This is a genomic window from Albimonas donghaensis (assembly GCF_900106695.1).
Classification (GTDB): Bacteria; Pseudomonadota; Alphaproteobacteria; order Rhodobacterales; family Rhodobacteraceae; genus Albimonas; species Albimonas donghaensis.
Window position 1 is genome coordinate 287,497 of the sequence record NZ_FNMZ01000001.1, and the last position, 56,673, is coordinate 344,169.

Consider the following 56,673-nt stretch of genomic DNA (forward strand, 5'->3'; position numbering starts at 1 on the left):
GCCGACGCCCACGATCGCGAGGGCGATTTCGGGGCCGCCGGACGCGGGAGTTTCAGGGACGGTCATGGGGGATCGCCTTTCCGGGCTGGTCTTGCGGGGCGCCGATATCCGGCCCGGGGCCGGCGGCGCAGGCCGTGGGCGCCCGTGACGAAGCGGGCGGGGCCGCACGGGTCGGTCGGGTGGGGGTCGGGAGGGTGGGGGGCGGACAGGTGGAAGGCGTGGACGCGCGCAGGCGCGGGGGCGATGTCATCGGGATCCTCCCTGCCGACGCCGGCGGGCGCCAGGCCTCCCAGCCCGTCCTGCGCCGACGCCTTGAATGGGCCGGGCCGCGGCGAGGCTCCCCATCGCGGCCCGCCTGAACAACCTACGCCTGCGAAGACATGCGGGACAAATCAGTCTTCGGCCTTCTGTCATACCGTTTCGGATATGTCTTTCGGCGCGACGCCTCCCCCGGTCCCGCCCCGACGCCCCGGCCTTTCCGGGGCGCGCTTCCGGGTCGCGGCCTTCGCCTGCTGACGGCGCGGCGCCGCCGTGGCGCAAGGCCGACGGCCGCGCAAGCCGCTCTGGTCCGACGCGGACAGGGCATAGGGGGCGGCGGTGTCCGGGCCATGCCGTCACGTCCGCAAGCGGTGCCGGGCCGCCCCTCCGCCCTTCGCAATTCTTTTTGCCGGAATCCGCGCCTTAACCCTTCATTAGCCTTGCCCGGCCAAGTTGCGCGAGCCCGCATCAGTGCGAATAGTAGACTGCGGGTCGGCGAGTTTCCGACAAGGCCTTGCGCATGATCCAACGTGACATCCAGCGATACGCGCTGGCCAGCGCGGCTCTCGTGGCCGCGATCAGTTTCGGCCTCGCCTGGATGGTCCATGACCGGCAGCGCGAGCAGGTCGTCGCAAGCGCCGCCAATGACGCGGTGGCCGACCTGCGCGCCGGCCTCGCGCGGTTTCAGGGGGAGGTCGCGGCCCTTCGCGCCCAGATCATATCCCTCTCCGGGACGCCGCCCCTCGCCGGCATCGCCCGGGCGGAGGAGAACGACGGCTACGATCCGGAGGAGCGGACCCCGCTCAGCCTCTGGAAAGACCGCCTGGCGCGGATCGGGATCGGTCTCATGCACGGCTCCCCCGCCCTGGCGCAGGTCCGGTTGCTCGGCCCCGAGGGGCGGGAGTTGGTGCGGGTCGAGCGGCGCGGCGACACCTACGTCACCCCGGGGGATGAGAGGCTGCAGGACAAGAGCGGGCGGGACTACTTCCGCGCCGCCCGGGATCTGCCTCCGGGCGGGGTCCATGTCTCGGCCCTGGACCTCAACATCGAGAACGGGGTGGCGGAGCGGCCGCCCAACCCGGTGATCCGCGTCGCGATGCCGGTGCACAGGACCGATGGCGGCCTGATCGGGGTGCTCGTGCTCAACGTCTCCATGCGCAAGGCGCTCGACGACCTCCGCGCCCAGTTCGATCCCGACGTCACGTTCATGATCGCCTCGCCCACCGGGCTGACGCTGAGCGCGAACGGCGAGCAGGCCTTCGCCGAGGAACGGGGGGGCGAGCGGGCGATCCCCGACCTTGTCGCACAGGCGCGCGCCGCGCCGGGCGCAAGCTTCGCCACCCTCGTCAACCTCGCCGGGGGAGAGCTGGCGGGCGCCGCCGCGCAGGGGTTCGTCATGAACGACGCGCCGGGCGCGCCCGTGCATGCGGCGCTCGTCGTGCGGACGCGAACCGGCGCTCTCGCCGCCACGCGGCGACTGCTGACCGAGGCGGTGATCGCGGTGATCGCGCTGTCCGCCGCCGCGGCGCTGGCCATCCTGCTCTTCGCCCGCCAGCTCAGCCTTCCCCTGATGCGACTGACCGAGGCGACGCGCGAACTCGCCGCGGGCCGTTCGCCCTCGGACGTCGCCTGGCCCCTGGCGAGCGTCGCCGAGATCGAGGAGCTGACAGGCGTCCTGCGCGACATGGCCTTCGCCGCGCAGGCGCGCGAATCCGCGGCGGTGGAGCGCGAAGGCAAGCTGCGCGCGGTGTTCGACACCTCGACCAACGCCTTCGTCACCTCCGACGGCGCCGGTCGCATCGAAGACGTCAACGCCGCCGCCCTCGCCATGTTCAGCTATCGGAGGGAGGAGCTGATCGGCGCCGACATCGCCCTGCTGATGACCGAACGCGACGCCTCCCGTCATCATGCCTATCTGGAGCGCTGCCTGCGCACCGGCGAGCTGCGCATGATCGGCGCGAACCGCCGGGAAGTCGCGCGCCGCCGCGATGGAACGGAATTCCCGATACGGCTCGACATCACCCGGCAGGAGCGCGGCGGCGCGCATGTGTTCACGGCGATGATCGAGGACATGAGCCAGCTTGAGCGCAACGAGCGCGCGAAGGGCGAGTTCATTTCGATGGTCAGCCACGAATTGCGCACGCCGCTCGCGGCGATCAAGGGCGCGCTCGGGCTGATCCGCTCCCGCCACATGGAGGAGCTCTCGCCCAAGCCCGCGCGGATGGTCGAACTCGCCGCCTCGAACTGCGTGCGGCTGGTCAAGCTGATCAACGACCTGCTGGATATCGAGCGGATCGAGGCCGGGAAGCTGCGCCTCGACCGGATCCGCTTCGAACTGCACGACCTCGCCGCCCGCGTGGCGGAGGAAAGCCGCCCGATGGCGGCGGTGCGGACGATCGAGCTGCGCCTGGCGCCGGCGCAGGGCCGCGCGCCGATGCAGGGCGACCCGGACCGGATCGGCCAGGTGATCGCCAACCTGATCTCGAACGCGGTGAAGTTCTCCGATGCGGGCGACGCCGTCGACCTGGCGGTGGAGGAGCGGGACGGGCGCTGGCGACTGTCGGTGCGCGACAACGGGCCGGGCGTGCCGTCCGAGCTTCGCGGTCGGATCTTCGGAAAGTTCATGCAGGCCGAGAGCGGAGACCACCGGCGCACCGGCGGCAGCGGCCTGGGGCTCAGCATCAGCAAGGCCATCGTCGAGGCGCATGACGGCCGGATCGGCTATGACAGCGTGGAGGGCCGGGGCTCGACGTTCTGGTTCGAGCTTCCCGCTCCCGAGCACGCGCCGATGCCGGAGAGGGACGCGCCGCAGCCCGCGGAGGCGCGGCGCTGCGTGCTGGTCTGCGAAGACCGGAGCGGCCGGCTGGCCTCCACGGCGGGGGTCTGCGCGGATCTCGGCTACGATACGGTCCGGGTGTTCTCGGTCGACGCCTTCAACGCCATCGCCACGGATCTGCGGGTCGACGCCTGCATCGTGGACCTCGCATCGAGCTGGACCATCGAAATGGTCGAGGAGATCGCGCGCGATCCGCGGCTCGACCATGTGCGGATCATCCTGCGGACCGAGGCCGACCTGGACACCGGGCTGGCAGGGGCGCTGGTTCCGGTCGCGGATGTCGTCCCCGTGCCGATCGACTCGCCGCGTTTCGCCAAGGCGGTTCGACGGGCGGTGCGCGGCCGCGTCGCCGGCACGCCCGTCATCCTGCATGTCGAGGACGAGCCCGATCAGCATGTCCTGCTCGCCGACATGCTGGACGATCTCGCCAGGATCGAGGTCGCCGCGACCTGCGCCGAGGCGACCCGGATGTTGCGGGACGGGGTCTACGACCTGGTGATTCTCGACCTGAACATGCCTGACGGGCGCGGCGAGGCGCTTCTCGACATCATCGCCCAGCGTCCCGATCACACGCCCGAGGTCCTGATCCATTCGATCGAGGACGCGCCGGCCGCCCAGCTCGCCCGGGTCGCCCAGGGGCTGGTCAAGTCGCGGCTCACGCCCGAGCGGCTTCGCGAGCAGGTCTCGCGGCTGCTGGCGCGCGGCGGGGCGGAGGCGACGGGCGGGAATGCGGCGCAGGAGGCCCGGAATGACGCATGAACTGAAGCGGATCCTTGTGGTCGAGGACGAGCCCGAGCTTCTCGAAGTGGCGGAGCTGACGCTCGCCGACATCGGCGGCTACGAGGTCGCCGCCTGTCTGACCGGGCAGGAGGCGCTGGTCAGGGCGGCGTGCTTCCGGCCCGATCTGCTGGTGCTCGACGTCATGATGCCGGGAACGGACGGGCTCGAACTGCTCGCGCTGCTGCGACGCGCCGGGGTGTCGGCGCCGGTCGTGTTCCTGACCGCGAAGGTGCAGCCGTCCGAGGTGAAACGCTATCGCGACGCCGGCGCGCTCGACGTCATTCCCAAGCCCTACGAGCCGGAGGAGCTTTGCGAAGCGCTCCGGAACGTCTGGGCCGCGCGGGCGGATCAACCGGCGGCGCTGCGAGTCTCGGGCGCTGCCGAGGGCCTGCGGTCGCGCCGCGCGTAGCGGTGCTCGATATAGGCGCAGATATCCTCGAAGTTCTCGGTCTTCCGGAACACCGCGGCGATGTTGTGGTAGAGCGTGAACAGCTCCCCGTTCTCGAAGTCGCTGCGCCCGGTCACCACCACCACGGGCGTGTCGGGCTGGCGGAAGGCGAGCAGGTGGGTCAGCTCCATGCCGTTGCCGTCGGGCAGGTCGATGTCGGAGATCACCACGTCGTAGTCTTGGGTCAGGATCTTCGAGGACGCCTCGTGCAGGTTGCGCGCGACGTCGGCCCGAATGCCGCACACCTCCAGATGCGCGAGCCAGAGCTCACCGAGATCGTCGTCGTCTTCGATCACCAGACACTTCATGGCTCACCCCCCGTTTCGTCGGCGAAATATGGACGCGCCCGGTGAAAGAGGTGTTGAGAGCGACGGTAAACGGGCGGGAGATCATTCTCGCTTCGTTCAAGGGCGCCCGCGGAAGGCTCGTAGCGGCGGCTCGATCGCGCGTGAGCCGCCGCTGAAATCCGGCTTGCGGCTCGGTTGGATCACCTGAGGAGAGCAGGCTCGCGCGCAGCTCGGCGTGTTCGAGGCCGAGGAACAACGGGCGGCCGGTCCGCTGCGCGAGGCGCCTCCCGATCCATCGACAGGATCCGGCGGTTTCCAGGCGGCTCTGCGGTGACCCTGCTTCCTTCACGCCCTCGCTTGCAGGCACCAAAGCCGTTCCGCATGGGCATGTCCGGGAGACGTCGTCGATCAGACGCAGGCCGATCTCGGCGCCCGGCTGATCCGCTGCACCATCGAACGCCCACCCCCCCGAACGCGCCGCCCCAAGCCCGCCCCCTGCGTGGCGCCCCGCGCGGCGAAAGGCCGGGCGGGGCGCCGGGGCGGCCCGGACCGTCGCCGCCTCAGAAGCGAACGGTCAGGCGTAGGCTGGCGCCGTGGGCCGAGTAGCCGTCGGCGAAGGCGCCGTCATAGACGGCCTCCATCGACACGCTGTCCGTCTCCACGATCGCCAGGCCCGCATTCAGGCGCGCGGCGGTCTGAGGGACCGCCACGACGCTTGCGAAGCCGCCCAGCGAGGGGCTCGCCGAGGCCAGCCGCCCGCTGGCCCCATAGCCGTCGATCGTCGAGAAGGTGGCCCCGATCCGCACCCAGCCCCGCAGGGTCGAGGAGAGCGTGAGCGGGGTCTCGCCGCCGATCTCCAGCGCGGGGGTGGCCATGAACGCGGTCTCGTCGCTGTCGCTGAGTGCCAGGTTCAGCGCGCCGGCGCCCTGTTCGGTATAGCCGCTCGCCGCCGAATGCACGACGTCGAGGTCCAGCGAGGGCCGCAGCCAGCCATGCGGCAGCGGGTGGGTCCAATCCGCATGGACCCGCCCCGCGAGGCTCCAGATCTCGGTCTCGGCGTTCGCGGTGGCGGTGGACAGCCGCCGCTTCAGGTCGAACTCGCCCCAGCTTCCCGCGAGGCTGGCCGACAGGCCCCAGGCGCCGAATTCGTGGCGCGCGCCCGCGGAGAGGAAGCCGGTCCCGCCTTCGGCGGAAGTTCCGACGTCGCCGGAATAGTCGGCGCCCTCGTAGCCCAGCGCGCCGCCGACGGTCCAGCCCGGCGCGACCGCGGCCTGGCCGGCGAGGCCGGTGGTCCACACGACGCCGTCATAGCCGAAGGCGCCGGAGGCGTCGCCGTCCTGGTCCCGCCGCTCGACCGCGCCCAGCATCCGCACGCAGCGCCCGGAGCCGGCCATGACCCGCTCCCCGCCCGCGGCCGCGCCCGGCGCCTCGCAGCCCAGCGCGGCGTCGAGCCGGCTGCGCGCCCGGTCGAAATTCGCCGCCGCCGCCGCCAGCGTGGCGCCCGGCGCGAAGATCGACAGCGACTGCGCATAGGCCGCCGTGTCGATGCGGGCCAGCCGCTCCTGCCCGGCGAAGAACTCGCCGAACTCGCCGCCGCCCGCTTCGAACACGGTGTCGAGATAGCGGGCCGCGCGGGCCTGCTGCGCATCGAGCCCGAGGCTGGGATCGGCGAAGTGGCTGTCCACCGCCTCGATCGTCAGCTCGCCGTCGACGTGGGTCTGGGCGAAGTCGAAGAGCATGCTGTGCACTTCGTCGAAGCGCCCGCGCAGACCGCCCTCGGCGGAGACCACCGTCACCTGCGAGTCGGGCGAGATCGTCACCGGCTCGATCAGCAGCGTCCCGCCCAGATGCGCCGTCCCGTCCACCTTGAGCAGGTCGATCTCCTCGGCTTCGAAGTCCCCGGTGACGCGCAGCGTGCCGGAGGCGGTCTGCACGAAGTCGCCGGTCAGATGCGCCTGGCCGATCCCCCTGCGGGAGGGGGCGGCCGGGACCGCGCGGGTCTGGCCCGTGGCGCTGACCATCGAGATGCTGGAGGCGGATCCATCGTCATCGGACTCCGCCACCAGGTCGATGGAGCCCGAGTTCTGAACGTCGGTGTAGGAGCGGTCGATGCCGGTCCAGCTTCCGCCGGGCTCCACATACAGCGCCCCCGCCGCGCCGCCGGGGCCGTCGGCGTTCTCGAAGCGAATGTCGCCTTCCAGAAGGCCGTAGACCTGCGTGGTGATGTAGGCGCCCTCGCTCTTGGCGCCGGCGGCGAGGTAGCGCAGCGCGTAGCCGGCGGCATCTCCGCTGAGCCCGACCACGCCGCCGGCCTCCACCGTCACGCTCGGGGTCGCGCCGTCGATGATCATCACCCCGACCGCGTTGGCGCCGGAGCCGCCGCGGACCAGCCCGGCCACGTCCACGTCGATCGCGCCCAGCTGCACCGCGCCGTCGGACTGGGCCAGAAGGCCGATGGAGCCGTCGCCGGACGCCTGGATCGAGCCGCTCTGGGCCACCTGCACCGAAACGCGGCCGGAATATTGCGCCGTCGGCGCGTCGCCGGCCTGCGAGCCGTAGCTGACGCCCTCGGGGCCGCCCTGTATGCCGCCGCCGCCGGAAACCGACTGCGCGATCAGCCCATGCGCGCGGACGCCGGTGGTGACGATGCTTCCGCCCGCCGTGACGGTGACGTCGGCGCTTTCGCCTGCGGCCGCGTCCCCGCCGGCGATCCCGCGGAACTGGTAGTTGGGGCCGGCGGCGTCGCCGCCGATGCCGCCGCCGCCGCCGATGGACTGGGCGATGGCGCCGTGGGCCCCGTCGCCGGCGGTGGAGACGGACGACCCCGCGTCCAGGTTCAGCACGACGGCGTCGCCGTCGCCGGAGGCGCCGCCTCCGCCGCCGACCGTGACCGAGAGGAGGGAGCTGGTGTCGGACGCGCCGCCGACGCCGCCGCCGCCGCCGATGGACTGGGCGACGAGACCGAAGGCGCGGTCGCCCAGGGTGCTCACGGCGGAGCCGTCGGTGAGGTGGATGTCGACCGATCCGCCGTCGCCCGAGGCGCCGCCCCGGCCGCCGACCGTGACCTGAAGCTGGTGCGAGGAATCGTCCTCGGCGGCTTCGGAATTGCCGGCGCCGGCGACCCCGCCGCCGCCGCCGATGGCCTGCACGAGCACGCCGTAGGCGTCGTGCCCGGACGTGCCGATCATGACCCCGCCCGCATCGACATCGAACCCGGCGTCGCGGGCGTCGCCCGCCGCGCCGCCGGCGCCGCCATCGGCGCCGCCCACGGTCAGATCGCCCGCGGCCTGATCCGACCCGTCGCCGCCCATGCCGCCGCCGCCGCCGATGGACTGCACCGCGACCGCATGCGCGCCGTAGCCCAGCGTGGCGATGGAGGGCGTGGCGGAGGAGGCCGCGGACACCGTGACCCGCGCCTCGCCGCCATCGCCGCCCGTGCCGCCGGTCCCGCCGACGGCCAGGGTGATGTTGGCCCGGGCCTCGGAGCCCTCGGCCGTGGAGGTTCCGCCCACGCCGCCGCCGCCGCCGATGGACTGCACGACCAGGCCTTCGGACCAGTCGCCCTCGGTGGCGATCGCGCCCCCGAAACTGAGCAGCACCGTGCCGCCGACCCCGCCGGAGCCGCCGCGGGCCCCGACGCTCAGTTCGAGGTCGTAGCTCGTGGTGTCGTCGTCGCCGAAGTCGAGCCCGTCATCGTCGCCCGTGTCATTGGAGGCCGAGCCGCCGAGGCCGCCGCCGCCGCCGATGGACTGGGCCAGCAGGCCGTCCGCGTCGTCGCCCGAGGTGGCGATCCCGCCGGCCATGTCGAGGTTCAGCGCGCCCCCGGTCCCGCCGGAGCCGCCCTGGGCGCCGATGGCCACCGTCACTTCGCCGGAATAGCTCTCGGACTCCTCTTCGCCCCCGCCCTCGCTTTCGCTCTCGGCCGCTTCCTCGCCCCCGCCTTCGCCCTCGCCCTCGCCGCTGAGCTCGCCCGAGACGCCGATGCCGATGGTCCCGCCCTGACCGGCGCCGCCGCCGCCGCCGATGGACTGCGCGACCACCCCGCGGGAGCCGGGGCCTTCGGTCCAGATTCCCGTGCCCGCCTCGGTCGCGACCGTGAGGTCGCCGCCGGTGGAGCCGGAGCCTCCCGCGCCGCCGATGCCGATATCGACATTGGCCGAGAAGCCGCCGCCATAGGCGTTGGTCGCCGCCGAGCCCACGCCGCCGTCGCCGCCGCCGCCGCCGATGGACTGGGCCAGAATGGCGTTCGCATTCGCCCCGAACGTCTGGATGTAGGCGGTGTCGCCGAGCGTGATGTCAACATCGCCGCCATGGCCGCCGGACCCGCCGCTGCCGCCGACGGACGAGGACACGTCGACCGAGGCGGAGGCGGCGTAGCCGATGGAGCCGCTCATCGCCTGGCTCGCGCCCCCCGCGCCGCCGCCGCCGCCGATGGATTGGGCCAGAAGCCCGTGGCTGCCGGCGCCGCCGGTGACGAGCGAGGAATCGTCGCTGATCGTGGCCAGCACCGCGCCGCCGTTTCCGCCCGAGCCGCCCGAACCGCCCACCGCGGTGGTGACCGAGACCGAGACCGCGTTGGCCGGGTCCTCGGGATCGACCGGCACCGCCAGCGTCAGCGCGTCGGCGACCGACGCGCCTCCGATGCCGCCGCCGCCGCCGATGGACTGCAGCAGCAGCGCGACGGAATCGGACGCCTCGTATTCGGGGACGCCGTTGTTATCGAGTCCGGTGATCAGCTCCGCCCCGGACGAGATGCGGGCGATGGCGCCGTTATCTTCGCCGCCGGCGTTGCCGCCCACGCCGCCGTTGGCGCCCACGGACACGGCGAAGCCGAAGCCCACATCCGCGATCATGCCCTGGGCGGCGCCGCCGGCGCCGCCGCCGCCGCCGATGACCTGCGCCACCGCGGCGGGCGAATTGGCGCCGCGGGTGCGCGCCTGCCCGCCGATGACGTCGACTTCGGCCGAGAGCCCGTTGCCGCCGGCCGACCCTCCGCCGCCGATCTGGAGCGCGACCACATCCTCCGCCCCGACCGCGAAGGAGGAGCCGCCCGCGCCGCCGCCGCCGCCGATGGACTGGGCCATCAGCGCCGGGGCGTTCTGACCCTTGGTGAGGGCGTAGGCGTCCTCCCAGCGGATCTGGGCGAACCAGCCGTCGCCGCTCGCGCCGCCGCTGCCGCCGAGCTGGAGGCTGGCGATGTCCAGCACCCCGCCGCCGGTCGCCGAGCCGCCCGCGCCGCCGCCGCCGCCGATGGATTGCGCCATGGCGGCGATGGAGTAGTCGTCGGAGGTGGTGACATGGGTCTCGCCCGCGTCGGCCGGGGCGGCGCTCGGGTTGCTCGGCGAGTTGCCCTCGAGGCAGGCGTCGTAGGTGGTGGAGATGCAGGCGGCGAGCGAATAGCCCGCCGCGCCGCCCGAGCCGCCGACGCCGAGGCCGGCGCCGACCGACAGGTCGATGACGTCGCCGCCCGTGCCGCCGCCGCCCCCGATCGACTGGGCGACGAGCCCGTGGGAGAATGCGCCATCCGTCGAGATCGTGCCGGACACCGCGAAGATGCTCGCCTCGCCCCCTGCGCTGGCCGCGCCCCCGCTGCCGCCGATCGCGGCGATGCCGTCCGAGCCCGCGCCGGCGCCGCCGCCGCCGCCGATGGACTGGGCCAGGATGCCGATCGAAGCGTCGTCCGTGGTGGTCACGTCGCCCGAGGAATTGATGCTCACGACGCCGGAGCTGCTGTTCGCATCCACACCGGTGGAGGCGCCGCCCTGGCCGCCGATGGACAGGACGCCCCCGGCGGCGCCGGCGGCGCCGCCGCCGCCCGAGATCGACTGCGCCACGATGCCGTTGGAGCCGTAGTCGTCCGTTTCCACGTCGCCGGAATGCTGGATCGTGACCGCGGCGCCCAGACCGCCCTCGCCGCCGTCCCCGCCGAGGCCCAGGACCAGTCCCGCCCCGATGCCGCCCGAGCCGCCGCCGCCGCCGATGGACTGCGCCAGCACCCCATGGGAATACTGGCCCTGGGTCTCGATCGATCCCGCGATCGTCACGTCGACTTCGCCGGCGTTCGCGCCGTTGCCGCCGTCTCCGCCGGTTCCGTAGAGCACGCTGGTGAAATCGGCGCCCACGCCGCCGCCCCCGCCCAGCGAGTGCAGCACCACGCCGCCCGCGAAGTCGCCTTTGGTCAAGATACTCGAGCCTTCGCCCGCCGTCATGGTGATGGTCCCGCCCGCTCCGCCGGCGCCCGCCACGGCGGCGTTGCCGCCGCCGATGCCGCCGATGGACTGTCCGACGACCCCGTAGGCTTCGTCGCCGCGGGTTTCGAGCGTCATGTTCTCCCCCGCTTCGAGGAGGATGTCGGCCCCGCGCCCGCCGGCGCCGCCGACGGAGTTCGTCGCGCCGTTGCCATCGCCGCCGTCGCCCCCGCGCGCGAACGCGGCCATGCCCATGATCCCGTAGCCGGTGGTATCGATCCTGCTGCTGGCCTCGCTGCTCACCTGGACCTTGCTGACCGCGCCGCTGGTGTCCACCGCCGCGCCGCCGCCGGCGCCGCCGACATTCTTGTTGGGAGAGGCGCCGCCGTCGCCGCCCTCCGAGAGCGCGAACATCGCCGCCGAGAACGCGCCGTCCGTGTAGGCCTCGGTCAGATAGGGCGCGTTGACGATGATTTCGCCGGTGTTGATCAGGGTGATCGGCCGGCCTTCCTCGCCCCGACCGCCCGGATCGGAATTGTCTTCGGAGGCCTGGCCGGTGCCGCCGGTGGATCGCGCGAAGACGCCCGCGATCGAGAACGACGGGGACGCGGCCCTGACCGAGGTGTCCAGGTTCAGCTCGATGCTTCCGTGGGTGGTGATGTCGATGGTCCCGCCCGCGCCGCCGTTGCCGTTTTCGCTGCCGCCTTCCCCGCCTGTGGCGTGGACGGAGATGCCGCGCGCGCCGTTGGCCGTCGGCAGCAGCGCGTCGGTGGTCGAGCCCAGAGTGATGCGTCCGCTGTCGTAGGTGGTGATCGTCACCTGCTTGGCGTCGCCGCCCGCTCCGCCGGCCTGGTCGCCGGCCCCGCCGTTCATGTCGCCGCCGTCTCCGCCGAAGCTGTTGACGCGGATGCCGAAGATGGCGTTCTGATTGGCGCCGGGCGCCTCGGAATCGATCTCGATCAAGCCGTCGTTGTCGATCGTCACGACCCCGCCGTCGCCGCCGCGCCCGCCGTCATTGCCGTTGTGGGAAGGTTCGACGCCGTTCCCGCCAGTGGCCTCCACGTTGATGCCCGCCAGCACTCCGGACCCGCCGGAGCCGCCGCCGACCAGGGTCATGCTCTCGTTGTTGGTTATGATGAACTCGCCGCCATCCACGCCGCGGGCCTCGCCGTCGCCGTCGTCGCCGTCGGTGGAGCCGTCGGAGCCGGTCGCGTGAATCTGGATGATGATCGGCTGGGAGCCGGCGGTCGCCCGAAGGTTGGCGTCGTTGACGACATAGGCCAGGAAGCCGTCGTCCGAGAGCGTGTAGTCGAAGAGCGCGCCGGTGTCGCCCGTCTCCAGCGTGCAGGTCTGAGCGTAGCTCGCGCTGCAGGTGACGATCTGGTCCGCGGCCGCGCGCGGCGTCTGCGAGAGCGCCAGCGCCGAGGTGCTGGCGAGCAGCGCGCAGCGGAATGACCGCCGCGACGCGGCGTTGGAATGGAATGTGAACATGGCGACGTCCCCCCCTTACGCGGCGGGACGGCGTCGCCTTTTCGCCGGTCCCCCCAAAAGCCGGATCGCGCCGCGCGAACAGGGCGGGCGCGAACAGGGCCGACCCACCCGGCCCTGACAATCCGAGGGCAGAAAAACACGCGGAACGGAATAAGTCAGCAATATTCTCGACAAAGGCCAGTTCAGCCGCGCCGGTTTCGCTTTGCGACTTTGAGGGTCGGGTCGAATTATTTGAGCGGGCCGGAAGTTTTATGAACGCTGGCTGCTGGTCTCTGCGTAAGTCGCCGACGCCTTGTGGCGGCCCGTGACAGGAGGGGGATCTGGTTGACGGCCGCAACGAAAAACGCCCCGCTCCGCAAGGGCGGGTTCTGCTCCTTCCCGGGTTGCGGCCAGGCGGCCGGGGCCCGCGCCGACGCCCCCCAGGTCGGCGCCGCGCGGCTCCGACCCCGTGGCCGATCGCGCCGCCACCTGCGCCGCCCGCCTCACGCCCTCGCGCCGGGCGGCGACGTCGGCGCATGGCGGCGACTGGCGTGGTCATCCCTCGCCCGGGCAGGCGCTGCACGCGCTGCGCATGATGCCGGCGGACAAGCGCGTGGAGCGCCGCGACCGGGCGATCCTGGCGGCGCTGCCGCCGACCGGGGCGCGGGCGAATCTCGCCAGCCGCCGCCACGTCCCCCCGGAGGCGTTCAAGGTCTGGAGCCGGAACCCTTGGCCACGAGAACGTGCTGACCCCCTTGCCGCGTCGGAAATTCAACGCAACCTCTGCGCGCCGGCGCTGGTGGACGAGCTGCGCCGCTTCCGCGCCTTCCGCCTTCGGATGCAGGACATGGCCAGCCGCATGGCCGAGCGTCAGGCCGCGGAAGGCCCGGCCCTGCGCCTCCTGGACGGAGGGCGGGGCGATGCGTGAGACGCGGGACATGCTGCTCTCGCCCCACGATCAGCTCTGGCTGATCCTGGGCATCGCCGGCGTGCTTCTGGGCGGCATCCTGATCGGCGCCGCGACCACGCACCTGGCCCAGTGGTGGGCTCAACGGAAGGATCGCGAGGCGCTGCGGAGGGCCGGGCGATGACCAGGCGCCGTATCCCTCGCGGCGAGGGCCGGCTGTTCCTGACCGCGGCCGAGGTCGCCCCGCTGATCGGCTACGCCTCGGCCAACGCCTTCCTCTGCGCGCGGGAGCGGCTGGAGGAAGGCGAGGGCTTTCCGCCCCCGATCCTCCAGCGCGCCGTGGTTCCGTTCCGTTGGCGGCGCGACGAGGTGATCGCCTGGGCGAACCGCCCGCCGGCGCCGGTCGAAGGCGTGCCCCGCATGGCCGCGGCCGATCTCGCCGCCGACCGGGCGGTGATGCTGCGCATGGCGAGGATGCCGTGAGCGCCCGCGCGCCGCGCCGCCGGAAAGCGGCCGCGCCGCTCGACCGGGTGGAGGACGTGCCGGCCCGGATGCGCCAGCGCAAACGCACCTCGGGAACCTGGCGCCTGTGGTGGGAGCCCACCGCAGCCGAGCGGGAGGCGTTCGGCTTCGAGCCGGTGGAGCTGGACCCCGCCCGCCTCACCTGGTCGATCCGCGAGGCCGAGGCGCTGAACCGGGCCGTGGAACGCGCTCGCGCCGGCCTCTCGGTGAAGGCGCGGGGCGGGCGAACGGTATCCAAGCTGGTGCTGGAATACCGGCGCTCGCCCGCCTGGGCGAAGCTGCGGCCGGCCACGCAGCGCGACTACGCCGCCACCTTCCTGCGGATCGAGGCGAAATGGGGGGGGACGCAGGCCGCGGCCTTCACAAGGCCGATCCTGCGCGAGTGGTATGAAACGCTCTATCGGGAGAACGGGAAGTGGATCGCGCAGCATGACCTGCGGGTGTTCTCGGTGCTGTTCGGCTATGGCGAGCTGCGCGGCTGGGTGGTCGTGAACCCGGCGACGCGCCTCAAGATGGAGACGCCGGCGCCCCGCGACCGGGTGCTGTCCTGGGAAGAGTTCGACGCCCTCTGCGCCGCGGCCGAGGATCTGGGCCTGGCCGGGATGCGTCTGGCGATTGCGGTCGCCTGGTATCAGGGCCAGCGCCAGGCCGACGTGCTGGCGGCGCAAGTGGAGCACTTCGGCGCGGACGGCATGTGGCGTTTCCTGCGCTCGAAGGCGAAGGCGGGGAGCGCGCAGAAAGCCGCGGTGATGCCGGTGCATTCCGAGCTGGCGCCCATGATCGAGGCGCGCCGCGCGGAGGCTAAGGGGGAGGGCCCCCTGATCCTGAATGCGGAGGGCGCCGCCTACCTTCCCGATAACTTCCGAACCCACTTTGCCAAGGCGCGCGCCAGGGCGGCGCGCACTATGCCTGCGATCAAGGAAGTGCAGTTCCGCGACCTGCGCCGCAGCTGGGCCTGGTGGGCGCGCGAGGGCGGCGCCAGCGACCGCGACAGGGCGGACGGCATGGGGAACCAGGCGGATCGGAACGCCCGCCTGGGGGTCACCTACAACCCTGCGTCGCAGGCGGGGGCGAGGCGCGCTGTGGATGCGGTGCGGAGGCCGGTGAAGCGATAGGACGGGCCGAGTGAGCCTGCGGCTAGGTTAGCGCGCTGCCGCCCCCTGCATCTTTGCCAACCATTCTAGGCAGCCTATCTGCGTCGGCCGATTTGGGCGGAAAGCCGACCTTTGCTGCGCCAGGCAGGAAGGACCGCGATGCGCCAGAAACGGACGCATTTGCATCAAAGTCGCTGAGTTGAACAGGGGCCGGACTGACATACTGTCCAAACCGCGCGCTGCAGAGGTCGGTCGACAACCCAAAGCCGGCGGCCTCGCCCGGTTAAGCTAAGGCGACGGAAAACCCTCGAAGAGAAAGCAACGTCATTCCCGGATCCCCAAGGTGCCCGAGCCGCTACGAGCGAGTATACTTAAGAATCTCCCATCTGCTTCCGCTGCCACTCCGCAAGCCGCTTTAGAGGATTTGACTGTGAAGGAGCCAGTAACTCGTTGTCGTTCACTGCTAGCCTAGGCAATTCTCAATGGGTAACCCGCTCGAACAGCGGGGACCACTCAACAACGCTGCTGGCCTTGGCGCGTGAATGTAAGATCGGAAGCGTATTATTCGGAACAGTGGTGGGAAACACCACAAGTAGGCCCATCCCCCCAAAGCCCAGAGGGTTCTTCGGGTAAATATAAGTTCCGAGCTGCTCGCAAAGTGCTTTTGCCCGGTCCCAGGTGTCTTCTGATTGCCACCCGCTCTTGTCGTTTGGAAAGGCGTGATGTTGCTCGTTCAATATCTCACAGGCCCGAAAATCAGCATCGACTTCAAAATCAGATAGAGACCGAGTTAAGCGATCATAGGCCGATTGAGTTGCGACGATTGAGATGGCACGGAGCTTGGCATGGCCTATAACTTCGGAATGTTCGGAGGCAAACGATCTCAGGTTTCCCTCCAGAGAATTGCCAGTAGCCGCGATGTCATCAACCACGACAACCGCCGCAGGTACACCGTGGTTCTCAATGTGAAGTTTTATTTGTCTTGCGAAGGAGCTAGCGCTAAACACTGCCCGAGCCGAGATTCGATTCTGCTCAGCATACATTGTGGCGTAAGCCGAGCCGCTTTTCCCTTCGCCATCCACATAGACAACGGCAATATCATTTCGTCGCTGCTTCCGTTTGGTCTGGACTTCCGGCGGAATTGCAGATCGAACGAACGAATGCACAGTTTCCAGGCGCTCCCTAATGTGCGCCTCGCTGAAGAACTTCACTTTCTTCAGGAGTTCAAATAGAAGTCGTTGTTCTTTAATGCTTTCTACTTGTTGATACCAAGCTCGAATTTCATCCGTCGTAACAGATTTTCCTCGATAAACCGGCCAGGATCTTGATAGAGAGACGATTTCCTCAGAACGAACGAGGGCAGCATTTTCCTCAGCCAGGATGGACTGTGCCAACTCTTCGCTCAGCGCGTCTGCGACAAGCTTGCTAGCGCCAACATCTGCGAGCCAGCTACCAAAAATCGGCAGGACGAAGCGATACTCATGCACTTCCTCCTCCAATATTTGACGCATGTGAAGGTCGTTTAAAACGTGCTGAATTTCTGCAGCGCTAAGCGAGCCCGATACCTTCTTGTCGGCAAGGTTGCTCAACGTAAGCGATAGTCTGTCTCTTAGGCATCTGGCGGCGGCGACCAGGACCCGGCTGCGCCTCAGGACATCTGGCTCTCGCTCCTCGGGCGATTTGGGAATTCCGTCTTGCCATAGATGCGCGAACGAATTTGATCCCAGCGACGAAATCTGTTCATCCGCAGCTTGCCTGACCTCAAGTCGGGTGATGTCGGCGTCCCGAGCCGCGATTGAGCGCTTAGCCACCCCCGCGCAGACTAGTTTCGCGTAATAGGGGTTACCATTCGAGATGTTGAAAACCTCAGCTACCGCATCGTCATGCCAGCTTAGCTTTCCCGAGGTCGGAATCCTTACCATCTGCTGGAAGTCCGACCATTCCGTCTCGCGAGAAAAGTAGCTCAGGCTGACTTCGACGAAGTTATTTAGCTTTTGCCCTTGGCGGGACATGACGTAAGCCATGTTCTCGCCCCCAACGAGAACGAGGCAGACATTATCTCTGCGAGAAATGGATCGCAGGTTCGCAAAGAACGTCTCTGCGAGATTTCCGTGGAGATATAGCTCCTGTGGAATTTCATCGAATTCGTCTATTGTCACTACAAACTTCGTATTTGGAAGAAAGCTCTGTGCTCTATCAAATACCTTTAGCAATGGAGACAGCGATCCGGCGTAATCATGGCGAACATTCGAAACACCATCCGGCAAGCTATTCGTGATAAACTCTTCAATGCTTTCGCCAATCTGTCTGAGCGCCATTGCAGGGTCGGCGTGCGCGACGTCGCCCCAGAGTATAAAGTGTTGCCGAATATCACTATCAACGGTATTCGCCTCCGCGAATTCGGTAGCTGCCCGAACAAGTGACGTCTTTCCAACGCGCTTTTGCCCAGTTATATAGAATGGCTCCATAGGGGTTCTGAGGAGTTTGCTGGCCAAGTGCTCCACTTTATCGAGGCGACCAATGAATTCAGAGCCCTTTGCGACGTCCGTGCTGTACGGCGTCCAGTAGGTGAGCCGGGACCAGTCAATATCGTGGGCCTGCGCAATCACATCGAAATCGAACGACTTCCTCTTTCGTGATCCGGCCCCCACCTCAGCCCAATCAAGTTCCACCATTCCGCTGAAGCTTTTGCATGGCGCCAGGACCATGACGGGAAGCACAAGAGAAAATTCCCCCGGCATCACATTTCCAAGCGGAACCACTTGACTTTGCAGAACGACGTCATCTGAACTCAACACCATAGTTGCGCGGACATCAATCGCCATACCAGGGCCGTCGTTTCGGAATGGTACGGACAGGCTGAATTCACGCCCGACTTCGTGTAGGGGGTGTTTCTTTGCAATAGATGGTTGTATCCATTCCGAATTCAGATCTGAATAGAACCTCGCCTTGGTCGAGGCCACATATTCATTCAGCAACCGATCAACCATCTCTAAGAAGGGGATGACGTAGTCTATTGTGACAAACGACGAAATTTCCTGCGCAACTTCGTTGCATTGATCGAGGGCGCGACGACAGTCCGCATAGTCCTCCACAAATGACGCGCTCGACTGCGTTACCGCTTTTAATTTAGAGAAGGTTGCGTCGATTCCTGCGCGGATCTCATTGAGGCCAAATGGGGAGCAGTAAGCTCGCACTTGTCCATGATTCAGTGGTGCTGTGATGGATTTCTGAGCTGCGACCACAGATTCAATGTCGCCGTAGCGAGTCGTCAATGCGTCGAGATTACCGCACATAATCGAGTGGGCTCCCTGCAGAGCTTCGAATTTCTTAAAATTCTGCATTCTTGGATCAATTTTTAAGAATTTGCAAAGGTCTGGCGCTGCCGTTTCGCAAATGGACACGATTGATCTCTGCACTTCTCCTTTCCAGCCGTCAGCAAGGATCACGCCTTCCGTTGCCAAGAACCTCAGGATAACCGGTGGGATCTTCCTATTGTTGGGTGAGGATGCAGATATCGAATTTAGGATCGAAGATAGGGATCCGATCGGACCCAATTCATCGATGCCAATACATAGCCATTTGCGCAGAGCTAGCCTGGCATCCTCAGTGTTGCCATCGCGCACGGCTTTCTCAGCGACAGCAAGGTAATCAATATGAATCTCAGTTTCGGACATAGACAGCATCTATACTTTCTTGAGAGTCTTTTCTAGTTCTGAACCTTGTTCGCCGCATACGCTGCACTCGGCAATCAGGCTCTCGTAGAGACTTTCGATTCTTCCGCCGCTTCTCGTTGGAACTTGGTAGCACCCCGACCTATCGCTTTCTGCCCAGACCGAATTTACAAAACCTGTACAGCAGTCAGTCGTCAACTCCAGATGCCGGCGTCCCTGGCACGGGAGTATGGTCACGACCCCATGACCGCTCCTGGCTATGAATCCGGACCTCGGCTGCTACGGAATCGAACAACCGCTCTGGGCCGACAGGCGACGCGCTAGGTCGATCTCGGAAAGCAGGAATCGTCAGCGAGAAACCGAAACGGGGCTGGCTGAGCCTCACATATGGACGCTCCCCAAGACTCTGGACCCGGAAGTTCCAGCACTGAAATACAAGGGAAATTCCGTCCGACTCGGATGCCCCCGAAAATTCGGACGTACTCTTTCGAAACTTCTTGTAAGTCACTCCCCCGAAAGGGAAATTGGTGAGCGGGGTGGGTATCGAACCCACGACCAGCTGATTAAAAGTCACGAAAATATCTTTATATTTCAGAAGCTTAGATTCTGGGGCGGGGTCGCTTTGGCGGCGGGGCGGGCTGGCCCTGGGCAAGGCCGGCCAGGCGCTCGTCCTTGTCGCGGCTCGACCGGCTGGACCCGAATTCGAAGTCGAAAGCGGTTCCGAGGTTGCGGGCGAACATGCCGCCGATGCCAGTCAGGAACCCTACCAGCGTGTTGACCAGGGCGCTACTGCCATCAGGGGCGAAGATGGCCAGCGCGCCCAGCACGGCCGCGATGACGGCGAGGGACGCGAAGGTCCCGGCCAGCATCAGGTCGGCTCGCCTGCCGCCGCGCTCGCCGCTCACTGGAAGCTCTCCAGTGACGAGGGGAGACCGCGCCGCTCGCGCTCCAGCCGGTCCAGCCGGGTCTCGATCCGCTTCACGCCGTCCAGGATGGCCGACACCTTCTCGGCCAGGCGCGCGTTCTCCACGGCGGCGAGCCGTTGGACGCCGCTCAACGCAGCGATGTCCTTGCGGTTCTCGGCGACCTGCCGCTGCACCTCGGCCAGCGTCCCGATCTGGGAGCCGACCCAGATGCCGCCGCAGACCAGCGCGACCAGGATGGACCAGGCCAGGGGCTTGGCGATGGTCAGGCCGCGTTCGCTGTTCTCGATCATCGTCATGGCTGCCTCACACGTTCAAAGGGGCGACCCGGCTGAGCGCGCCGGCGGGGAAGCGGCCGCGCACTTCGGCGGTCAGCACGTCCACGCCTCCCTCGCCCGGCCCGTCCAGGATCGCGACCAGGTGGGCAAGGTCTCGCAGGACCTCGACGGGCCGAGCCGACCAGACCAGTTCATTCCAAGCCGCTTCAAGGCGCGGCCGTCCCTCGCCCGCGCCAAGCCCCAGCGCCGCGTCCAAGTCCACCATGGCGGCGATTGCGTTCGGGCCGGCGGCGAGCAAGCCCAGCAGGTCGGGCTCGCCCGGATCGAGAGGCACGCCCCGAACGATGGCGTGCATTGCGAAATGGGTCGCCGGCCCGGTCGGGGCGGATCCAAGCGGCGCGGCGAAGGAAACCGCACCCGGCAGCGCGTCGCCGAAGTTGCGAAGAACGCGGGTCAGCGTCTCGACATCTTCGCTGCGCGTGATGCCGATGAGCGAATGCGAATAGCGGCTCATTGCGCCGCCCCCCACAGTCGGAGGATTTCGCGCTGGTCGGCGTCGGCTTTGAGGGCGAAGGCGAAGGCCAGGGCGTTCAATGTGAGGTCGTAGCAGTTATTGCTCCCATACGTCGCGAGGTGGATGCTGTCGGGCTTGAGGAACAGGGTCCCTTCCCGCGTCGAGTTCTCGATGGTCAGGGTCGCCTCCACCCCGTCGACATAGGCCGCGATCTCTCCGGCCGCGGTGGTGCCGTCGAAGGTGACGACAGTCGTATGGCGGGCCTCGTCCATTGGAAACGACACCCGATAGTTGCCGCTAGACCCCGTGATGCGCGCGTGCAGGCGGTCGTCCTGCCGCACGAGGGAGATCCTGTAGGGATCGACGGCACTGTCCGCGCCCATCGCAGCGACGATGCGCGGGCCGCTTTCCGGCAGGCGCCCGGAGAACATCACGGTCGCCACCTTGGAGTTCGGCGTAACGGTCGCCGTGGAAATCATCGCGTCGTTGATGCCGTCGAACTTGAGCCCGGTGGCGATGCCGGTGGGGCGGTTGTCGACCGCGTCCGCGGACAGGATCGCGGCCCCGGCCAAGGGCGTCAGACGGCCCACGGGGTCAGTATCGCCAGCGGGCGTCGCACCTGCGAGGTCGGTCCATCTGTGACCCGCTTCGCTCCATGACCAAACGCCGCCGACCACATCGCCGGCGAACAGCGCCTGGACCGCGGCCAGGTGGTCGGGCCACGACCGCGCGGCCACCAAGGCTGCGCGTCGCGTGACCATGGCGGCGCGGCGCATCAGAACACCGACGCGACGATGCCGGTGGCCGTGGTGCCGGTGGCCCGCACGCGCTTGACGGCGCAGAAGAAGGTGAAGTGGTCGGGAACGTCGCGCTCGCGGCTCTCGCCCTCCAGGGTATCGTAAACGATGGTCCCCGCGCCTGCGCAGTAGATCGCCATGGCGACCTTGGGCAAGTCCTCGCTGTCCGAGGGAGTGACGGGCAGGTCATCGGCCGGGATGCCGTAGGCGGCCGGACCGTGACCGTTGAACAGGGTCGCCATGGGGGCAGCTCCTTAGACGAAGGTTGAAATCATCTGACCCCTCGCGGGCCAGACGCCGAGGTTGTCGGGGCCGAGCGGATCGAGCGCGCCTTTCACGAGGATCGGGCAGGAGAAGATGGCCGGCACATCTTTGGTCCCGCCGTAGAAGTTGACTTTCACGGTGTCGTCGGGGGCCAGGAAGTTCATGCAGCGCCAAACGTCGCCGTCGATCTGCGAGCCTGCCCCCAGGTCTCTCTCAATAATGGCGTTGTCGCTCCCGTCGCGAAGCGCGTAGGGCGTGCCGCCCAGCGCGAGGCTGCCCGTCCAGCGGATGCGGACCATGAAGGTATAGAGCTGGCCGGGAACGCAGCCCGTGATCGAATTGGTCAGGGCGCGCCCTTCCTCCAGGCCGACTTCGAACGGTTGCACGCCCACGATGGAGGACTCCACGTCGCCCGTGCTGACCCAGCCGTTGATAAGCGATCCGCCCGCGGTGGCGGCGAAGGCAGGGAACAGGTTGTTCAGAACCGATGTCGGCAGCAGCCGAGTGCGGATGAAGGGAAGTCGGTTGTGGTCGGACATGCCGGGCGAGTAGCCGGGGGCGGTCGTGATGTCCGTTTGCGGCGCCAGGTTGATCGCCGAATTGAAGACATCATCCATGCCGAGGCCCTGGGCGATGCCCTCCACATGGGTTCCCGTCCAGTAGTTGATGCTGATCGGTTCGAAGGGGGTCGCGTTGATGACCGTTCCCAGGTCGATATGCGGCGATTGACATACGTTGATGTCGGCGCCGACGATCCGGGTCTTTCGCATAAGCACCCGCGTATCGCCGGACGGGTTGCTCGCCCAGCCAAGGTTGACCGTGCCCTTGTTGCTGTTCAGGTCCTCGCAGCTGAAAAACTTCGCGCTCCGCACATCCAACCCGATGGCGTGTCCCTCGGAATGAACGGTCCCAAGCGTGATGTTGTTGGTGCTGTCCCAAGGATAGTCCTGGGCGTCGACCTCGGACTTCGCCGAGCCGATCCTTATGAAGGTTCCAGTGCCGGCGTATTCGGCCGGAAACCACGGGCTTTGTTCGTTGTCCGGCCCGCCGACCGTGTGCAGGTCGTCTACGCGCACGTCCACGCAGGCGCTGGCGAAGTTGATCGTCCCGCCGCGCGTGTTGCCCAGGCCCGGTTCCAGAGCTTCGTAGTAGACGCTGGCCGGCCCGCCGCAGCGGCGCGCGTAGCAATCCGTGATGCGGGAGTTGCCGAACTGCGCGAACAGATACCAGCCCCAGCCGCCTATGCTCTGCGCGGTGCAGCGGCGCATACTCATGACGCCATCGCCGGAAATGGTGGGGGTCTTTTCCGGGTCCGCTGCCAGCAGCTCGGTCTTGGTCGGGATGAAACGCAGGTTGCGCCCGAGCTGAAATCCGATCTGGAACGGATAATTCGGTTTATCAAACAGGTTGATGGTGCCGTCCGGATGGGCGGGGTCATCGTTGTTGAGCGTGCCGCCCGCCCATAGAATGCCGACATCCTCGGTTTCTTCGAGCGAAAACAGGGTGTCGCTGTCCACGTCCGCCGCGTTGGACCATATCGGCTGACCGTTGGAATGGATCCAGGTTCCGCCGCCGACCCAGAACGAGTTGGGCGACGCTCCTGCGCCGCGAACGCGGACCCCGCCCGCGTAGATCGTGCCGGAACAGAAGGCGTGCCCCGCCGGGTGCCGCCCGCGCTTGCCCGTGACCCGCAGCATGTGATGGAAAGCGTTGATCGCGGCCGTGTCGTCATCCGCCAGGTTCCACTTCGCGCCGACCTGGCGCGACAGGGGTTCCTCGTCGATCAGCTCCCACCAGGACCCCTCGGCCGTCTGGAGCCTGCCCGCGTGACCAGGATCGGCGCCGACCCTGCGATAGGTCCCGTGTCCTCCATCGCCGCGTGCGGCGTAGCCCTGCGTTTCGATCACCTCCACCGCCGGGTCGACCGTGACCAGGTAGGCGGTCAGGGCGGTGCCGATGATCCAGCTGCCGTCCGCGATCACGGCCACGGTCGCCTCGGCCGCGGTCGGGTTCCCCTGGCCGTCGAAGGCCAGCAGCTTGTTGGCCCGATAGGCGAGCGCGGGCAGGGGGCTCACGCTGTCCAGCAGCTCGGGAATGCGGAGGGTGCGTTGGAACGCGGCCTGCATGTAGGCGGCTTTGCGCTCCAGGTCCTGGATGCCGCGTGTCAGGCGGTCCAGCTGCTTCTCCAGCCCGGTCTCGCGCGCGCCGCCGGTGCTGGCGAAGCCCTGTTCAATGATCGTCGCGCGGGTGATGCGGAGCGTCTTGCCGTCATGGGTCACGGCGGCGTCGGCCGTCAGGTAGAGATTGCCCGACGCGGCCTCGGCCTCGGGCGTCACGCTGTAGTCGATGCCTTCGGTCAGGATCAGCGTCGTGATTCCGGTAAGCACCTCCGCGACCAGGGCGCCGCTCTCGCCGTATTCGTGCGGGATCGGGTAGGGGCCGGCGCCCGCCACAACGTAGTCGTCTGCCGGGATGAAGGCTTCGGTGGTCATCGGCGGGCGTCCCCTGCGAGGCTGGAGAAGGAGGGGGCGCGGTCGGGCGCGGTCTCGCCCTTGCGCCACCAGGCGGCGTTGCCCCGATCTCGGAGCGCCTTGCGTTCCTGCCGGCGCCAGAGGGTGCGCGCCTCGGGGTCGAGCATGTCCTGGAGCTGGTCCCAGACGAGCCGGTCGAGCGCGAGGCGCCCATACCAGAGGGACGAGCCGGGCGTGTAGCGGCGGGCGAGGTTCACCGCGTCGCGGCCGATCAGCGGGGCCTTGCCCTGGGCGGCGCGGTCGGCGTTGGAGGCGACGGCGCGCGCCACGTCCGCGCCCAGCCCGACCACCGGCCCGGCCAGCGTCTCGGCGAAGCCGCCGCCGGCGCGGCTGGTGGAGGCGGAAAAGAAGTCGCCGAAGATGCCGAGCCCGCCGCCCTGGAACACGGCCGCGCCCCAGAAGGCGGGATCGTCCATCGGCCGCGGATCGCGGCCCTTGGCGACTTCCTTGAGCTGCACCGATACCCCGCCCAGCAGGGTCAGGCCGGCCATCAGCTGCGCGGCGTAGAGCGCGCGGTTCATCGCGCCCGGCCGGGCCATGGTCCGGCGCACCTGGTTCAGCGTCAAGCTGAGCGCAAAGTTCTTGTACATGGCGGTCGAGCGGATCAGCTCGCCGTAGATGGTGCCCGGCGGGGCCTCGCCGATCAGCGACGTTCGGGCGTCCAGCGACACGGACGGAACCGCGAACTCCATCTGCTCTTCGATCAGCGCCTGGAGGCGGATCGCCAGCCCCTCGGCCTCGGCGTTCTCCAGCCCCGCCGCCAGCGCGGCCTCGCGCCAGTGCATCGGGGCGAGGAAGGTTTCGCCCGCGTCGGTCCGGAAGTGCAGGGCGGGATCGGCGAGGCGGGTCCACTCGGCGTCGTCGAAGCCCCGCCCGCGCAGGATCGAGCGCAGGGGCTCGTCCACCTGGTCGAGCGTCCGGCCGGCCTGTTCGGCCAGCAGCCCGGCGAACTCCATCTGGAAGGCCAGCCGGTTCATGTCGGTCCAGCGTGCGAGGCCGCTGGCGCGCATGACGCCGCTCGCCAGCCGCTCGGTGATCTCGGGCGACCACACGTCGCCGAGATAGCGGGCGGCGGTGGAGCCCGTGTCGGCCAGCGTGTCGGCGATATAGCCCATGCGGGCGGCGGTCTCGCGGGTGGAGCCGCTGGCCATCAGCGAGACGAAGCGGGCGAAGACCTTGCCATGCCCGATCCCCACAGCGCGCGCGGCCATGTGCTGGGTCCAGAGGTCGGTCGGCGCGCTGAGAAGAGCGGAGCCGAGCTGCGCCGCGGTCAGCACGTTGCGCGTCCCGGCGAGGAAAGCGGCCATTCCGCTGTCGGCCGGATCGTTCGCGCTTCCGGTCAGGTGCGCCAGCATGGCCCGCGCCTGCACGGACGCGCGCTTCACGCGCCTTTCGGCCACCGGGTCCGCGGCCTGCGAGGCGACGCGCTGCGCGGTCTGGATCGCGTGTTCCAGCCCGGCCTTGGGATTGGGGCCGAGAACCCGCATCAGGGCGATGTCGCGAGCCATGCCGTCCAGGTGCGCCACGATGGCGTCGAAGGGGTTGGCCTGCCCGAAAGCGTCGTTATAGGCGAGCCAGCTGCTCGCGTCGCGGAAGTGCAGGACCCGGTGTTCCGCCCGCCGGTTCGCCAGCGCCGCGCCGCCGGGCATGAGCGAGGGAACCCGGTCATCCCAGCCGTGCGTCGTCAGGTTGGAGTAGATGTCGCGCAGGAAGCGGTCGGCTGCGGCGGCGTCAGGCGGCGCCCCGCGCGAACTGGCGAAGGGCCGGTCGGTCTGGTGATCGATGATCCGCGACCAGTCGAGCCGCGGCTGGATCTCCGCGCGCCAGGCGTCGAAGCCCGCCCGACGCAGGCGGCGGGGGTCATGGCTGTGCGGCAGGCCGAAATCCTCCAGCTCGCCGATGTCGCCGCCATGGGCGTTGAACAGGGTGCGCGCCCGCTCAAAAGCCTTTTGGACGGCGCCGGCCATGCGCGCGGCCTCGCCATTGCCCGAGCCCTCGCCATGCAGCTCGCGCACCACGTCGCCCAGCAGGGCGCGGTCGCGGGGCCGGCCGGTCAGGTCTCGGGCGTTGCGTTTCAGGAACTCGGGGATCATGCCGCGCAGCTGTCGGCTGATCGCGTCGCGGGTGGAGCGCACGGCTTCCTGCGCGTGGCCGCGGCCCTCGCCACGCTCCAGCAGGCTTTTGACGGCGAGGTCCGGGCGTTCGGCCTGACCGACGAAATGCTGATTGGCCCGCATCCGCTGGAGCTGGGCGAGGACGGTATGCCGGCGGCTGGTCGCGGCGCGGGCCACCGACTTCTTCACGTCCTCCGCCGCCATCGCCGCGGCGGCGGCGTCGGGAGCGTGGCGGCGATACCGCTCGAACAGGTCCTGGTAGTCGCGCTGCGCGGCGGTCCCGCGCTGCGGGTCCACCAGGCCGGCGTCCATCGCGGATTGCAGGCAGTCGAACAGGTCAGCCATCGCGCGACCCTCCCGGTCGGCAAAAGGCCACCTGCTCCGCGAAGTCCTGGTCAGCGTCCAGGTCGCGCAGCACGTCCGACGCGCGCATTTCCACGCCGTCGATGGTCACGGTGAAGTCGCCCGCCGCAGCGTCATTGACTTGACCGGCAGGGGCGCCGATATTTGGGATGTCCCATCCAGAGGAGGGATCTTCCATGCGGTTCGGAAACTGGGATTGGCGGCCCGCGGTGCTGGTGGGCGACAAGGCGTTTGCGCTGCTCGCGCCTGGCGAGGACTGGTCGGAAGTTGACCGGCTCGACGTGGGGGCCACTGCGTCCGAGATACGCGACGAAGCCTTGTTCCGCGCGATATTCGAGCCGGAGTTCGGTTCGTTCGAACTCCCGAAAAGCGACTGAAGCGCGGGGTCAGACCGGGCCAGCGCGTCATTGTAGACGTCGAGCTGCTCCTGGTTGAGGCGCGCGATCTCGTCCGGATCGGTCGACGAGCGGGCCTTGGTGTAGAGCGCCTGGCCGCGGGTTGATTTCGCCTCGATCATCGGCGCCGACCAAATCTGGATTTCCGCCAGCAGGCCGTTGTCGAGACGCAGCAGCACCTTTCGATCCACGAAGCCGGTTGCCAGCTTTCGGGTCCAGCCTTCGTCCACGAAGTCCAGTCCGGCCGCGCGAAAGGCGTCGATGATGCCGTCAGCCTGCGCCGCGGTGTCGACCACGAAGCCCCCGCGGGCGAAGTCCGTCAGCTGAGTGATCCGCCGGTATCCTTTTCGATCCAGCTTTTCCTCGGTGGTCTCGCGACGCTTGATGCCGGGGTTCTTGAACTTCACTCCCAGTTCGCCGGACAGGCGCTCGCCAATCCTGGCGAGCTGCGCCTGCGCGTCGGGCGCGAGCTGGTAAAGCTCGTCGATGGTCACGAAGGGCTGGGCAGCGGAAAGCGCATCCGTCCGCTGCTTCACCTCCCGCAGACGTTCAGCCTCCCGCAACTCGGGAGCGTCCGTGTCGGTGGCCGTGGCGGGGTCTTCCGTCCGGGGCGTCGCTGTCGCCTGGCGCAGCTCGGCCGCGGACTGGTCATCCGCAGCCCTGGCGGCGGGCGACGCGGCTCCGCCGCGCCAGGCGGCGTCGTCGGCGCCGGCCAGGTCGATCAGCGCGGGTTCGTCGGAGGCGATGCGCTCGGCCGGGCCGGGCGCGCCTTCGGGCGCGGGCGCATCGTCCAGTCGGCGGGTCACGGCGTCGATCACGTCGAGAGGGCCGACCGGCGCGATCTCGTCCAGCAGCCCGCCGCCTTCGGCCCCGACGCGTCCGGCTTCATCGACATAGGCGCGCAGGCCGCGGGCGATGTCCTCGCGGCTGCGCGCGCGGGCGCCCCGATAAAGGACGCCGACCATGCGCGCGGTCGCGGGATCGACGCCGCCGCCCAGCATGTCGTCCTGGGCCATCATGTCATCGAGCGCGCCGCGAACCGTCATGCCCTCGGCGCGGGCTTTCTCGCGCGCCTGACCGACCAGGCGAACCGCGCCGGTCAGCGCGTCGGTCAGGTCGTATTCGGGCCGCAGCCGGCCCTCGGCCGCGTCGGCGCGCAGCTGCGCCCAGGCGGGCGCGGCGTCGGTCATGGCGTCGATGGCGGCTTTCACGTCCCGCCCGCCTTCCTCGGTCATCGCCGCCACCAGGTCGGGGGCGTCGTAGCCGCGGGCGAACAACGCGGCCTGGAGGCGGGTGTGGCCAGCGGTGGACAAGCCGCCCTTGTCGGTCAGCAGCTCGCCGCGCTGGCCGGAGGGCAGGGCCCCTACCAGCGCGCGCAGGAAATCGCGGTTGCCGGGCGCGGCGATCCCGCCCGCCTCGGGGTCAAAGCGGGCAAGCACGTCCGGCGTCAGCGCCTCGGCGTCGGAGCGCGCCTGCTCGGACGGGCTCATGCGCTCCACGCTGTCCTCGTTGGCCTCCCGCACGAAGCGGCGCAGCTCGTCGGGGTCCAGGTCCGTGCGGCGGCGGGCGATCAGGACCGGCCGGGCCATGCCTTCGGGCACGTCGAAGCTGGCGCGGATCGTCTCGACATAGGCGGCGTAACGGTCGGGGAACTGGTCGGCCGCGTGCATCAGCGACATGACGCGGCCGTTACCGCTGTCGATCACGTGGTCAGCCCCGACCACGGGCGCGCCGTGGCTCGCCAGCGGCGAGGGCATGAGCAAGGCGGGATCGAGCGCCGCGGCCCGCTCCTTGACCTTGGCGGTCGGGGCGAGGCGGGATCGGTCGCGGGGCTGGCGGTCGCCCGAGGCGAGCGTCAGCGTGTCCATGTCGACCACTTCGTATTCGACCTGGACGCGGGTTCCGGCCGGCGTCGCCACCTCGTCGCCGGCGGTGTAGCCGCGGCGGGTCGCGGACTGGTAGGCGGCGCCCGGATCGGCGGCCTGGCCCATCTTGAATTCGGACCAGCGGCGAAGATCCTTGACGCTCCAGTGCTGGAGCGGCCGGCCCGCGAAGGTCACGTTGCGGTTGGCGTCGATCTGCGCGGCGGTCATCACCGATGTGACCGGCGCGTCCGGATCGGCCAGGAGCGCCCTGGTCGCGCCACCCGGCCCGAGGAAGTGCGCCAGGTAAAGGTTGGGCTCCGTCGCCTCCAGCCCCTGCGCGGCCAGATGCGCGGCGTTGTCCGACGCATAGGCGGCGGTCATCTCGCGGGACAGGGCGGGATCGGAGCGCAGCGCGAGAATTTCCGCCCGTCCTCGGGTGGCGGCGAGGTCCGGCCGATGGCGGGCGATCATGTCCAGCCAGGTCGCGTCGATGAACTGGCCGGCCCCGGTGGCGCTGCTGCCGGGGTTCTTCGCGTTCGCGCGCCCGCCGCTCTCGACGCCCACGATCCGCCGGGACAGGCGGTCATAGTCCTGCGGGCTGGAGACGGGGGGCGGCGGCGGGACGGGTCGGCCCTCACGCAGGGCGACGGTGGCCTGATCGGTCGCCACCTCATGCTCGACCGGCCCGGCGGCGGAGGGGCGCGAGGCGTCGCCGGCCTCGCGCCCGAACTGCCGCATCGCCCAGCCGGTCCCGCGGACTGCCGCGACCGGCCCGGCGCCCAGGATCGCGCCGCCGGCGGCGCCAATGCCGATCTGCGTCAGCGCGTCCGGGTCCGGCTGTTCCAGCGCCTCGGCCGTGCGATACTGCGCGGGCAGCGCCAGCGCCTCACCAGCGGCCCCCAGCGCCGCCTCGGTGGCGAGAATGCGCATCAGCCCGCCCGTGCCGCCCAACGGCAGCATGGCGAGGCTGAGCGGGTCCGTCGCGGCGCTGCCCGCCGCGCCCAGGAACTCCGCCACCCCGGCGCCGCGCCCGCCCATGGAAAGCGTCTCGTTCGCGTCGTCCAGCTCGGCTTTCAGCTCGCGGTCGATCTGAGCCTGGAACGCTTCCTCGCTGATCGGCAGGGAGCCCCAGCGGCCGGGGTCCTCGGCTGCGGCGTTGGCCGCGGCTTCCAGCACCTGCTTGCGCAGGACGGCGAGCCCGCCGGGGCGGCGCTCCCATTCCACATGCGCGTCGCGGGTCATCGGCGACGGGGCCTTCACGCGGGCCAGCTGCGCGTTCACTTCGTCCAGCAGCTCGCGCTCGCGCTGGCCGCGGCGGTCCCAGCTGTTCTGGCTGATCGCGGCGCCGGTCCAGGCTGCGGCCGCGGTCTCGCCGAAGCCGGCGCGCGGGCGGGGCGCCGGGTTGAACGGCCGCGCCTGCGGCTCGGAGGGGAGAAAGAAGGTCATCGCCGCGACCTTTCCGGCCGCTCGCGCGCGTCGCGGACGGTGCGCCGGAACCGCTCGGTCTCGCGCACCAGCTGGCGCAGGTCGATGCGGAACGGCCCGCCGGTTTCGAGGTCCACCAGGTCGCGCAGCTCGCCGCGGGTCTCGATCTGGACGACATGGGTTCCCTGCGCGTCGGCCGTGAAGCGCAGCGCGGACAAGTCGTTCCAGCTCAGGGGCGCGCCGCTCGCGTAGCCGGGGGCGCCGCCGGACTTGCTCGCCCGCGCCAGCACGCCCGCGGATAGCGCGCGCATCTTCTCGCGCGTGCCGGCCTCGGGCAGCAGCTCGGGGTCGGCGTCGCCCAGCTCGTCGAGCGTGCCCAGCGCGTCCTCCACCTGGTCGGCCGACAGGTCGAGCGGAAGCAGCGTCGGGCGGTCGTTGATCTCCTGCACCCCGCCGGCGTCGCTGCGGGCGTTGACGGCGCTGCGGCCGAGCGCGCCCTGGATGGCGCGGGCATAGGCGGCGGAGGCCGCGTCGGGGTCTTCCTTGGGGTCGATCCCGGCGCCGTATTCGCCATAAAGCGCATCGGCGGCGCTCATAACCTCGCCGAGCTGGGCGGGCAGGAATTGCATGGCGTCGCCCAGCGTCTCGGCCAGGGCGAGCCGCCGGGCGTCCTCGGAAGGCAGTTTGACCACCTTCCCGGCAAGGGCCTGCTGGCCGCGGAAGGCGGCGAGCGCCTGCCCCCTTCCGCCGCCGGCGGCGATCAGCATTCCGAAATGTCGGAAGGCCGCGTCCTCGGGCGCGATGGCCGTGAAGGCGGCGTCCGCGTCGGGGCCGAGGGCCGCGGCCAGCGTGGCGGCGAGCGCCGCCCGGTCCTGGGGCGGCGTTGCGACGCCGGCCAGCTCTGACAGGCGCTCGCGCTCGTCGGCCGTGAACAGGGCGGGGGCCTCGGTATAGCCTTCTTCGGCCAGCCAGCCGCTGACGGAGCGACGCTGTCGCAGGGCCTGCGTCCAGGCGGCGGGGTCGGACAGGTCCTCGGGCAGGGGCGCGGGCGTGGCGATGCCCAGACGTGCGGCGTGCGCCAACGGATCGGCCTTCCAGGCTTGGTCGGCCGCGTCGCGGGTCTTGCGCATCACGTCCAGCAGCGCCGTGTCCGCTGAGCTGGCGGCGGGGCGCGCCGCCTCCGCCGAAATCATCCGGTCCATGTCGGCCGGCGTCATCAGCGAGAAGCCTGGCACGGTCTGGCGCAGATTGATCGCCGCCTGGGCTGCCGCGAAGCCGGGGTGTTGGATGGCCTCCGGGTCTGTCAGTAGCGCGGCCTCGCCCTCCATTGCCCGGCCCGAGGCTGCAATGCGGGTCAGTTCCTCCAGCTGTTCGCCGATGGCGTCGGAGCGCGCCCTGGCCGCGCTCGCCTCGGCCGAGGCGCGGGCGGCGGCGCGGCGCTGATCCTCGGCGACGGCGCTCGCGCGGAAACGCTCGCGCGTCTCGGCCGCGAGGTCGTTGAAGCGACCGTCATCGATGTCGGCCAACAGCCGGGCGGGATCTTCGCTGAGCGTGCGGATCGCCGCCGCCGCGGCCAGTTCCTCGCGCCGCGCGGCCAGCAGCTTCGGCACTTCCTCGGGGTCGACATTGCCCTGCGCCAGCTCGGCCGCGAGCTGATCCGTATACTGGCCCAGCAGGCTCGCGCGGGTGTCGAAATCGGCGATGCCGGGGGTGGCGTCATGGGCCTGCCCCAGCTCGATCAGCCCGGCGCGCGCCCGGCCGCGGCGCAGTTCGTTGGCGCGCTGACCGACCGCAAGCCCATGGCGCCCGGCCAGCTCGTCGAAAGCCAGGCCGGCGGCTTCCTGGTTGCGCTGGTCGACGCCTTGAAGCAGCTGACCGCGCAGCTCCACCGTGCGCTCGGTCCAGGTCGCGTCGATCCGGTCCGGGTCGGCCAGCGTCTCGGCCTCCAGCCGCAGCTCGGCGAGCCCGTTGGCGATGCCGACGCGGGCGCGTCCGAGGTCGGCGTTCAGGCGGCTTTCCTCCAGCTGCAGGCCGGTTTCGGCCAGACGCTCGCCGAACTCGGCGACGGCGCGGCCCAGCCCATCGTCCACGGGGTGCGGAACCGCGGCCGTGACGCCGCCGCCAAGCGGGGCGCTGGGGACGGTTAGCCGGGTCATGGCGCGTAAACCTGCGTTTCAGCCAGGCCGGGCCAGAGGTCGGGCGCCTTGGTCAGCAGCCCGCCGGCGGCGCTGAGCGTCCCGCGCATCAGGGCGGAGGACGCGAGCCCGCGCGACTGGCGGGCCTCGGCGGTCAGCGTCCCGGCGCGGGCCGCGGCCCCGCTGCGCACGCTCTGCGAAGCGAAGGAGGTTTCGCGCGCGGCGCGCTCTCCGATGGCCAGCGCGGACGGGCTGTCGAGCTGCACGCCGCGCCCCGCCAGCTGCGCGAGCGTCCGGCCCAGTTCCTCGCGCATCCGCTCGCGGGTCCGCTGGTCCTCGATGGCGCCCAGCATGGTCTCGTATTTCGCCCGCTCGGCCTGCGCCTCGGCATAGTCGTTCTGCGCCTGCGACTGCTGGATGCCCGACGCGATGGAGCCGGTGGCGGCGAGGCCCGCGCCGACCGTGGTTGCGAGCGTGCCCAGGGTCAGGCCGGTGGTCGCGGCCGTTGCCGCGGCTCCGCCCGCGGTGGCGAGCGCCGGCAGCGCGGCGAGGGCGACCGCGGGACCGCACATCAGGAACCCTCCTTCGGGCGGGTCGGGTCGGGCGTCTCGGTCAGGGGCGCGATGGACAGGAGCGTGAAGGGCGCGGCGCCGAGCGGCGCGAATTCCAGCCGAACGCCGTTGGCCCAGCCTGTGGTCAGGTCGATCTTGTCGGCCCCGCTCCAGCCGGTGCGCAGGTCGCCGGGAACCCCGTCGCCGGTCCGCTGCACCCATGGCCCGGCCGGATGATCGCGGCCCCAGGCGCGCAGGCTCGCTCGCGCGCGATAGGCGGCGGTGCGGTGCAGACGCAGGCCCAGCCCGCGCAGCGCCAGCTCGTCGCCCAGCGCGTCGCCGTTTCGCGAAACCGCATAGAGGTCGAAGGTCTCGGCCGAGTGGCTGTCGTCATGGAGCCCGATCACCGCCCGACCGGCCGGGGCTTCAAGCTCCACCGCGCCGTCCGTCACCAGGTAGGGGCCGAACTGGCCCTGATCGGTCCAGGCCAGGACGCTCTCGCCCTCCAGGTGGTCGAGCCCGGCGAAGCTCGTCGCCGGGGCGGCGGGCGGATAGACCACCGACGCGAACAGGTGGTTGGCGTCGGGAATGTCGATGGCGCCGGTCAGCAGTCCGAAGAACGGGGCCAGCCGCTCCACATGGCGGCGGGTCTGGCCGTCGATCTCGCGCCGCACAACCAACGTCACCGTGTCGTCGCCGCCATCGAGGCCGGGCGAGACCGAAACGCTCTCCACCGCGCCGCCGGCGACGGGCAGGGTGGCCCAGCCCAGCACGTCCTCGGCGGTCTCCAGGATCATCACGGCCAGCTCGCCCGACGCGCGGGTGATCCAGCCCAGGCGCAGCGGGGCCGACTGCCAGGCGATGGCCTCGAACCGATCGGCGCCCAGGTGGCGGGCGGGCAGGGTCAATTCACGCGGTTTCACGCTGTCGTCGGCGAGGCTGTAGGCCAGTTCGTAGAGGCGCCCGCGCTCGCGCGAAATGTAGATCGGGGCGCCGTCCGGCGAGACCGGCTGCGCATCGTCGGCGCCCAGCGTCGCGACCATGGCGAAAGCCGCGTTCTCGATGGTCACGGCCTCGGCCGAGACGGTCGAGCGCGAGGCATGAACCTCGCCCGTCGCTCCAATGGCGAGACCGCGGGCGCCGCTCTCCAGCCAGACGATGCGGTTCAGCCCCTGCCTGGCGGCGATGGTGTAGGCGAAGGCGAGGTCGGCCGCGGTTCCCAGCGCGAAGTCGGTGAACAGGCCCACGGCCGAGAACCAGACGGTTCGCGGCTCGGTCGGGGTGGCGGCGAAGACCAGGCGCTGATCGTGGATCGCGACCGCGGCGGGGTATCCGTAGGCGTCCGACCAGGCGCCCGGCGCCCAGGTCGCGGTGCCGGCGCCGCCGACCAGCTGCTGGGGGATGCGGTCCAGGACCTTGGCCGTGGCCTCGGTCGCGGAGGCGACGGCGGTGATCCGAACCAGGCCGGTATCGGTCGAGCGGTAGCGCCAGGTGATCCCGTCCTTTTCGGCCAGCGCCCGGCCGCTCAGATGCACCGGCGGGTTCACGCCCGTGTTCTTGCCGCTGGGCACGTCCGTCACTTCGTAGACGCGGCCGTCATACCGCATCAGGTCGCCTTCGATCACGTCGGTGTTGCCGGTCCACAGGGGAACGTCGGTCCAGTCCTCGACCCGCATCGCGAACAAGCCGCCGATCTGGCCCGCTTCGAACACGTCGCCCCCGGTCGCGGTCAGCGTGACCGTGCCCGAGGCGGCGTCGGCCGAGACGGTCACGGCCTCGTCGCCGTTCCAGGGCCGCAGCGGCCCGCCGTCGAACTCTGCCGTCTCGATGGTCCAGTTATCGAGCGCGAAGCGGCTGAGCTTCTTGATCGGCTTCACGCCGTCGACCAGGTAAATCACGTCCGCGGCCTGCGCGAGTTTCAGGCGCTTGAGGGCGGCGGCGCTGTTCCAGGGAATGGCCAGCTCGTAGGGGACGCCCCCGTCCATCACCAGCGCGCCGTAGCGCCAGACGCGCATGAAGCCGGGGGTGAACTCCAGCACCACCGCGTCGTCCACATTGAACTCGAACTCGATCAGCCGCGCCCAGGCGTCTCCGCGCGTGCGGCCGTCATAGATGGTGCCGGGCGCGCGGGTGATCGGGCCTTCGACCAGCGGCAGGAAACCCCGCGCGCGGGCAAGCCCGGTCTGGAAACGCACGAAGTCGTCGCGCCCGGCCAGGAGCGGCGACACTTCGCCGGCGGCGAAGCTGCGTTGGGCGTTGGCGCGGATCATCGCAGCACCTGCGCGACCCAATCGCCGGCGCCATGGTCGGCCCAGTCCTGCGCCGACGCCTGGTCACGGTCGACCCGCAGCGCCGCGCGCTTGGCGATGTCGGCGCGGGCCATCAGCTGCTGCGCCAGCTTCTCGCCGGCGAAGCGGGGGGCGAGGTCGCGGGCCAGCGCCAGCGCCGCCCAGGCGATGAACTCCGCCGGCCAGTCGGTCTCGGCCGCTGCGGTCGCCGCGTCGTCGGTCACGACGCCGGCGCCGACCGGGGCCATGGTGAAGCGCACCACCAGCGCGTCGGGCTCGTCGGCCAGGATATGCGGCCCGGCGCGGCGCCACGCGACGCCATCGGGGCGCACTTCGCGGATGGTCAGCGCGCCGGCCGGGATGGCGTAGGCGTGGGGCAGGTCCTCGTCGTCGGTCCAGTCGGGGTCGGCCGCGGCCGGGTCCGCTATCTCGGTCAGGCTGCGCAGCTTGCTCGCGAAGCTCCAGTCGGCGGCGCCCAGACAGGCGCGGACCGCGCGCCGGTAAAGCCGATCCGTGGCGCGGGCCTTCTCGCCGTCATCGTCGGGGCGGGCGTCCTCGCCGGCTTCGATGTGAGCCCACGCCTGTTGCGCGATCTCGGAGCCCTCCAGCGTCTCCGACAGGAACGGGCCGGCGGATCGCTGCGGCGCTTCGGTCTTGATCGCGTAGGCGCGGGCCTCGGCGAGCTTTTCGGCCAGCAGCTGCGCCACCTCGGCGCTGGCGGCGAAGCGCGGGGCCAGCAGCATCGCGAGGGTCAGGGCCACATAGTCGCGGATGGCGGCGGGCAGCTCGTCCTCGTCCGCGGCCGTGAACCGGCGGGTGAAGCGGAGGTCGATGGCGCTGGCCCTGTCGGCCCGGATGAAGGGGCCTTCGCGGCGCCAGCGCGTGCCGCGGGGCCGGACCGCGCGCGGGGTCAGCGCATCGTCGGGCAGGGCGTAGGCGTGGGGCAGGGACGGGTCGTCGCGCCAGCCGGTCACGGTGGCGGCGGGATCGGCGTCCTCGGCCAGCTCGCTCGTGGCGGAGGCGAAGGGCCAGTCTTCCTCGGCCAGGCACTGATCGAGCGCGTGCGGGTAGAGCTGCGACGCGGCGCGGGCTTCCTCTGCGTCGTCGCCGAACCGGCCGGCCTCGGAACCGATCACATAGCGAAACGCCTGCTGGACGATCTGCGAGGACGCGAGGTCGGCGCCCAGCCAGGGGCCGGGCGTCGCCTGGCCCTGGTCGGCGGCGATGGCGGAGGCGAGCGCGGTTTCGCGCTGCTCGCCGATCATGGCGATGCGGGAGGCGTCGCGGGCGAAGCGGGGGGCGAGCTGGAGGGCCAGGGTCAGCGCCACCAGGTCCCGGAACGCCGCCGGCAGGTTCTTCTCGTCCGTGCGCAGCATGGTCGCGCGCAGCGTGACGCCCTCGTCCTGGTCGCAGCGCAGGTAATCGCCGTCGCGCCGCCAGCGGGCGCCGCGCGGCTGGATCGCGCGGGCGACCAGCACGCCGTCCGGCAGGCGGTAGGCATGGGGCAGGTCGGCGTCGGCGGTCCATTCCGGCGCGGTCGGGGTGGTTTTCACCAGCCGCAGGAGGCTGGAGGCGAAGCGCCAGTCGCGCAGCTCCAGGCACTCGCGGATCGCGGCCGGGAACTGCTCGGTCGCCGCGCGCGTTTCCTCGCTGTCATCCGCGAAGGACGAGGGGGTGGACGCGCCGATGTATCGGAACGCCTGTTGCGCGATGGTCGCCGCGGCGATGGGGGTGGTCATGGGGCGTCGGCTCCGGTCACGGAAGCCGCCGGGGCCTCGCGGCCCCGGCGCGGCCGGGTCAGATGGTGTCGAGCCAGGCGATGCAGAACGGCATGGAGCCGGCGCCCGTCGCGTTCGCCTCGGCGTGGGCGTAGATGTCGATGACCGCATTCGGGTCGGCCGACATGCCCAGCACCTCCCACAGGTGCTTTCCGTGGTTGGCGTCGCCCCAGGCGAAGGGGCTCTGGGTGGTCGCCGCCGAGCGCGCCACGTCCAGCAGCTGGTCGGTGATGTCGCGCGAGCCGATCACCACCTGCGCGAAACCCCAGTTCTCCACGTCGAACAGGGTCGACGGGTGCAGGATCGCATAGGAGGGGATGGACGCCAGGCGATACATCGACCCCGAGCTGTCGGTGGCGAGGTTGGCGACGGTCCCGACCGCATGGCGCACCACGCCGGCGCGCAGCTGCGGATCGGGGTTGCTCTCCAGCGCCTGGGCGGAGCGGAAGAGGTTGGACTGTCCGGTGACGATAGCCATGGCAGGGGCTCCCTGGGCTTGTCAGAAGCGGGAGGGGGCCGACGCGGGCCAGCCCCCCGCGATCAGGCTTCCGTGGCCTCGATGATGTGAACGCCCTTGTCCTGCTTGCGGGTGCAGTCCATGACGAAATCGATCTCGAAATACGGGGTCTGGCTCTTCGAACTGTCGTTCCAGGCGCGGGTCCGGATGTCCTGCCACACGCCCAGCACGATATTGTTCTTGAGCCAGACCGGGCAGGAGCGGGTCGAGCCGGTCTTGTAGAGCCCGTTATGCTCCACGAACTCGAAGCCCATCAGCCGCGTGACCTTGCCATCGACGATCTGCGGCTGCTCCAGCATGTTCAGGTTGGCCGACGCGCTCTCCACGATGCCCAGCAGGTCGTCGTGCTGGGTGGTGGTGATGGCGCAGACCGGGGTGAACATGGCCAGGTCGTTCTCGTCCAGGCCCAGCTTCTTGCGGGCCTTGCGCAGCTTGGCGATGGTCAGCCCGGCGCCGCCATGGACGGTCTTGAACTCGGACGGCAGCTGCGAAACCGAGCTGAGCCGCTTGCCCGACACGGCCGAGCCGAGAATGCCGCCCTCGCCCAGGTTGCCGTCCTCGTCCATGCCCAGGATCAGGTCATCGAGCGCGCGCCCGGTGGCGTTGCTGTGCGCCTGGACGATCTCGGACTGCGGGTCCATGGCCGAGTTGAACTTGTCCACGTCATCGAGATACTGCCCGGTCCCGATGGGATCGCGCCGGACGAGCCAGCGCCGCTCGCGCGGAACCGGGTTCTCGATGTTGGAACGACGCCGCGCCGCGAGCCGGCGGGCCTTCACCTCGCCCAGCAGGTCGGAGGCGGGGACCGCCTCGCCCATCGCGGGCTTCTCGGTGACGTAGGGGCGGAGCTTGGAACCCATGCGCTGGAGCGCAAGCTCGACGGCGTTGGACATGCCGAGCTGGTGGTGGGCTTCCACGAGTTGGTCGAAGGACATGGTTTTCCCCTTCTGACGACCAAGTGAACGGATTGGCTGTCGGAAGGGGTGCCCGGCTACTCCGGACCCGTCCTCGCGATGCGCTCGCGTGGGCGGCGGTCTGTTCCCGCGGGTCAGCCGGACCGCTGGGGTTGCGGGTGCCCGGACATGAAAGGTCGCTAGACCTGACGCTGCGAATCTCTCCTGACGGGCTATTTGGTGTCAAGAGAAATTCGCGATCAGTGAACCGTATCGTCGCCGTCCGGCAGACGATGCATCACAACGCGGCCGCTCGCATCCGCTTGGCCCTTGTAGGTGAACATGCGCCGGTTGCAGACATACCAGTCGCCAGGCTTGCAATGCGTCATCGTGATTGTTTCGGGCGTCTCGGTCGGCATGGCTCGTCCTATTTGGTTCGGAGGCAAGGAGAAAACCCGCGCCGCCGCTAGATTGCGACGACGCGGACGCAGGCGCCGGATCACCGCTTCGGCGGCGCCGCCAGTTTCAGGAGCATCGCCCGCCGGTCCTCCAGGTCTTTCGAGACGCGGCCGGCGGCGTTCGCCTTGCCATACTCGCCTTCGCGGCTGGTGAACCGCTGCAATTCGGCCTTCGCCTCGGCCGGGGTCATGCCCATGCCGCTGGCCCCACCGGCGCCGCCGGCGACGAAACCGTCATCGCCGGCCATGTCGCCGATGGCCGCGAACAGGCGCATGATCCCCGCATCGCCGATCTTCGGCGCCAGCAGCTCGCCGATGCGCATGATCGCGTCGTTGTCGAGCCCCGCCGCCTGGCCGACCGCCTGGGCGGCTTGCTGGGCGCGCTGGATCTTCGCCGGATACTGGTCGCCCCAATCGCGCTCCAGCGCCTGGCGCATGGCGTCGCTCGCCTCCTGGAGCTGGGCGCCGACCGTCTCGAACTGCCTGGCCTGGAACTCGGCGAAGAACTTCGCGCCGGCCTGCACCTGGGCGGGGGTCATGGCGTGTTCGTGGGCCAGCTGACGGAACCCCGCTTCCAGCTCGCCGTTCCACTCCAGCCCCTTGGGCAGCTCGGGCTTCTCGATCTCGTAGCCCTCGGGCGCGTCGGGCAGGCCGAGCATGGCGCTGTTGGCGCGCAGCCAGTCGTGAACGTCCTGTCCCTTGGCGGGCTTCTCCATCAGCGCGTCGGCAGGCTTTCCCAGGCGCGTCTCCGCCGCCATGTGGCCGCGGATCGCGCGCAGCAGCACCCCCTCCGTGTCGTCGGTCAGCATTCCGCGGGCTTTGAGCCATTCGCGCTCGGGGCCGGTCAGGGCGCCTTCCCGCTCATGCCACGGCCTGCCGCCGCCCGCGTTCTCGTCGGCGCCAGCGCCGCCGCTCTCGCCACCAGCCGAGCCGCCCGCGCCGCCTTCGCCCGCCCCGCTCGCGCCCGCAGCCGCGCCGCCTTCGCCATCGCCCGCGCCAGCCTGCGCGCCGCCCGCGTCTCCGCCGCCCGTGCCGCCGCCGCCCGCGCCTTCGCCCTCGGGTCCACGGATCAGCTCAGCCCAGAGGGCCGTCATCATCGTCAGTCGTCGCATGGTTGGTCTCCATCATCTGGTCTCGGATTTCGTGGGGGCTGACGCCCATCAGCGACAGCAGCTCCAGGGCGAAGTCGCGCCGCTCGGCCTCCGCCGCCTGTTCCAGCGGGTCGCGCGCGATCTCGCCGCCGGCCGTCCGGGGGCTCGCGGCCAGCACCCGGCCCAGCTGCAACAGGTCGTCGGCCAGGCGCGGGTCGGTCTCGAAGGCTCGCCCCCAGCGGCGCGCGCGGGCGGAGGTCATGCGCAGCACGCCGCGCCGCACCGCCCGGTCGCCCTCGCCGATCAGATCGGCGAGGGCGATATGGAGGGGCGCCCAGATGCGGGTCATGGCGCAGCCGCCTCGCGGCACTCGGCTCTGAACTGTTGCTCGCTCAACCGAACCCAGCCGTCCACTTCCCGCACCATCCAGTCGCCACTCTGAAGTTCGACTTCACCGTGTTTCGCTGGAGCGACCAGCGAAAATCGGAAAGCGCCTGCGTCGTTGGTCGGACGCTGGCGCAGCCAGAACCCTCCTTTCAGCTCGAACGGCGCGAGGCGCTCCCCGGTGACGAATTCGCAGACTTCCCGCGCATTTCGGCCCGTGTAACGAATGGCTCGGAGTGCGCCCATCACGCGGCCCCCTCGGGCTGGGCCGCGGCGATGTCGCGGGCGATCCCTCCGCCGGCCTGCGCCGCCTCCAGCATCGCCGCGGCCTGCTGCTGCTCGGCCCGCGCCGCCCGCATCTGACCGGCTTCGTCGCGCGACCGCAGCAGGCGGGCCGGGGCGCCGCGGGCCTCGGCCAGCACTTCCACGATGTCGTCTTCGGACAGTCGGTCCAGCACGTCCGGCTTGACCTGGGCGAGCGGGCCGAGGTCCGACAGCAGCCGGACCGTCGCCGCGCCCTCGGCCGAGCGCGCGGCCATGGCGGCGGCGGAGGTGTATTCCACGGTCAGCGGCGAGCCCGCGGCCTCGGGCGGGGGCGCCGGCATCTGGCCGGCCTTCCACAACAAGGCGAAGCGGCGGGCGATCTTGGGGGCCAGGTATTCCTCCTGGATGCGGCCCAGATGCGGGGCCATCAGGCGCAGCTTTTCCTCCTGGCGCTCGATCACTTCGGTCGCGGTCATGCCGGTGCGGCCGGCGAGGTTCATCAGCGACCAGTGGTGCGCGTCGCGCATTTCCTCGACGGCCTGCTGCTGCATTTCCAGCGACAGGCCGGTGCGCGCCGTAGTGTCGAGCGCGCGCACCAGCTGGCGCCCCGCCATGTCGACGCCGCCGTAGATCATGGCGCCGGGACGGACGCGGCCGCTCAAGGGCCAGTCCTCTTTCGAGGGAGCGAGCAAGGTTGGGTCCGCGGCCCGCTGGCCCGCCCGGAGGTTCGCCGCGGTCATCAGCTCCAGTTTGCGGGCGGCGGGCAGGGCGGTCCATCCAGGGCCGCGGGCGTAGACCTGGCCCGTCTCCACGTCCCAGCGCGGCGCGAAAAACGGCATGTCGTCGTAACCGCCGTGACGCAGGACCGTGCCGCCTTCCTCGGCCGCGTGGATCGAGAACCACCGCTTGCCGGTCGGGCCGAGCCTGCCGCGCCGCCAGGCGTGGTTGCGGCCGACATGGTGGTAGAAGGTCACGCGGTCGCGCGAGCCCTTGTCGGCCAGCTCGCGTAGCTTCTCGGGCAAGGGGTCGTAGCCATACCGCTGCGCCGCGGCCGTGGGCGTGAGCCTGAATTTGCGGATCACTTCGGTGACGCGGCCGTAGGCGTCGATGTCATAGCAGCATTCGGCCATGCTCAGGGTCACGTCCAGGAACCCGGTCTCGCCCGGCGGCTGCTCGTCGTATTGGGCGGCGTTGCCGAACACCGACACGTCGCCGAACAGCTGCGCCGCGGCCGAGTAGAATGGCGAGTTGGCCGGGGCGAAGCTCAGCAGCAGGCGGCGGCTGGCGGTGTCGAGCCATTCGCGCATCGGCTGGAAGTCGCGCAGCCGCTCGTCGGGCGTGGTCAGGGCGAACCAGCGGTTGGCCGAGTTGGTCAGGGTCCCGTGCAGGCCGGCGGAGAAGTTCTGCGCGGCGATGATCCCGGCGCTGTTGAGGATCTTTTCGCGGCGATGCGCGCCCGGATCGGCCGCGGTGAAGCCGCCGCGCGAAGGGCGCAGCAGCTGGCCCAGCTCCATCCAGTCCTGTTCGTGTTCGGTGCGCGCGCCTTTCAGCTCCTGCCAGACGCGGATCGCGGCTTCGGCCCGCGGGTCCTTCTCGATGGCGGAGGTCATCACGCGGCCCCCAGCTGACGGTTGGCGGGCCGCCCGCCGGGGATGCCGGCGGGCGAGGTCAGGATATTCGCCGCGGCCCCGGCGCGCATCCGCTGCATGACGCGAGCCAGCGAGGCGTCGCGGTTCGCCTCGGCGTTGTCCGGGGCCGGGATGATCGGCGCGGCGGTTTTGGGGGCGGAACCCATCATGCACATGGGGCGATCTCCGTTCAGAAGGGGAGGCCGGGAAGCAGGGCGAACTGCTGGAGGGGGGCAGGGTCGTCGATGAACCGGGGGACGGTCGCTTCGCGCGCGAAGCCGATGGCGGTCAGCAGAGCCGGCGCGGTCGGGTGGCTGCTCCAGCAGCGCGCCTCGATCCGCGCCACGCCCCGCGCCTGCGCCCAGGCGGGCAGGTCGGCGCGCATGGCTGCGGCGAGCTGCGCGAGCGGGCGCCGCCAGCGCCGATGATCGCGGGCCAGCAGCGCGCCGGCGAAGCATCCGGGCATGTAGACCGGCGAGAAGCCGACGAGGGCGAAGGGCAGGGCCCCCCCTTCCGGCGCGTGCCGCCAGACGGTGAAGAACAGCCCGCCCGCCGCCTCCTGACAGATCAGCTGGCGCAGCGCGTCGCCGGCATCGAAGTGTGAACCCAGCGTGAAAGCAGCCTCCATCCGGTCGTGCGCGTCCAGGTCGGTCAGCACGGCCAGGGCCGGGGCCGGGGCCAGCGGCTCCATGCTGAGCCCGCGCCAGGCGGGGGAGCGAAGCCCGTCGATCATCGTTCGGCCCCCGCATAGGGGGCCGACACGTCCCAGCCGGTCTCCAGCCCGCGCGCCTCGGCCGGCGCGCCGCGCCGGCGGTCGGACGAGGCGCGGGCGTGGAAGCCGGACGGGCCGGCCGCGCCCCGCGCCTCCGACAACAGCAGGTATTGCAGGGCGTCCATGGCGTTCGCCTCGACCAGTTTCTTGTTCGGGATCTTCCGCTTGTTGCCCGACGCGTCGACTTCCTCGGTCCAGACGTAGCGGGCTTCGAAACCGCCCCGCAGATACCGGCAGGACGGGTCCAGGATCAGGCCGGGGCGTCCCTCGCGCAGGAATTCCAGTGGCGCGCGCACCGCCTCCAGCCGGGGGTTGATCCGGTTCGCCCCGATCCGCTGCGGGCGCACCCGGAACCCGGCGGTCTGGCCGACGATCCGGTTCCATGTCGCGTTCTCCGCGGCCTGCGCGGCCTCGGCCTCGCCGGCCACGTCGCCCCAGGCTTCCTCCACGCGCAGGCCGGGGAAGCGTTCGTCCAGCAGGTCGGCCAGCCGCTCGCCGAACACCCTCGCCAGCAGATGCTCGGTCGGAAACATCAGCTCGGCGAGGATGGTCCAGCGCATCGGCGGTTCGAACTGGCCGATCACCGCGGCGGGGGTGAAGCCCTGGTCGAGCCCGATGCGCAGCCCGCGGGCCGGATCGGCGCGCAGCCGGTCGGGCGCGACATGGATCGCCGGGTTGAACTCGCGCTTGAAGACCGGATCACCGGCCTTGATGAAGGCCGGGCGGTTGTCGATCAGGCGCGTGACCTGATCGCCGCGCCCGGCCAGCGTCATGGTCGCGATCTGGCGGGCGTAGTAGCCGGGCGCAAGGTTCGACAGGTTCTCCGCGCCGGGCTCGCGGGCGCCCGGCTGGCGGTGGAAGTTGATCCGGATGGGCTTCGCGCCTTCCTCCAGCCCCTCGCTGAGCTGGCGCGCGATCCGCTCGCGCTCCTGGTCGTCGTGAAAGACGCGATAGGTCCAGTTGTCCTCGTCGGGCGCGTTGAGGTCGAAGCACATCTGGCCCCAGCTGCGCAGCTCGGGCGGGTATCCCGCGAAATGCGAGCGGGCGGGGTATCGATCGATGCGGCCGATCCCGGTGGTCAGCACCTCCACGGGCAGGGTGTCGGCCTCGTTCCCGTAGATGTCCGTGACCTGCCAGCCCCGCATGGCCTCGATCACGTTGTCACCGAAGGCCAGGAACTCGGCCACCCATTCGATCTCGCCGAACTCGTCTTCGAAGCGGACGGTGTGGCTCACCGGGTCGCCGCGCCCGCCGGCCCAGATGCCGAGCGCCTTGGGGACCGTCTCCAGGTAGGACGGAATGGTGGTGGCCCACAGCTGGCGATAGGTCTCGCGGACCAGGCCGAGCTTGTAGCGCCGCACCCCGTCCTCGACCGACCGCGGCATCATCATCGCGCGCCGGACGCGGGACATGAGCGCGGTCGTGGTCTTGCCCGAGCCGACCGGCCCCTGGATCGCCACCACGTCCGCGTCGTCATCGAAGAAGGCTTGCGCCACCGGGCCGGGGAAGGTCACATGGGCGGCGGAGGGCATGTCGCCCATGGCCCCGCCGGGCAGCTCGCGCACGGCGTCAGCGGCTCCCATACCCTCCAGCCGGGCCGCAGCGGCCCCGATCCCCGCACCCTCGGTCATCGCGCTCCCCCTACCCCAGACAGAGCCCCCCCGTTTCCGGCTGCGCCTCGTCCGGCGGGTCGGCCGGGAAGGCTGAACGGGGTCGGAGCGGGGGGCATGTCTTGCGCGCGCCGGCCCGGCCCCCCCCGGCCGCGGCCCGCGGGCGCGGGGGCGGGCGCGAAGGCGGGGGGGCGGGCGCGGGCGACCAGGGCGGGCACGGAGGCGCGGCCGGCGGCGGCGAGGCACGCGGCCCGCTTATATTCGATAAGCGGGCCGAGGGCGATTTTGCCCTGCGTTTTCAATGGCTTGGTTCGAGCGTCCGACTTCATTCGTCCGACCCCTCGTCTTCGTCGCCGCTAACCTCTTGATTTCGTTGGGGTTGGCTCGGCATCGGTGGCGGGGCGTAGACGGACGCCGCGACGGTCCGCGCCTCGCCCTCGATCACCCGCGCCCCGTCGCCCGGCGCGCCCTGGGCGACCGGCGCGGGCAGGTTGATGAAGGTGACGGGCGCGCCGCCGCCCTGGTCGGGCGTGACCTTCGCCAGACCGTAGGGCAGCAGCGCCTCGTTGGCCCGCCGTATCTCGCCCGCCACCTGGAAGACGATGGCGATGCGGGCCGCGGGCGTCGCCTCGCCGCCGCTCCAGGCAATGATCTGCTCGGCCCGCGCCATCGCCCGTTCCCACAGATCCCCGTCGCCCAGGTCGAGCCCGGCGAGGCGAGCCAGCTGGTCCTCGGGCATCGCCCAGCCGCGAGCGGCGAACATCTTGCGCAGCTCGGCCCGCTTCACCCGGTTCCGCGACCCGGCCGGCCGGCCCGGCCCGCGCCGCTCGCCCTCGGCCGGAGGGGGCGGTGAGGCGTCGGCCCGGTCGGCCGGGGCCAGGAGGGACAGTTGCTCGGCCCGCTCGCGGCCCGCGGCCATGCGCTCGGCGGCAGCGGCGGCGAGCTTCTGCGCCTGGCCGGCCTTCTTCCCGCCGCTCATGCCGAGATCCCCGCTTTGTTTATTGGTTTCAGCGGGTTGCACGGCATCGGCGACGCCTCGGCAGGGGCGTCGCTGCTTTGTCGCTGGTCTGTCGCTGCTGTTTGTTTATCTATTTCAAGGAGATAGAGAGGAAGAGCGACAAGCGACGACGAAGCGCGCGCGCGCGCATGATCGCGCGCGCGCATGTGAGGGGGGCGTGCAAATCCTGTCGCTCCGTCGCTGATCGACGGCAAGATGTTGATATGAAAAGAAGAACACCAGCGACACACCAGCGACAAAGCAGCGACAACGCCCCCGACCCGTCGCTGCGCGACAGCCCCCGATGGGCGCAACCAAAGGGCGAGTATGCCGGACCCGCGACGCGGATCAAGGCTTCCGTCCATGGGTCCGGGAGCGGGCGCAGCAAGGGGCGTCGGGGTGCAGGGCACGTCCTGGTCCTCTCAGTCTTCGGGGGTGTCGGTGGGGGCCTCGTCGGGCTCGGCCGAGAGGTCGAGCAACTCGACCAGCGGCACGTCCATGTAGCGGACGCTACGGCCGTCGAAGCGGGTCGAGGACTTGGGCACCACGGCGCCGGGCACGCGGCGCAGGGACTGCGCCCACACGCCGGTCTGCCCGGCGCCGGCCCACCATTGAGTGTCGCGGAACAGGTTCGCCAGCAGCGGATGGCTGTTGGCGATCCAGACGCGGGCGCGACGCCCCGTGCCCTGCACGCGGATCCCGTATCGGGGCAGGAAGGACTTGGCGTCGGCCACGCTCGGCCCGGTCTCGCGTTCCTCGGTGGTCTGGAGGCAGGCCGCGGCCAGCAGCAGCGCGCCGATGGAGAAGCGTGAGCCCCCGCGCCACGCCTCCACCTGCTGGCCCAGCAGCCAGGTCGCCAGGCGCTGCCAGTCCCGCGCCTGGTCGGTCTGCTCGCCCACCAGGCTCGCGGCGAGCTGCGCGGCCCAGCCGTCGCATCGGCCCGGCAGGGGAACCGCGTCCTCCATGCACATGTCGGCCATCGCCAGCAGCGTTCCGAACTGGTCGGCGCCTCGGGCGTTGTGGCCCTGGCGGGCGAGGGCCGCGCGATACAGCTCCAGCGTCTGGTGCCATCGCGGCCACTGGTCGATGATCCGGGTTCGCAGCGCACGCCCGAGCTGGCGCATCCGGTCAGGGCGCAGGGACGGCGGCGTCACGCCCCGCCCCAGCGGCTCCAGCTCCAGCAGCGCCATGCGGCTGATGTCCTGGTCGAGCATGGCCGGGCGCAGGATGGAGGACAGGAGGAAGCAGCTGCGGGCCTTGAACTCTGAGCCCTTGTGATCCGAGCCGCCGCGCAGGATCACGCCGCCGCTCGCCGCCTGGCGCGCCAGTTTGATGACGCCTGAAACCCGCGTCCGACTGTCCACGTCCGGCTCGACCTCATCGAGGGCGACGGGCAGGGCGTCGGTCCCCAGCATCTGCCAGAGGCTGGCGGGGGTCGCGTCGGAGGATTGCAGCAGCGCGCCCTCGCCGCCCAGCACGTTGCCGATCAGTCCTTGCAACGTGCTCTTGCCCGTGCCGGCGTCGCCGGTGATCCAGACCAGCGGGCGCCAGGGCAGGGCGCCGCCGAACAGCGCGCAGCCGATCCAGCCCAGCAGCAGGAAGGCGTCGACATGCCGGCGCTGCCAGCTCCAGGTATCCAGCAGCTCCAGCAGCGCGTCGGGCGCGCTCTCCACTTCGGGGCCGGGGGGCAGGGGGCGCGGGATGCGGGGGGCGGAGGGATAGACGAAGCCCTCCAGCTCGCCCGGATCGTGCCAGACGCCCCGGTGCAGCACGGCGTCGCCGCAATGCAGGATCAGCCCGCCGTCGCCATCGGTCCACGCGCCCCGGCCTCGGAGGCGCTGGAGCGGGTTCCATATGCCCTGGTCGGCGGCGGCGCGCTGCATGGCGGCCGCGGCCTTGGACTGGTCCCAGCCGATCACGTCGCCGCTCTTGGCCTGGCGTTTGAAGTGGCGGCGCAGTTCTTCCTCGCGCCCGCCGAAGATGTGCAGGATCGTGTCGCGGTCGTGCTTGCTCACGTCCCTGATCTGGCCCAGCCAGTCGATATACCAGCTGACCTTGCCATGGACGCCGAGCGCCTTGACCGGGCAGCCGTCATAGATCTCGCCTCGGGCGGGCTGGCCCTTCCTGGGCGGAGCGGAACCGCTGGTGCGCCCGCCTCGGGCGCCGCCCTTGGCCTTTCTGGCCTCGCCCTCCGCAAACTCCGTCGCCTTGGCGGATAGCTGCTGGCGCGCCGGTTCGGGCGCGTCCAGCTCGCTCGCCAGCACGCGCAGCGTGGGCCGAGGGCTGTCGCCGCCGCTGGTCATCGTCCCTTCGCATCCATGGCGCGCAGCTCGGCGGTGATCGCGGCTTCGGCTGCGTCGACTGCGGCGGTCATGTCGGCGAGGGACCGACGCGCTTCGGCGATGTGGTCTCGGCCCTCCTTGAGGATGACGCGCGCGGCGCCGGGATGCCCGACGCCCGCGCGGCCACGGGCTTTTGGGGGCGCTTCCTCCGCGCGCCTGATCCGGGTTTCGATCCTCATGCTGCGCCCTCCTGCCGCTCGCGCGCCCGCGCCATCCGCAAGGCGTCGTTGAGGTCCTTGCCGCCATACTGATTGCGCCAGACGCTCACCGTCCGGCCCTCGCCGGCGAAGCGTTCGGCGGCGGCGTCGATCTGGGCGCGCTGCTTCTCGCCGGGGTCCTGGTCCGCGATCAGCACCACGCGGCGCAGCTGCGGGGGCAGGCCGACCGCGGCCATGTTCCCGAGGTTCAGCGCGCAGATGACGTAGACGCCGGGCCGCTGGCCGATCAGCACGGCGGCGGAAAGCGCGTCCTCGATGCCCTCGGCGATGTAGACGGCGGCGTCCTCGGGGGCCTGGCTGATCGGCGCGCCCTTGCCGCCGCGCGGGCCGTAGCCCGACCACAGGCGCACATAGCCGGCCCGGTGCTGGCCCTGGATCTTCTTCGCCTTGGGCACGGGGGCCTTGGTCCAGCGGCCGGTCGCCGGATCGCGGGCGATCCAGGTCCGGTGGATGCCGAGGAAGGTGGGCGGGCCGTCCGGCTTCCACGGGCCGTGGATCGCGGCGACCATGGCCGGCCAGCGCCCCTCGAACACTTCGCCCGTCTCGTCGTCGGTGTGCTGATACCAGAGCGCGGGGTGGAACCGCAGCGCGCCGGGCGCCCGCCCGAGGTCGCCCGGCCCGACGCAGCGGCCGGAAAGGTAAGCCGCGGCGGGCGTGTTCTCGATGGGCTTGCCGTCGAGAAACCGGGCGTAGGCGCGGCGCCGCTCGCGGGCCTTCTCGGCCTCCGCTTCGCGGGCCTGCGTCTCCGCCGCCTCTCTCGCCCGCTGCGCCTCGCGCTGGCGGAGCGCGCGCTGCGCCTCCGTCTCGTCGTCGGCGATGCCCAGGAAGGCGCGGGCCTCGGCCAGCGCCGCCCTGCGGTCGCAGCCGAGCGCCAGCTGGATCAGGTCCAGCATGTCGCCATGCTCGCCGGTGCTGGCGTCATTGAACCGGCCGACATGGGGGCCGGCGACGTTCACCCAGAACGAGCCGATCCGCTTGTCGGCCCGCCCCGGATTGCGGGCGCGATACTGCTGGCCATTCACGAACCCGCCGGGAGCGTAGCGCCGGGCCACGTCCTCGGGGCGCGCCTGGAGCAGCGCCACGATGTCGGCGAAGGAGGTGAGGGCGGCGCGGGTCATGCGGCGCGGCCCTCCTGCGCCTTGGCCCGCGCCACGGCCTCCAGCGCGGCGCCGGCGCGGGCGGCGAGGATCATCGCGACGTTGGCTTGCAGGTCGAACCAGACCCGCTCGAACCGCCCCGTCGCCATCACGCCCGGCCGGCGCAGGTCGCCCAGGTCCACGAAGGCGCCCACGGCCTCGGGCAGGGCGGCGAGGCGCGGGTGGAACAGGTCCACGTCCGGCAGCAGGTCGGCGAGGTCGAGCTGGTAGAGCCGCAGCGTCTCGGGCGCGTTGCGGTGCAGGCAGGCGGCGTTCGCCACGAAGAACAGCGCCAGGTCGGCGGGGCTGAGCGGGCGAGGCGCCTCGGTCGACGGCGCCGGCGGAAGCTCGGGCGCGCTCATGCCAGGTCCTTCCGGCTCTGCCAGGCGAAGCCGGCGTTATCGAGCGCGCCGGCGAGGCGGCGCGCGTGGCCCTCGGCCAGGTCGCCGACCACGGCCAGGAAGGCGTCGGCCGCTTCCTCCGGCTCGCCCTCGGTCACGCCCGCATCGAAGCGGGAGACGGCTTCGGCGAGGTCCGCGCGGTCCGGCAGCAGCTGCGCGCGCTTCCCGGCCAGCTCGTCCAGCGCCTCGGCGGTCAGCGCGCCGGTCTTCGCCCGCATGGCGCAGGTCACGGCGTAGAGCCCGAAGGCGACGACTGGGGAGCGGTCGCCGGTCATCGCGCCAGCCTCGCGTCGGGCATACCGGGATCGGCGCGGCGGATGGACTGGCGGCACGGTTCGCAGAGGCGGTTATGCGCGCCCTCCGAGGGGAAGGGCTCGCCGCAGCGCAGGCAGGGACGGCGGGTGGTCTCGCCGGACTTGGGCTTCCGCATCCCTTCCAGGTGCTGGACGCGGCGTCGGGGGCGGGAGGCTTTGTCGGTCACCGTTGATCCCTCCTGGAAAGCCCGGACGCCGGCGTGCGCAGGGAGGCGCGCGCGCCGGCGTCCGGAGTTGGGCGGCTCGCGTCACGGCGACAGGCGCTGCGCCGTGGAACGAGGGAGGAGCCGCCGAGGGGGATGGCCAGGAGAGGTGACGTCCTGCGCGGGTCGTCATGCCCGCGGACTATTACGCCGCCGCTCGCCGCCTGCTTCGCGAGATGGATAATTTCGGCGAAACGCGCTTCCTGATCGTCCATCGGCTCACTCCGCGGCGAGGGTTTCGGAGGAAGGGAGAGCGTCGAACCAGCTGTTCATCTGGACGGCCCCGTTCGTCGCGTCCTCGATGCGCTTCGCCAGCTCCAGGGAGGGGCGTGCCCGGCCCTTCTCAAGCTGAGAGACAAACCCCTGCGTGATGCCGAGCCGAGCGGCGAAGTCCGCCTGGGTCTCGCCTTTCTCGGCGCGGTATCTTGCGAGGGTGCTCATAGGCTCGCCATATTAGCTATGCCCATATTTCTGTCAACAACTACCAGATCTGGACATGAGCCCCAAAATATGGACGGAAAAATTAGCCTCAGTCATACCGGCGTGCATGAAACTTCGTGTGCGCGACATCCGCAGGGCCGCTGGCATGACCCAGGAGCAGCTTGCCGCTGCTGCTGGGATCACTCAGTCAATGGTCAGCCACATAGAGCGTGGGCGGGATCGGCCTGGGCTGGAGACTTTGGAGCTTCTGGCTAAGGCGCTGAGCGTCGAGGTCGGCGATCTCTTCGAGCGTTCCGACGCCGATGTGATAGGCATGGAGATCCTGCAGATCGCTAAAGGGCTTTCCGAAGAAGATCGCGAAGTTCTTCTTTCGTTGGCCAGGCGGCTGGCCTCCGTCTCCTAGAACCTGCTTTCAGGATTCTGGCTGCGATCAGCAGCCGCCTTTTCGAGTGCGCGTCGAGCCTGGCCACTGTCCGCGCCAGCTCCGTTAAGTCCTCCGACATGTCGGGCCTCCCCTACTAATATTTTCTTGTGCCGCCGTGCTGCGAGCGCGGCCATGGTCACCTCTGCGGCCTTGAAAAATTAGCTGTGCCCATTTTATGCATTGATCGCAACATGAGTTGCGCTAATATATGTCGAGGCCCCACGGGGTCCGCCACGCTACACATTCAGCGCGATCAAGGGAGGCTTCATGCCGCTGCCCGAACCCAAACCTCTGCCGCCGCTCGACGATCTGACGCTGGAGCATCTCGGCGTCGTCGCGTCGGAAATTCAACGCAACCAGGCGACCAAGGAAGGCGTGATGCTGTTCACACTCTGCGCGCCGGCGCTGGTGGACGAGCTGCGCCGCTTCCGCGCCTTCCGCCTTCGGATGCAGGACATGGCCAGCCGCATGGCCGAACGCTCGGCCGCGGAAGGCCCGGCCCTGCGCCTTCTGGACGGAGGGCGGAGCGATGCGTGACACGCAAGACTTGCTGCTCTCGCCCCACGATCAGCTCTGGCTGATCCTGGGCATCGCCGGCGTGCTGCTGGGCGGCATCCTGATCGGCGCCGCGACCACGCACCTGGCCCAGTGGTGGGCCCAGAGGAAGGATCGCGAGGCGCTGCGGAGGGCAGGGCGATGACCAGGCGCCGTGTGCCTCGCGGCGAGGGCCGGCTGTTCCTGACATCGGCCGAGGTCGCCAAGCTGATCGGCTACGCCTCGGCCGACACGTTTCTGAGCGCCCGCGCTCGCTTGGTCGAGGATGAGCGTTTCCCTGAACCGATCCAGCAGCGCGCCGTCTGCCCGCTCCGCTGGCGGCGGGATGAGATCGTCGCCTGGATGAACCGCCCGCCGGCGTCGGTCGAAGGCGTGCCGGGCATGGCCGCGGCCGACCTGGCCGTGGACCGCGCCGTGATGATGCGCATGGCGAGGACGGCATGAAAGGCCGAGCCGCGAAGCCGAAGTCGAAGCCCGAAGCCGGGCCGCTCGACGACATCGAGCCCGTGCCGGCGCGCGTGCGCCAGCGTCAGCGGGCCGATGAAAGCTGGCGGCTGTGGTGGGAACCGACCAAGGCCGAGCGCGAGGCGTTCGGGTTCGAGGCCGTGCCGCTCGATCCGCACCGCCTCACCTGGTCGATGCGCCAGGCGACGGCGCTGAACCGGAAGGTGGACGACGCCCGCAACGGGATCACCGTGAGGGACCGGGGCGGGCGCACCTTCTCCCGCCTTGCGGCCGAGTATCGACGCTCGCCCCTCTGGACGAAGCTGCGCGAGGCGACCCGGCGCGACTACGACGCCACGCTGCGGCGGATCGAGAAGAAGTGGGGCGCCACGCAGGCCGCGGCCTTCACCAAGCCGATCCTGCGCGAGTGGTATGAAACGCTTTACCGCGAGAACGGGAAGTGGATCGCTCAGCATGACATTCGCGTCATGTCGGTGGTGCTGGGCTATGGCGAGCTGCGCGGCTGGATCCCGGCCAACCCGGCGGTGCGCCTGAGGATGGAGACGCCGCCGCCTCGCGATCGGGTGCTGTCCTGGGAAGAGTTCGACGCCCTCTGCGCCGCGGCCGAGGATCTGAGCCTGGCCGGAATGCGCCTCGCGATTGCGGTGGCCTGGTATCAGGGGCAGCGGCAGGCCGACGTGCTGGCGGCGCGGGTGGAGAACTTCGGACCGGACGGCATGTGGCGTTTTCTGCGCTCCAAGGCGAAGGCCGGAAGCGCGCAGAAGGCCGCGGTCATGCCAGTGCATTCCGAGCTGGCCCCGCTGATCGAGGCGCGGCGGGCGGAGGCTGAGGGCGAAGGTCCCCTGATCCTGAACGCCGAGGGCGCCGCCTACCTTCCCGATAACTTCCGAACCCACTTTGCCAAGGTCCGCGCCAGGGCGGCGCGCACCATGCCAGCGATCAGGGACGTGCAGTTCCGAGATCTGCGCCGAAGCTGGGCCTGGTGGGCGCGCGAGGGCGGCGCCAGCGACCGAGACCGGGCGGACGGGATGGGGAATCAGTCGGACAAGGACGTGCGGCTGGGGATCACCTACAACCCGGCCTCGCAGGCTGGGGCGGGGCGGGCGGTGGAGGCGATGCGGCGGCCGGTGAGGCGGTAGGGCGGGCTCGGGGAGCCCTTGTCTAGGTTAGCGCGCCGTCGCCCCACGCATGCCCACCAAGCCTTATAGGCAGCCTATCCGTATCGACGGATTGGGCGGCAAGGGGACTTTCGCTGCGCGAGAACCAGACAACGGTTCGGGGCGGACACCGGTCTGACGGCGGTGCGACCTAGCGACCCCAGAAACTATGGCGGAGCAGCCGTACGTGTGGACTGCTCCGTGACCACGACTAGATTGATGGCACGAGAGGGCAGCCGATGCTCCTTCCCTCGTCTCCGCACAGCAACTATCTAGGCGTCCATCATCAGCGATGTATCCCGGTCGAGCTTCTTTGACCAACCGACTGCGCGCCGGGAGAACCGGGAGGTGAAGACGTCCCCCCCCCACTCTGACATCATAAACATAGCGGGCGCAAAACTAGGGTCGAGTCAAAAGATTTTTAATCCGCGCCCTGACATTTTGAAATACTTGATTTAAGTGAGTTTTTCCTGCTGCGCTCAGCAATCCCGTGTGTCCTACAGCATTTCTAACCGGCTTATAATTTACTGCATCAAGCCAAAGAGATGGACCTTGGGGGGACTTAGAGCCTTCGGCCATCACCGCAAGTCCGTCCATGTCTATGTAGTATAGATCGTCATCCGCAGTTCTGATAGCCCAGCTTATGTTTGCTTTCTTAAGATTTTCTGATTCACGTCTTTTCCAATCGGCGGCGTCTTTTGTGGCGATAGGAGTTAGGGGAATGGATTTTTCAACCAAATATTTACGGATCAAGTTCTCAGAGAGAAAGCAGTCAGCGTATGCTTGTAAATTATACTGCGCGTCATCTCGTAGTGATTCCAGCCATCTGTCAACTTTGTCTTTGTTTGGCTCGGCATCCTCTAGCTTGTAGTCATCTTTGGCTGCACTAAAAAGTTCACGGGCCTTGCGCTCCTTCTTGGTCTTCCGATTGTTTTCATCGTCGCCCTCAAGGCCCCGATCCAAGCGGAGTCCATCCCATTCATCAATGATTTGAGGAAGAAGATCGCGTTTGAGGTAGTCCATCAAGGATTGGAATTGGATGTCATCTTCTACCACACCCTCACGGCTGCTGGTGAAGGGATCGGTCCCCTCTCTATCCATGGTGTCGAAGTGTAATTGGCCGTAGAGATAGCTCTCGACAATTCTTTGGGTTGGGATGTGGCGAAGGAGATTCTTCTCACGGATGCGACCGTTGACGATAAGGTCGACTGTGGCGCGCTCATCCGTACCGGTAATCTTGAGGTGTCGCGGCTTTTCAACCGTGGCCAAGAAGCCTCGGATGCCAAGTTTGGTTGTCTTGGGTACTGCTGATGATTTCAGTCTATCGAGCGCGGCCACATAGCCGTCGGTGTAACCATTCACGATCCAGAGAAACTCGGTTGCTCTGGCCAAGTCACCCAGGTCGGCTTCGCTCACCTCCGTACCGTCCACAAAGATCTTGAATGCCTTGTCGTGGAGTGAAAACTTGAAGCTCATGGCGAGCATCTTGCGAATGTGCGCCGGAGAGCTGCGCAGTTTCTCCTTTGTTGCGTCAAACACTATGATGGTGCCGTGCTCGTGCCCCTGCTGGAGCTTCTCAATTCGGCCGAGGTCTGGCTGCTCAAGCGGATACTGATCGGCGGTATTGTCGCTCTTGATCGCCTTATCCAGATCGGCGTTATCGATGACACCCCCGACGTAGCCTGCACCGGTAGTCTTTGAATAAATCGAAACCCGGTTGGCGCAGGATAGCAGGGCGAGCTTACCGATGCCTTTGGCACCAATGAACGGTCGCCCTCTATCGGTCGCCTTTTTGCCGTCCTTGCGCTTAGAATAACCGATCTTCAGAAACTTCTCTTGGAAGTCTTCAGCGGTCATGCCTAGGCCATCGTCCTTGATGGAGAAGGTGTTCCCCTCCTTGTCGATCTCGATCCAAACGTTCTGGGCTTCGGCGTCCCAAGAGTTTGATACCGCTTCCGCGATAACGGTGATGAAGTTGCGGTATAGGTTGCGGCCCAAGTGGTTTAGGACGCTGAGCGAAATCTCAAAATGGAAAGGCTTAGGTGCACCGTCCGACAACGTCATCTCCATGTTCACTGGATAAGATCAAAGCACCGATGGCCTCCGCCAGTGAGACGGGGACCGCATTGCCGATCCATCGCCCGACTTCCGAGAACGAGACCTTCTGACCTGGCGGCAGGAAAGCGTAATCCTGCGGGAACGTTTGGAGGAGAGCGGCTTCGCGAAGGGAGATTGCTCGATCTTGGTCAGGATGCCCAAACCGGCCGTTGCCGAACCCGTAGCATTGGGTCGTCATGGTTGGGGAAGGTTGGTCCCATTCCATCCGCGCGTACACCCCAGGGTAAGTCCCGCCGGACGCTCGTTGGTGGCACTTGGCGCGAAGCTCGAATGGCCAGTCTCGCCATGTGCCACCTGGCTTGGACGACTTGATACGTTCTAAGTTCTTCTCGGAAAGTGATGCTGCGCTGTGAAGCGGGTCGCGGGGATGAACTTCGCCAGCTTCAATTTCTGGCAGGGACCGGATGGCGTCTCTAACTGACAGTGGCTGGTCGTGAGTTGGCTTAAGTTCCGGAAGTTGGCGCTCCCGTGATGCAATCAGCACTAGCCGCCGCCTCTTTTGCGGTACGCCAAATTCCTCGCAGCGGACCACGTTCCACTGGATATGCTCGTAACCTGCGGCCTTCAGCGTGCCCACGAAGCCAGCGAATACGGTTCCATCTTTATACTTGAGTAGGGCTGGAACGTTTTCCATGGTTACAAAGTCGGACTTCACCTCGGCAGCTAGGCGAGCAAACACAGCGACAAGCTCCCATCGAGGGTCGGCCTCGTATCTATGCTTGTATGTAGAGAACGGCTGGCACGGGGCGCAGCCGGCAAGTACCGAAGGCACCGCACCACTGAAATGGCCCTGCAGCTCCTGGGCTGTCAGCTTCGCTACATCGCGGGCGTAGAAGGTGGCGTTATTGTTCTTCTCGTAGGCATACTTGCAGTTTCTATCGACGTCGTAACCAGCCTGTATAGTAAGGCCAGCTCGCAATAGGCCGTGGCTCAATGCTCCAACGCCACAAAACAAATCTACTACTTCACCAATTGCACGGGGTTCTTCGTTCATATTTTTCATTCATTTAGCGCCCTTGAAGCCGTTAGCGCATCGTAGCGCCTACCGGTTTGTAAGCGCAAAGGCCGGGCCGTCTGGACAAATTCCGAGCGCGTTGCATTCTCTCTACGTCTCATATTGGCCAAGGGCAACGTTCGCAGATATCTTGCCGAAACGCTAACGGACGCGCAACGTTCATCATGCTCTCACACGACAGGAGGCAACCATATACACGGTGACTCAGTTGACTCCGGTTGTGTGGCTGGACGCCATGCTCAATAGAACTGCAAGCGTGAGGGCGCTGGCACAGCCAGTCGGCGTCTCGCCGCGACGGCATACGGAAGCAGTCACCGCCCCCAAATCGCGGATAGCCACCCTTGGTCGCACCCCTCCCACATGTGCGAAAGCAGATGTGTCTCGCTGACGAACCTCCGCTCGGCCCGCGCCACAGACGCTTGTCACCACGAAATGCTGCATGGTCTGTGGAGCGGCTGCTTTAGGGAGTGCCGCCGTGCGGCACCACCGGTAGTCGAGTGACGGCAATGGGTCGTTTGCGATTTAGTTGCATGAATTTCCATCGCGAAACGGTAAGTATGCTAACTAAAATGAACCGCATAGCGC

The 56,673-nt window shown here is 69.2% G+C and carries 48 protein-coding genes (2 of these 48 cut by a window edge); 11 read left to right on the forward strand and 37 right to left on the reverse strand.

The window, feature by feature from the left end; all coding sequences use genetic code 11:
- Window positions 1-66, reverse strand: the 5' portion of a protein-coding gene (locus BLV24_RS01195; protein ID WP_092679313.1) for a Gfo/Idh/MocA family protein. The gene continues 891 nt to the left of window position 1, outside the view; 66 of the gene's 957 nt are visible here — the first part of the coding sequence; the start codon lies at window positions 64-66; its stop codon lies off the left edge, out of view.
- A gap of 712 nt (window positions 67-778) precedes the next feature.
- Between BLV24_RS01195 and BLV24_RS01200 the strand changes: the two genes are divergently transcribed.
- Both BLV24_RS01200 and BLV24_RS01205 read left to right on the forward strand, forming a co-directional pair.
- Window positions 779-3,853 (forward strand): ATP-binding protein, encoded by a 3,075-nt coding sequence (locus BLV24_RS01200; protein WP_092679314.1) that lies wholly within the window; start codon window positions 779-781, stop codon window positions 3,851-3,853.
- A complete protein-coding gene (locus BLV24_RS01205) occupies window positions 3,843-4,283 on the forward strand; it encodes a response regulator (RefSeq protein WP_092679315.1) in 441 nt (146 codons plus the stop codon). The genes BLV24_RS01200 and BLV24_RS01205 overlap by 11 nt, the downstream gene beginning before the upstream one ends.
- On the opposite strand, the gene BLV24_RS01210 is transcribed toward BLV24_RS01205, so the two are convergent.
- Entirely contained in the window at window positions 4,223-4,630 is a 408-nt protein-coding gene (locus tag BLV24_RS01210; RefSeq protein WP_092679316.1) for a response regulator transcription factor, read from the reverse strand. The genes BLV24_RS01205 and BLV24_RS01210 overlap by 61 nt on opposite strands.
- Before the next feature lie 539 nt (window positions 4,631-5,169).
- On the reverse strand, window positions 5,170-12,288 hold the full coding sequence (locus BLV24_RS01215) for an autotransporter outer membrane beta-barrel domain-containing protein (RefSeq protein WP_092679317.1): 7,119 nt from the start codon (window positions 12,286-12,288) through the stop codon (window positions 5,170-5,172).
- A 448-nt stretch (window positions 12,289-12,736) separates the two neighbouring features.
- Between BLV24_RS01215 and BLV24_RS01220 the strand changes: the two genes are divergently transcribed.
- Genes BLV24_RS01220 through BLV24_RS01230 form a run of 4 tightly spaced genes read left to right on the forward strand, consistent with a single transcriptional unit; the run spans window position 12,737 to window position 14,811 of the window.
- On the forward strand, window positions 12,737-13,195 hold the full coding sequence (locus BLV24_RS01220; protein WP_092679318.1) for a hypothetical protein: 459 nt from the start codon (window positions 12,737-12,739) through the stop codon (window positions 13,193-13,195).
- Window positions 13,188-13,358 carry a hypothetical protein gene (locus tag BLV24_RS21835; protein WP_176954583.1) on the forward strand — a complete coding sequence of 57 codons (171 nt, stop codon included), beginning with the start codon at window positions 13,188-13,190 and terminating at the stop codon, window positions 13,356-13,358. The genes BLV24_RS01220 and BLV24_RS21835 overlap by 8 nt, the downstream gene beginning before the upstream one ends.
- Window positions 13,355-13,657: a hypothetical protein gene (locus BLV24_RS01225; protein WP_092679319.1), complete on the forward strand. Its 303-nt coding sequence runs from the start codon at window positions 13,355-13,357 to the stop codon at window positions 13,655-13,657. The genes BLV24_RS21835 and BLV24_RS01225 overlap by 4 nt, the downstream gene beginning before the upstream one ends.
- The gene (locus BLV24_RS01230; RefSeq protein ID WP_092679320.1) at window positions 13,654-14,811 is read left to right on the forward strand and encodes a tyrosine-type recombinase/integrase; all 1,158 of its coding nucleotides are present in this window, start codon (window positions 13,654-13,656) and stop codon (window positions 14,809-14,811) included. Before BLV24_RS01225 ends, BLV24_RS01230 begins: the two co-directional genes overlap by 4 nt.
- A 458-nt stretch (window positions 14,812-15,269) precedes the next feature.
- On the opposite strand, the gene BLV24_RS21375 is transcribed toward BLV24_RS01230, so the two are convergent.
- The 31 genes from BLV24_RS21375 to BLV24_RS01365 form a co-directional block, all read right to left on the reverse strand.
- Complete coding sequence (locus BLV24_RS21375; RefSeq protein WP_143040180.1) at window positions 15,270-18,476, reverse strand: phosphoribosyltransferase-like protein; 3,207 nt, start codon at window positions 18,474-18,476, stop codon at window positions 15,270-15,272.
- Window positions 18,477-19,063: 587 nt separating this feature from the next.
- A complete protein-coding gene (locus tag BLV24_RS01235; RefSeq protein ID WP_092679321.1) occupies window positions 19,064-19,369 on the reverse strand; it encodes a hypothetical protein in 306 nt (101 codons plus the stop codon).
- The gene (locus BLV24_RS01240; protein ID WP_092679322.1) at window positions 19,366-19,686 is read right to left on the reverse strand and encodes a hypothetical protein; all 321 of its coding nucleotides are present in this window, start codon (window positions 19,684-19,686) and stop codon (window positions 19,366-19,368) included. The genes BLV24_RS01235 and BLV24_RS01240 overlap by 4 nt, the downstream gene beginning before the upstream one ends.
- Before the next feature lie 7 nt (window positions 19,687-19,693).
- A complete protein-coding gene (locus tag BLV24_RS01245; protein ID WP_092679323.1) occupies window positions 19,694-20,179 on the reverse strand; it encodes a hypothetical protein in 486 nt (161 codons plus the stop codon).
- A complete protein-coding gene (locus BLV24_RS01250; RefSeq protein ID WP_092679324.1) occupies window positions 20,176-20,955 on the reverse strand; it encodes a hypothetical protein in 780 nt (259 codons plus the stop codon). Before BLV24_RS01250 ends, BLV24_RS01245 begins: the two co-directional genes overlap by 4 nt.
- Window positions 20,955-21,218 (reverse strand): spike base protein, RCAP_Rcc01079 family, encoded by a 264-nt coding sequence (locus BLV24_RS01255; RefSeq protein ID WP_092679325.1) that lies wholly within the window; start codon window positions 21,216-21,218, stop codon window positions 20,955-20,957. Before BLV24_RS01255 ends, BLV24_RS01250 begins: the two co-directional genes overlap by 1 nt.
- Before the next feature lie 12 nt (window positions 21,219-21,230).
- The gene (locus BLV24_RS01260; protein WP_092679326.1) at window positions 21,231-23,732 is read right to left on the reverse strand and encodes a hypothetical protein; all 2,502 of its coding nucleotides are present in this window, start codon (window positions 23,730-23,732) and stop codon (window positions 21,231-21,233) included.
- Window positions 23,729-26,230, reverse strand: coding sequence for a hypothetical protein (locus BLV24_RS01265; protein ID WP_092679327.1), 2,502 nt, complete (start codon window positions 26,228-26,230; stop codon window positions 23,729-23,731). The genes BLV24_RS01260 and BLV24_RS01265 overlap by 4 nt, the downstream gene beginning before the upstream one ends.
- Window positions 26,223-29,954 carry a hypothetical protein gene (locus tag BLV24_RS01270; protein WP_092679328.1) on the reverse strand — a complete coding sequence of 1,244 codons (3,732 nt, stop codon included), beginning with the start codon at window positions 29,952-29,954 and terminating at the stop codon, window positions 26,223-26,225. Before BLV24_RS01270 ends, BLV24_RS01265 begins: the two co-directional genes overlap by 8 nt.
- On the reverse strand, window positions 29,951-32,089 hold the full coding sequence (locus BLV24_RS01275) for a hypothetical protein (RefSeq protein ID WP_092679329.1): 2,139 nt from the start codon (window positions 32,087-32,089) through the stop codon (window positions 29,951-29,953). Before BLV24_RS01275 ends, BLV24_RS01270 begins: the two co-directional genes overlap by 4 nt.
- Window positions 32,086-32,640, reverse strand: coding sequence for a hypothetical protein (locus BLV24_RS01280; protein WP_092679330.1), 555 nt, complete (start codon window positions 32,638-32,640; stop codon window positions 32,086-32,088). Before BLV24_RS01280 ends, BLV24_RS01275 begins: the two co-directional genes overlap by 4 nt.
- Window positions 32,640-34,889: a phage tail protein gene (locus tag BLV24_RS01285; RefSeq protein WP_092679331.1), complete on the reverse strand. Its 2,250-nt coding sequence runs from the start codon at window positions 34,887-34,889 to the stop codon at window positions 32,640-32,642. Before BLV24_RS01285 ends, BLV24_RS01280 begins: the two co-directional genes overlap by 1 nt.
- Window positions 34,886-36,646, reverse strand: a complete 1,761-nt coding sequence (locus BLV24_RS01290; protein WP_092679332.1) for a phage connector family protein — start codon at window positions 36,644-36,646, stop codon at window positions 34,886-34,888. Before BLV24_RS01290 ends, BLV24_RS01285 begins: the two co-directional genes overlap by 4 nt.
- A gap of 58 nt (window positions 36,647-36,704) precedes the next feature.
- Window positions 36,705-37,163 (reverse strand): hypothetical protein, encoded by a 459-nt coding sequence (locus tag BLV24_RS01295; RefSeq protein WP_092679333.1) that lies wholly within the window; start codon window positions 37,161-37,163, stop codon window positions 36,705-36,707.
- A gap of 62 nt (window positions 37,164-37,225) precedes the next feature.
- Window positions 37,226-38,137, reverse strand: a complete 912-nt coding sequence (locus BLV24_RS01300) for a phage capsid protein (protein WP_092679334.1) — start codon at window positions 38,135-38,137, stop codon at window positions 37,226-37,228.
- 218 nt (window positions 38,138-38,355) lie between these two features.
- A complete protein-coding gene (locus BLV24_RS21840) occupies window positions 38,356-38,514 on the reverse strand; it encodes a hypothetical protein (RefSeq protein WP_176954584.1) in 159 nt (52 codons plus the stop codon).
- An 80-nt stretch (window positions 38,515-38,594) separates the two neighbouring features.
- Window positions 38,595-39,665, reverse strand: a complete 1,071-nt coding sequence (locus tag BLV24_RS01305; protein WP_143040181.1) for a hypothetical protein — start codon at window positions 39,663-39,665, stop codon at window positions 38,595-38,597.
- Window positions 39,628-39,993, reverse strand: a complete 366-nt coding sequence (locus tag BLV24_RS01310) for a hypothetical protein (protein WP_092679336.1) — start codon at window positions 39,991-39,993, stop codon at window positions 39,628-39,630. The genes BLV24_RS01305 and BLV24_RS01310 overlap by 38 nt, the downstream gene beginning before the upstream one ends.
- Window positions 39,990-40,274, reverse strand: a complete 285-nt coding sequence (locus BLV24_RS21380) for a hypothetical protein (RefSeq protein WP_143040182.1) — start codon at window positions 40,272-40,274, stop codon at window positions 39,990-39,992. Before BLV24_RS21380 ends, BLV24_RS01310 begins: the two co-directional genes overlap by 4 nt.
- On the reverse strand, window positions 40,274-41,902 hold the full coding sequence (locus BLV24_RS01315; RefSeq protein WP_092679337.1) for a portal protein: 1,629 nt from the start codon (window positions 41,900-41,902) through the stop codon (window positions 40,274-40,276). Before BLV24_RS01315 ends, BLV24_RS21380 begins: the two co-directional genes overlap by 1 nt.
- A complete protein-coding gene (locus BLV24_RS01320; RefSeq protein ID WP_092679338.1) occupies window positions 41,902-42,096 on the reverse strand; it encodes a hypothetical protein in 195 nt (64 codons plus the stop codon). The genes BLV24_RS01315 and BLV24_RS01320 overlap by 1 nt, the downstream gene beginning before the upstream one ends.
- A gap of 14 nt (window positions 42,097-42,110) precedes the next feature.
- Window positions 42,111-42,653, reverse strand: a complete 543-nt coding sequence (locus BLV24_RS01325) for a hypothetical protein (protein ID WP_092679339.1) — start codon at window positions 42,651-42,653, stop codon at window positions 42,111-42,113.
- Window positions 42,650-44,323, reverse strand: coding sequence for a terminase large subunit domain-containing protein (locus tag BLV24_RS01330; protein ID WP_143040183.1), 1,674 nt, complete (start codon window positions 44,321-44,323; stop codon window positions 42,650-42,652). Before BLV24_RS01330 ends, BLV24_RS01325 begins: the two co-directional genes overlap by 4 nt.
- A 304-nt stretch (window positions 44,324-44,627) precedes the next feature.
- Window positions 44,628-45,281, reverse strand: a complete 654-nt coding sequence (locus BLV24_RS01335) for a hypothetical protein (protein WP_092679341.1) — start codon at window positions 45,279-45,281, stop codon at window positions 44,628-44,630.
- Between the two features lie 440 nt (window positions 45,282-45,721).
- Window positions 45,722-47,602 carry a hypothetical protein gene (locus BLV24_RS01340; protein ID WP_092679342.1) on the reverse strand — a complete coding sequence of 627 codons (1,881 nt, stop codon included), beginning with the start codon at window positions 47,600-47,602 and terminating at the stop codon, window positions 45,722-45,724.
- Entirely contained in the window at window positions 47,599-47,820 is a 222-nt protein-coding gene (locus tag BLV24_RS01345) for a hypothetical protein (RefSeq protein ID WP_092679343.1), read from the reverse strand. The genes BLV24_RS01340 and BLV24_RS01345 overlap by 4 nt, the downstream gene beginning before the upstream one ends.
- Window positions 47,817-48,977 (reverse strand): DUF7146 domain-containing protein, encoded by a 1,161-nt coding sequence (locus tag BLV24_RS01350; protein WP_092679344.1) that lies wholly within the window; start codon window positions 48,975-48,977, stop codon window positions 47,817-47,819. Before BLV24_RS01350 ends, BLV24_RS01345 begins: the two co-directional genes overlap by 4 nt.
- Entirely contained in the window at window positions 48,974-49,357 is a 384-nt protein-coding gene (locus BLV24_RS01355; protein WP_092679345.1) for a hypothetical protein, read from the reverse strand. Before BLV24_RS01355 ends, BLV24_RS01350 begins: the two co-directional genes overlap by 4 nt.
- A complete protein-coding gene (locus BLV24_RS01360) occupies window positions 49,354-49,671 on the reverse strand; it encodes a hypothetical protein (RefSeq protein ID WP_092679346.1) in 318 nt (105 codons plus the stop codon). The genes BLV24_RS01355 and BLV24_RS01360 overlap by 4 nt, the downstream gene beginning before the upstream one ends.
- Window positions 49,668-49,877 (reverse strand): hypothetical protein, encoded by a 210-nt coding sequence (locus BLV24_RS21390; protein ID WP_143040184.1) that lies wholly within the window; start codon window positions 49,875-49,877, stop codon window positions 49,668-49,670. Before BLV24_RS21390 ends, BLV24_RS01360 begins: the two co-directional genes overlap by 4 nt.
- Window positions 49,878-50,132: 255 nt before the next feature.
- Window positions 50,133-50,354: a helix-turn-helix transcriptional regulator gene (locus tag BLV24_RS01365; protein WP_092679347.1), complete on the reverse strand. Its 222-nt coding sequence runs from the start codon at window positions 50,352-50,354 to the stop codon at window positions 50,133-50,135.
- 55 nt (window positions 50,355-50,409) lie between these two features.
- Between BLV24_RS01365 and BLV24_RS01370 the strand changes: the two genes are divergently transcribed.
- The 5 genes from BLV24_RS01370 to BLV24_RS01385 all read left to right on the forward strand — a co-directional run bounded on the left by BLV24_RS01370 (window position 50,410) and on the right by BLV24_RS01385 (window position 52,937).
- Window positions 50,410-50,757, forward strand: a complete 348-nt coding sequence (locus BLV24_RS01370) for a type II toxin-antitoxin system RelB family anti-toxin (RefSeq protein WP_092679348.1) — start codon at window positions 50,410-50,412, stop codon at window positions 50,755-50,757.
- A gap of 288 nt (window positions 50,758-51,045) precedes the next feature.
- Window positions 51,046-51,315, forward strand: coding sequence for a hypothetical protein (locus BLV24_RS01375; RefSeq protein WP_092679349.1), 270 nt, complete (start codon window positions 51,046-51,048; stop codon window positions 51,313-51,315).
- Entirely contained in the window at window positions 51,308-51,478 is a 171-nt protein-coding gene (locus BLV24_RS21845) for a hypothetical protein (protein WP_176954585.1), read from the forward strand. The genes BLV24_RS01375 and BLV24_RS21845 overlap by 8 nt, the downstream gene beginning before the upstream one ends.
- Window positions 51,475-51,777 (forward strand): helix-turn-helix transcriptional regulator, encoded by a 303-nt coding sequence (locus tag BLV24_RS01380; RefSeq protein ID WP_092679350.1) that lies wholly within the window; start codon window positions 51,475-51,477, stop codon window positions 51,775-51,777. Before BLV24_RS21845 ends, BLV24_RS01380 begins: the two co-directional genes overlap by 4 nt.
- Complete coding sequence (locus BLV24_RS01385) at window positions 51,774-52,937, forward strand: tyrosine-type recombinase/integrase (protein WP_092679351.1); 1,164 nt, start codon at window positions 51,774-51,776, stop codon at window positions 52,935-52,937. The genes BLV24_RS01380 and BLV24_RS01385 overlap by 4 nt, the downstream gene beginning before the upstream one ends.
- Before the next feature lie 417 nt (window positions 52,938-53,354).
- Here the strand turns inward: BLV24_RS01385 and BLV24_RS01390 are convergent, their stop codons facing one another.
- From BLV24_RS01390 to BLV24_RS01400, 3 genes are all read right to left on the reverse strand, one after another.
- On the reverse strand, window positions 53,355-55,025 hold the full coding sequence (locus BLV24_RS01390) for an ATP-binding protein (protein ID WP_245710399.1): 1,671 nt from the start codon (window positions 55,023-55,025) through the stop codon (window positions 53,355-53,357).
- A complete protein-coding gene (locus tag BLV24_RS01395; RefSeq protein WP_092679352.1) occupies window positions 54,994-56,067 on the reverse strand; it encodes a DNA cytosine methyltransferase in 1,074 nt (357 codons plus the stop codon). The genes BLV24_RS01390 and BLV24_RS01395 overlap by 32 nt, the downstream gene beginning before the upstream one ends.
- A 581-nt stretch (window positions 56,068-56,648) precedes the next feature.
- Window positions 56,649-56,673: the 3' portion of a hypothetical protein gene (locus tag BLV24_RS01400; protein WP_245710326.1), read on the reverse strand. 452 nt of this gene lie beyond the right edge of the window; 25 of the gene's 477 nt are visible here — the last part of the coding sequence; the start codon falls outside the window, past its right edge; it ends in the stop codon at window positions 56,649-56,651.

Excerpts from the sequence above, each read along its gene's own strand:
- BLV24_RS21840 (WP_176954584.1), bottom strand. The coding sequence starts at position 38,514 with ATGCCGACCGAGACGCCCGAAACAATCACGATGACGCATTGCAAGCCT.
- BLV24_RS21380 (WP_143040182.1), bottom strand. The coding sequence starts at position 40,274 with ATGGGCGCACTCCGAGCCATTCGTTACACGGGCCGAAATGCGCGGGAA.
- BLV24_RS01275 (WP_092679329.1), bottom strand. The coding sequence starts at position 32,089 with ATGACCCGGCTAACCGTCCCCAGCGCCCCGCTTGGCGGCGGCGTCACG.
- BLV24_RS01345 (WP_092679343.1), bottom strand. The coding sequence starts at position 47,820 with ATGAGGATCGAAACCCGGATCAGGCGCGCGGAGGAAGCGCCCCCAAAA.
- BLV24_RS01270 (WP_092679328.1), bottom strand. The coding sequence starts at position 29,954 with ATGACCTTCTTTCTCCCCTCCGAGCCGCAGGCGCGGCCGTTCAACCCG.
- BLV24_RS01240 (WP_092679322.1), bottom strand. The coding sequence starts at position 19,686 with ATGACGATGATCGAGAACAGCGAACGCGGCCTGACCATCGCCAAGCCC.
- BLV24_RS01315 (WP_092679337.1), bottom strand. The coding sequence starts at position 41,902 with ATGACCTCCGCCATCGAGAAGGACCCGCGGGCCGAAGCCGCGATCCGC.
- BLV24_RS21845 (WP_176954585.1), top strand. The coding sequence starts at position 51,308 with ATGCGTGACACGCAAGACTTGCTGCTCTCGCCCCACGATCAGCTCTGG.
- BLV24_RS01260 (WP_092679326.1), bottom strand. The coding sequence starts at position 23,732 with ATGACCACCGAAGCCTTCATCCCGGCAGACGACTACGTTGTGGCGGGC.
- BLV24_RS01380 (WP_092679350.1), top strand. The coding sequence starts at position 51,475 with ATGACCAGGCGCCGTGTGCCTCGCGGCGAGGGCCGGCTGTTCCTGACA.
- BLV24_RS01340 (WP_092679342.1), bottom strand. The coding sequence starts at position 47,602 with ATGACCAGCGGCGGCGACAGCCCTCGGCCCACGCTGCGCGTGCTGGCG.
- BLV24_RS01225 (WP_092679319.1), top strand. The coding sequence starts at position 13,355 with ATGACCAGGCGCCGTATCCCTCGCGGCGAGGGCCGGCTGTTCCTGACC.
- BLV24_RS01385 (WP_092679351.1), top strand. The coding sequence starts at position 51,774 with ATGAAAGGCCGAGCCGCGAAGCCGAAGTCGAAGCCCGAAGCCGGGCCG.
- BLV24_RS01295 (WP_092679333.1), bottom strand. The coding sequence starts at position 37,163 with ATGGCTATCGTCACCGGACAGTCCAACCTCTTCCGCTCCGCCCAGGCG.
- BLV24_RS01245 (WP_092679323.1), bottom strand. The coding sequence starts at position 20,179 with ATGAGCCGCTATTCGCATTCGCTCATCGGCATCACGCGCAGCGAAGAT.
- BLV24_RS21835 (WP_176954583.1), top strand. The coding sequence starts at position 13,188 with ATGCGTGAGACGCGGGACATGCTGCTCTCGCCCCACGATCAGCTCTGG.
- BLV24_RS01350 (WP_092679344.1), bottom strand. The coding sequence starts at position 48,977 with ATGACCCGCGCCGCCCTCACCTCCTTCGCCGACATCGTGGCGCTGCTC.
- BLV24_RS01395 (WP_092679352.1), bottom strand. The coding sequence starts at position 56,067 with ATGAACGAAGAACCCCGTGCAATTGGTGAAGTAGTAGATTTGTTTTGT.
- BLV24_RS01320 (WP_092679338.1), bottom strand. The coding sequence starts at position 42,096 with ATGTGCATGATGGGTTCCGCCCCCAAAACCGCCGCGCCGATCATCCCG.
- BLV24_RS01335 (WP_092679341.1), bottom strand. The coding sequence starts at position 45,281 with ATGAGCGGCGGGAAGAAGGCCGGCCAGGCGCAGAAGCTCGCCGCCGCT.
- BLV24_RS01280 (WP_092679330.1), bottom strand. The coding sequence starts at position 32,640 with ATGTGCGGTCCCGCGGTCGCCCTCGCCGCGCTGCCGGCGCTCGCCACC.
- BLV24_RS01325 (WP_092679339.1), bottom strand. The coding sequence starts at position 42,653 with ATGATCGACGGGCTTCGCTCCCCCGCCTGGCGCGGGCTCAGCATGGAG.
- BLV24_RS01330 (WP_143040183.1), bottom strand. The coding sequence starts at position 44,323 with ATGACCGAGGGTGCGGGGATCGGGGCCGCTGCGGCCCGGCTGGAGGGT.
- BLV24_RS01365 (WP_092679347.1), bottom strand. The coding sequence starts at position 50,354 with ATGAGCACCCTCGCAAGATACCGCGCCGAGAAAGGCGAGACCCAGGCG.
- BLV24_RS01355 (WP_092679345.1), bottom strand. The coding sequence starts at position 49,357 with ATGAGCGCGCCCGAGCTTCCGCCGGCGCCGTCGACCGAGGCGCCTCGC.
- BLV24_RS01255 (WP_092679325.1), bottom strand. The coding sequence starts at position 21,218 with ATGGCGACCCTGTTCAACGGTCACGGTCCGGCCGCCTACGGCATCCCG.
- BLV24_RS01210 (WP_092679316.1), bottom strand. The coding sequence starts at position 4,630 with ATGAAGTGTCTGGTGATCGAAGACGACGACGATCTCGGTGAGCTCTGG.
- BLV24_RS01290 (WP_092679332.1), bottom strand. The coding sequence starts at position 36,646 with ATGACCACCCCCATCGCCGCGGCGACCATCGCGCAACAGGCGTTCCGA.
- BLV24_RS01305 (WP_143040181.1), bottom strand. The coding sequence starts at position 39,665 with ATGCGACGACTGACGATGATGACGGCCCTCTGGGCTGAGCTGATCCGT.
- BLV24_RS01390 (WP_245710399.1), bottom strand. The coding sequence starts at position 55,025 with ATGGAGATGACGTTGTCGGACGGTGCACCTAAGCCTTTCCATTTTGAG.
- BLV24_RS21375 (WP_143040180.1), bottom strand. The coding sequence starts at position 18,476 with ATGCTGTCTATGTCCGAAACTGAGATTCATATTGATTACCTTGCTGTC.
- BLV24_RS01370 (WP_092679348.1), top strand. The coding sequence starts at position 50,410 with ATGAGCCCCAAAATATGGACGGAAAAATTAGCCTCAGTCATACCGGCG.
- BLV24_RS01285 (WP_092679331.1), bottom strand. The coding sequence starts at position 34,889 with ATGATCCGCGCCAACGCCCAACGCAGCTTCGCCGCCGGCGAAGTGTCG.
- BLV24_RS01200 (WP_092679314.1), top strand. The coding sequence starts at position 779 with ATGATCCAACGTGACATCCAGCGATACGCGCTGGCCAGCGCGGCTCTC.
- BLV24_RS01310 (WP_092679336.1), bottom strand. The coding sequence starts at position 39,993 with ATGACCCGCATCTGGGCGCCCCTCCATATCGCCCTCGCCGATCTGATC.
- BLV24_RS01215 (WP_092679317.1), bottom strand. The coding sequence starts at position 12,288 with ATGTTCACATTCCATTCCAACGCCGCGTCGCGGCGGTCATTCCGCTGC.
- BLV24_RS01300 (WP_092679334.1), bottom strand. The coding sequence starts at position 38,137 with ATGTCCTTCGACCAACTCGTGGAAGCCCACCACCAGCTCGGCATGTCC.
- BLV24_RS01360 (WP_092679346.1), bottom strand. The coding sequence starts at position 49,671 with ATGACCGGCGACCGCTCCCCAGTCGTCGCCTTCGGGCTCTACGCCGTG.
- BLV24_RS01250 (WP_092679324.1), bottom strand. The coding sequence starts at position 20,955 with ATGCGCCGCGCCGCCATGGTCACGCGACGCGCAGCCTTGGTGGCCGCG.
- BLV24_RS01205 (WP_092679315.1), top strand. The coding sequence starts at position 3,843 with ATGACGCATGAACTGAAGCGGATCCTTGTGGTCGAGGACGAGCCCGAG.
- BLV24_RS01375 (WP_092679349.1), top strand. The coding sequence starts at position 51,046 with ATGCCGCTGCCCGAACCCAAACCTCTGCCGCCGCTCGACGATCTGACG.
- BLV24_RS01265 (WP_092679327.1), bottom strand. The coding sequence starts at position 26,230 with ATGGCTGACCTGTTCGACTGCCTGCAATCCGCGATGGACGCCGGCCTG.